The organism is Clostridium sp. CS001 (genome assembly GCF_020443565.1).
Classification (GTDB): Bacteria; Bacillota; Clostridia; order Clostridiales; family Clostridiaceae; genus Clostridium_AD.
Genome location: NZ_JAIZZN010000001.1, coordinates 1 through 57,671, shown reverse-complemented (window position 1 = coordinate 57,671; position 57,671 = coordinate 1). Strand labels below are relative to the sequence as shown.

Sequence of the window (57,671 nt, the reverse complement as noted above, 5' to 3'; positions counted from 1 at the left end):
AAAGGTACTGCTTGCCAGGTGGCTTCTTACAGAACCAGAGATATTAATTCTTGATGAACCTACACGGGGCATAGATGTGGGTGCTAAATACGAGATTTATACAATTATTACTGAACTTGCAAAACAAGGTAAAAGTATTATTATGATATCTTCTGAAATGCCTGAACTCTTGGGTATGTCAGATAGAATAATGGTAATGTGTGAGGGACATCTTTCAGGTATTGTGGATGGAAGAACTGCCTCGCAAGAAGATATAATGCTACTTGCAAGTAAGTACATGCAATAGTTAGGGGGAAAGATAAATGGAGAAGTTAAAACAGATAAATATAAAAGAAATAAAACTAAAAGGATTTTTAAAGCAGTATGCTATTTATGCTGTACTGTTATTGCTTATAGCAGGTATAGCTATAAAGGATCCAAGATTCGTATCACCAGGCACTTTTAAAGATATATTAGTTCAAAGTTCAACAAGAATCATCATAGCACTTGGAGCTTGCTTTGCAATTTTAACAGCTGGAGCTGACCTTTCTGCAGGGCGTGTTGTAGGTTTTGCCGCAGTAATATCTGCTTCAATGCTTCAGGCTTCTACGTATACAGCTAAATTCTATCCAGGTCTAGGTCAAATACCAATGCTAATTCCTATTCTAGTAGGTATCTTAGCAGGTGCTTTAGTTGGTCTTTTGAATGGGTTCATAGTATCAAGGTTTGATGTACCACCATTTATAGCAACATTAGGTACAATGGTTATGGTATATGGAACAAATTCAATATATTTTAATCTTCCACCTAACAAATCACAGCCTATAGGTGGTCTAAGAAATGACTTTTCTAAATTAGGAACAGGATCTTTTTTAGGAATCCCAAATGTAATAATTATAGCAATTATAGTTATTATAATAATATATGTAGTTTTAAATAAAACAAAACTTGGGAAAGATGTTTATGCCATTGGTGGAAACAGAGAAGCTGCAACTGTATCAGGTATAAATGTACGAAGAACATTGTTAACCATATATGTAATTGCAGGTGTTCTTTACGGTATTGCAGGTGTTCTTGAAGCAGCAAGAACAGGTGGAGCAACAAATAACTATGGTGCTGGATACGAGCTAGACGCAATAGCCGCCTGTGTTGTTGGTGGTTGGTCAGTATCTGGAGGTGTTGGAACAGTACCAGGTATTGTAGTTGGTGTTCTTATATTTAGTGTAATAAATTATGGGTTAACCTTTATTGGAGTTGATCCAAATTATCAACAGATAATAAAAGGGGCAATTATTGTTTCAGCAGTTGCAGTGGATATAAGAAAGTATCTTCGTAAGAAATAAAACTAGATAAATACATTGAAGGTTGTTAATTAGATTAGATACTTGATTTTTCATGTATCTAATTTTTTTCTTATAGTTATTCTTTAGAATAACATCTTGAACAATTAATGAAAGCATTGAATTTCTACTGTAAAATTGGTAATCTATAAATATGCTAGGCTATATAAAATATTATATTGCGAAAGGGAGATTTTAATATGATTGGTAAGTTAAAAGATATGTTTAATGCAGTTTATAGTTATGACGCAGAGAGTGTTTTTTTTGCTCCTGGTAGAGTAAATTTAATAGGAGAGTATACAGATTATAATGGAGGTAATGTTTTTCCATGTGCATTAACTTTTGGTACATACGCACTAACTAAAAAGAGAAATGATAGGAAGATAAGGTTTTATTCTGAGAATTTTGCGCAGCTTGGAATAATTGAAGTAAATATAGATGACATGGAATATAAAAAAGAAAATGATTGGGCAAATTATCCTAAGGGAGTAATTTGGGCTTTTGAAACTATTGGTATGAAAATTGATAGCGGATTTGATATATTATTTTGTGGTAATATACCAAATGGAGCAGGCTTATCGTCTTCAGCATCCATCGAGGTGGTTATGGCCGTCGCTTTAAAGGATTTATACAATTTTGATATTAGTATGCTCGATATGGTTAAGCTTAGTCAAAAGGCTGAAAATAAATATATTGGTGTTAATTGTGGGATAATGGATCAATTTGCCATAGGAATGGGTAAAAAAGATTGTGCAGTACTTTTGGACACAAACACATTAAAATATCAATATTCAAATATCCAGCTTAGTGGGATATCCATAGTTATATCTAATACAAATAAGAAGAGAGAGCTCGCTGATTCTAAGTATAATGAACGAAGAACAGAATGTGAAACTGCTCTCAAGGATTTACAGAAATCACTTAATATAAATTTTCTCTGTGATTTAAATGAAGAAGAATTCGAAAAAAATAGACACCTTATAACAGATGAATTGTGTGCAAGACGTGCAAAGCATGCTGTATATGAGAATCAACGAACTAAAAAGGCTGTAGTAGCGCTTAAAGATAAAGATATAGAGTTATTTGGCAAGCTAATGAATGCGTCACATATTTCATTAAGAGATGATTATGAAGTTACTGGGATAGAATTAGATACTCTAGTTGGAATCTCTTGGAAGATGCCTGGAGTTATTGGGTCAAGAATGACTGGTGCAGGATTCGGGGGATGTACGGTAAGTTTAGTCAAAGATGAGTTTGTGAATAATTTTATTGAAGAAGTTGGAGAAGAATATATGAAGAAAATAGGATATGAGGCAACTTTTTATGTAGCTCAAATAGGTGACGGCGCGAGAAAACTTCAATAATATGGAGGTTTTTAATTTAAATACATGGGGGTGCTAACATGGCGGTAAATATTTCTATTGAGGTTCAAAAGCTACTTTATTATGCCTCTCAAAATCAATTAATAGAAGAAGAGGATATAATCTTTTCAAAAAACAGGCTTTTAGAAGTTTTATCTTTAGATGAAATTGAAGATGTAAATATTGAAGAAAAAGATTATACATTACAACCTATTTTAGAAAATATAATGGACTGGGCTTATGAGCATGAGTTACTAGAAGGCAATGGAATAATTACAAGAGATTTATTTGACACAAAAATAATGGCTTGTCTAATTGGAAGACCATCGGAAATAATAAGTGAGTTCAAAAGACTTTATAAAGAAAGTCCCAGTAAAGCAACGAATTATTTTTATGGACTTAGTATTAATTCAAATTACATAAGATGGGATCGAGTACAAAAGGATTTAAAGTGGAAGTGCGAAACCATGTATGGCGATATTGATATTACTATTAATTTATCTAAGCCCGAAAAGGATCCAAAGGAAATTGCAATGGCAAAGGATATAAAGGCAAGTTCATATCCGCTTTGTCTGCTTTGCAAAGAAAATGAAGGTTATGCAGGTAGGTTAAATCATCCAGCTAGAGGAAATCACAGAATTATTCCTATTAGACTTGATAAAGAGAAATGGTTTTTGCAATATTCACCGTATATTTACTACAATGAACATTGTATAGTATTTAAGGGCGAACATGAACCAATGAAAATATCCAAGGAAACATTTAAGAGATTACTAGATTTTGTGCAGCAATATCCACATTATATCATAGGATCTAATGCAGACCTTCCCATAGTTGGAGGTTCCATATTAAGTCATGACCATTTCCAAGGTGGAAACTACGAATTCGCCATGGCAAAGGCACCGATAGAGACTGAGTTTAAGGTTGAAGGTTTTGAGGGAGCAACCATTGGTAGAGTCAAATGGCCTATGAGTGTTATTAGAATAAAAGGGCATGAAAAAGAAATATTGGTTGATTTAGCGTATTACATTTTAAATAATTGGAAAGGTTATTCTGATGAAAGTGTTGATGTAATTGCATTTACTAATGAAATTCCTCATAACACAATAACACCAATTGCCAGAAGGCGAGGGGATGCATATGAGTTAGATTTAGTTCTGAGAAATAATAGAACATCTGACAAGTATCCAGACGGTATTTTTCACCCTCACCAAGAATTGCATCATATAAAGAAAGAAAATATTGGGCTTATCGAGGTTATGGGACTTGCTGTTTTACCATCAAGACTTAAAACGGAGATAAAAGAACTTAATTATTATTTATTAAATAAAAATAAAATTGATGAAATGGATAATTCTAAGGAGCTTATGAAACACAAAAAATGGGCACTTCAATTAATTTATAAATATTCAGATATAATGCAAGAAAATGTAGATGAAATAATAAAAAAAGAAATAGGTATTAAATTTACAGAGGTTTTGGAACACTCTGGTGTATTTAAAACTGATGTAAAAGGGATAGAAGCTTTTAATAAATTTATAAAAAGTAATAAAACTTATTAATAAAGGTAGTTGAAGTGATTTTATTATTAAATCACTTTAACTACCTTCTTTTATATTAGTGATCGCATTCATGCTCATGACAAGCGTCGCCAGAGTCAACAAGTGAACCTTCAAGCCATTTAGTAGCAACAGTGCTAACATCTCCAGAGCATCCACGTAATACTTCTATTCCAGAGTTGTTTAATACTCTTACTGCTCCGTCGCCCATATTACCTGCAAGCATTACTTTAACACCTTTTTCTGCAAGTATTTGTGCAATATTTGATTTGCAACCACATCCAGACGGAGATGGAATGTTTTCAGTATCAATTATTTGTTTTGTAGTCCTGTCAATTGTTAACACAGTAAAATATTCACAGTGCCCAAAATGGCTATCGATTTGATTTTCTCGTGTTGGTAATGCAATTTTCATATTATCTTCCTCCAATAAATTTAATTAAGTAAAAATTTGATATACATTATTGTCATAAGCCAATAACAATATATTACACCTATAAAAAACATATGTCAAGACCCCAGCTATTATCTCTTACTAAGTACATATTAATCTTGTTTATAAATATATAAATTAGTATAATATGAATATATTACAAAATTAAATGCTATGGATAATGGTTTATTTATTTTGTAATATAAGAAATGCAATTATTAAAAAAGAATATATGGAGGTATTTAGTATGGATTTAACATTTCAAACCTCAGAGGGCAAGTTTAACTATAGAGTTGGAGCAATCATAATAAACAAAGGCAATATATTAGTTGTTAAAAATCATGAGTCGACGTACTTTTATAGTGTTGGTGGAAGAGTACATTTTAATGAAACTTGTGAAGAGGCAGTGAAAAGAGAAGTTAAAGAAGAACTTGGTATTGACATGGAAATTGATAGAGCAGTTTTTTTTCATGAACAATTCTTTAATGAAAAAGACAGCAAAGAACATTTTCATGAGATTTCAATTTACTACTTGATGAAGGTAACACCAAAGATTAAAGATATTATATGTAGTTCCTTGACTGAAAATGGGATTGAGGAAGAACTTATTTGGTTACCAATAGATAGCCTTGAAAATCATGTGGTTTTCCCAAGGTTTTTTGCTACTGAACTTTCAAATTTACCAACAAGCATGAAAAATATAGTTGATATACAAAATCGATAAATTTAAAAGGGAATGTTGAAGGGGGCAGTTTTAATGCGAGGACCTATTAAAGGTAATATGCAGAATTTATCTATAGCGGGGTATGAGTGTAAATTGTATCTACCACCGAAATACTACATAAATGATGTCAACTATCCTGTTGCATATATAAACGGTGAAGGTAGTATACAGGAGATAATGGAGGAGGTTGAATGTCATTTTGGAATAGATTGTAGTGAATTCATTGTCATAGGTGTTATATCGCAAGACTGGAATGAGGATTTTACTCCATGGGCTGCACCCCCTTTATCAAAAAAGAGTGAGCCTTTTAAAGGCGGTGCCTCAAGCTACATTAACTCTCTTGTTGATACAATTAAACCATTTATAGATGTCCATTATAAAACAAAACCTGATCCTTCAAATACTGCACTTATTGGGCATTCTTTGGGGGGACTTACTGCATTGTATTCTCTTTATACAATTAGTGCATTTGGTATGATAGGTAGCATATCTGGTTCTTTGTGGTATGATGGATGGATAGAATTCATGGATTCACACAGGATATCAAATGAATTTAGTAGGGTGTATTTGTCTCTTGGAAAAGGGGAGGAACATAGCCGAAATCTGCGTATGGCTAAGGTAGGTAATTGTACACGTGAAGCTTCTATTATACTAAAAGATCAGCTTGAGTCCAAAGAAAATGTCATATTGGAATGGAATGAAGGTGGACATTTTTCAGAGCTACCTAATAGGTTAAAGAGGGCATTGCTGTGGCTTATGTCATAGATTTATTTTTGCAATAATTAAGTGCTATATATTAGCTTAAGTTCCATAACCTTGCAAACATTAACATTTTATTATATAATTGAATAAATGAAAAAAAATGTAATGGTATATTGGAATGATAGGGGGATAAAATGAAAAAGGGGTTGAAAATATTTCTAGGGGCTATTTTCCTTGCTGCCATGGTGTTAGTATACAATACTTACTATAGTTATACTACTCAGCCACCTTCAGAAAAGTGGAGTAAGGAAGTAAAAGTATCCAGTGGAGCTGTAAAGTCTAATGTAAAGGTTTTAAAGTTTAATGCTAATTACATAATAGCTCATGATGATGGTACTGCTATAAAGGTTATAGAAACTGACCTAATAGGAAATGTATTAAAAGAGAATAAGATTGAGACAGGAAAATTTATGAATTATATTACATTATTTACTGACGGAAAAAACTTATTCGTTTCTTATGTAGAACCAAATCAGGATAGTGGAAGTTTGTATACGATCACACTTAATGGAGACTTGAAAGAAGTAAAATCTGAGGAAACTAAGGATGTACAAAGTGTACAACTAATTGATGATGAAATGTTACTTCTAGTGTACAGTAATAAAATGGAGATTATTAATCCTAAAACAGGTGTTAAGATAGTTGAAAATACTTCTACTAAAATAGTTGCAGGAAGTAAAAGTTCAGATGGAACATACCTTATTTCTTACCGAGTAGATGAAGAGTTTTTAGCCATTAAAGTTAAAAATGATAAAATTGTAGAAAGATATACTTTAGGTGAGTTAATTTTAATAAGTGGAACAGCAATCAAAGCGATTAGTACTAGCAGTGATGAAACGCATATTTATTTATTAATTGAAATGCTTGATAAAGGTATTTATGGAAATATGCAAATATTGAGTTATGATAAAAGTAATAAAAATGGCACTATTAAACGATTATTTATAGATAATGAAAGCTATCTCTTTGATTCTGTATCTGTGGAAAATAGAGACGGTAGTGCTGAGTTTCTTATAGATGTTAATAATAACTTTTTAGATGTTAAATTTAAAAACAATGAAATAATCCAGGTTCAAAAAGTAACTAGAATGGTAAACTATGCCTTTAATATTGGAGTAAATGATAATGCAATAGTATTTATAAATGGTGGAGAGTTAAATGATGTGTACTTAGCATCTACTGATGGAAAATTTAAACAAGCTAATAATGGTAATAGGGAAGAGGAATCTAAATATGCATTTAGCACTTCAATTAGTCATATTATTAACGATATAATAATGACCCCTTTATATGCATCATTTCCTTTAATTATATCATCTATTCCAATGATAATAACATTATTTATATTTTATGATAGTGGGCATAGAAACAAGAGAAGAGTAGTACTAATGTTTTCTTATATTATGCTGATACTATTAAAAGTATGGAAGGTTTATGAAAAGTGTTTTCAAAAGTATCCAGACATTTTGCCAAAACTAATTAATAATCCAGTTATAATTACATTAATTATGGTTCTGATATCTTCTATATGTATGTATTTAGCATATGAAAAATTTGAAAAGAATGAACATAGCATTGATTTATGGACTTTTATAAAGTATGGATCAATAGATATTTTTATAAGTACAATGTTTTATTTACCATACATAGTATAAAATAAGACATAATTTTGGATTAAGGATAGTTTTAAAAAAATCAGTTGAAATATATTTAAATATATTTCAGCTGATTTTTTGTCATTAATGTTATATAATTAAAAATAAGAATAATTTATATAAAGAAAGAGAATGGAGTGATGGTTTTGAAAACAATTTGTAAATTTATAGGCAAGGTTCTTTTAAACATGGCCGCATTTATTACATTTTCGGCACCTGCATCTGTTAGCAGTGTAGGAATTGAAGAAATTCCTGAATCCATGAGAAAGAAAAGGTAGAAAATCTGCCTCTATTAATTTAAATAGGGGCAGATTTTTTTACCTACACATAAGAGGGGGAACTACCAATGCTATTAATTGCCTGTGACGTACTTAATACATTTTTTCAAACGTTTTTATTTGTATGGGCTAGCAATAATGTAACAAGAAGTGACAATAAACTTTCTAAATTTAAATTTTGTGCTTTGATGTTAATTATTTTTGTAGGCATTAATACATTTACCTATAGTGGAATCCTTAGTTCTTATTCAAATTTCGCTATGGTTATATTTATTTTGTTATCTATTATATTATTTTTTAGAAAATCAATTTTAGATGCCTTTATAGGATTTGGTTTATCATACTCAATAATAGTCATTTTATCTTATTTTTTAATTACTTTTTATCAAAGTGTTCTAATAAAGTTAAACTTAAAAATCACAGCTGAATTTCAAACATTTTTATTTATCTTTGTTCCCATTTGGTGTTCATACATTTTTGTTTATAAATTTAGAAAGCATATTTTTGATGCTACCATAGCATTAAAGGGCTTTAAACAATCTATAGTTTTTGTTGTAATAATAGATTATGCATTAATATTTATGGATTCTTTACGTATAGATTGGACAACACAAAGTATGGGTGTACCCTTTAAGTCTATTCTTTATTTCGTAACATTCTTAGTTTTTGTGTTTACTGTAATATATTTTGGGAAAGTAAACGATAAGTCAAAAGAAGTAGATATGTTAAATATAGCCTTAAGTAATAAAATTACTGAACTTAAAAAGATAAAACATGATTATGGTAGTGAAATAAGTAGCATTTATGGGCTCTATCAGATTGGGCAAACAGAAAAGCTCGGGGAATTATTAAAAGGTATTGTTGATAGATACCAGGTTTTTGTTTCCGCGGTAGATGTAAGAATTCAAGCATCACCTATAATTGAATCAGTACTAAACTATGCTGTTGCGGCAGGTATTGACGTAATAGCCCTTGATGACTGCGACTACAATAAACCATTAGCTATTACAAACAATGATTTATTAAGGATTTTAACTAATATTGTAAGAAATTCTGTTGATGCCCTGGTAAACAAAGTGAATCCAACCATTAAATTTAGTAGTTACAATGTTTATGATGGAATTATTATAAATATAATTAATAATGGGCCAGAGGTTCCAAAAGAAATTAAGGACAAAATTTTTGAGCCTAGCTTCAGTACAAAAGAAAACGAAGAAGGTGACCGTGGTTATGGTCTTAGTATTGTAAAAGACATAGTAATCAAGTGTGGTGGAAAAGTTTCAGTTCAAAGTAACAGCCAAAGAACTCAATTTAGAATTGAGATTCCATACAAAACAGATTAGAGAAGAGGAATCAAAAGCAATATTTATGAGGGGAGGAAGTTGTTTTTGAGGAAATCACTTAAAATATTTGCAAATTATATTTCTAGAATGAATCAATATACTAAAGATGAAGAAGAACAGATAGAATATGTTTTAAGGATAATTGTTTTTGAAACCCTAAAGATTATTGGTGTAATAGCTACATTTAGCTTAATAGGTTACTCGATTCAAGCATTTGTTGCAATTCTAGCTATGATTATAAGCAAACCATTTATTGGTGGGTTACATGAAGATAGTCAGGTAAAGTGTTTTATTGCCACTTTGATAATTATTGGAAGTGTAATATACTTAAGCGTGAATATAAGAGTTGACTTAATATCTAAACTAATTTTAAATGCAGTAGTGATTTACTGCACTTGGCATCAAGCACCAATAATTAACCCAAAGATGCAACTAACCAAACCCGAACTTATTAAAAGAAATCAAACTTTAGGGATTTCTATAGTTATAATATTAGGTATAATTTCAGTAATATTACATGAGTATACACCTATGTCTAACACTATATTGTGGACAATGGTTTTTCAGGCGTTACTGATGTTTAATAAAAAAACCATTAAGGTAAATATATAAAAATCAAAAACATAGGAATTGATATATTTTAAGTTGGTCGCAGATAGTTCTAAGTTTTTAGAACTATCTGGGTGATTTTTAATGTTGTAGGGAGTCTAGTAAAGATAAAATAACTGAAGGATGAGCTAAAATATTAGATTTTTTTATCAAGGATAATTCAAGTTTCCTTTATTAACATGTTAAATTTTAACCATTGAAAATATTAAGAATTATATAGGAAATAGTAGGAACTGTTATTTTAATTTTTGAAATTATGAAGTTATTTTACCGGAATCTTCTAAAGAAAATAGTTCTTCTGGATATGGATTAAAATAGGTTTGCTCTAAAAGGTAAGGGATATCAAACCTAACAATATATGATTTTATAAGAACTATAGGAGTATTTAATGTAAGTTTTCCAATCTTATACTTTTCCAAAGAATCAAGAATTAATTCTGTTTCTTTCTTTGTTATATTTTTTGAAAAGTATCCCATGGCATGCATTAAAACATTTATATTGTTTGTATATCTAGGAATCTTTTCAAAGCATAATTTTAAGTATTGCTCATACTCCTTAAAAATATGTTGAATTTCTTTACCTTCACTATTGGATACAATTTTACCTAATATTTTTAGATATTTCTGACTATTTGCCATAAGTAAAAGTTTATTTCTACTTTGAAACTTTACAAGTTCACCTAGGGAATTTGATTCTTTAACTTTTCTAAAATCTGCACTCATGAAGATTTTAGTTAGAAAATGATCACGAATTCTATAATTGTATAATCTGCCCTCATCTTCAAGTGCCGTATACGGAAATAATTCTAAGGCCTTACCTCCAAAAAAACCAGCACCTTTTGTGCTACCTGTTACCTTAGCTGTTCCATGATATACCTTCACATTCTTATATCCACAGGATGGTGAATTTTTTTTAAAAATAAAACCATCAATATCTTGTAAATTTTTCAAGTAAGAATCGCTAAAATCATTCATATCTTTCGTAAACTCTTTTTCAGTCTTTGGCTGATATAATTTTAATTCATTTGATTCACATACCACTCTAATTGGACTTCTCGGAACACCTAGTCCTATGGACATTTCTGGGCATACGTTAATACTATTAACAAAAGGCTTTAGATTTTCAACAAATAAATCATTAATTATTTCTCCATTATACCTGCAACTATCAAAACCTAAACATTTACTAAAAAATATATTCGGTTTTGTGAATTTAAACATATAAGCACCCCTTTCAATTATATTACTTAGTTTTAATAATTATTATCTTTAAATAATAAATGTATACCAAAATATTATCATATTTAGCTTGTTTAATATATATATTTTAAAACCTATGTAAATTAGATAAAATAGAAAATTTATGATATTATACATAGAGTGAATTATAACTTTAATATAAGAAATTTATTAAGATAGCGGAGGTATTAAAGTGCTAAATAAAAAAATTAAAGAGAATTTATTGAGGGAAGGAATTCATGAGGATTCTATAAGAGCACTGGATGAAAGAGGAAAATGTCTATTTGATATAAACAGTACAAGAGATGTATGCTTTGAACTCATTGATGTGGGTGTTAAATTTAGTTGTGAACAAAGCATTTTAGATAATGGCTTATATTTAATAAAAATCATTGATTAGAGCAGAAGAACTTTAATAGTAATTAATCCTTGTTAATATCTACACCTTCAACTTTCAATAGTAATTTTTGTGTAGGCGTTTGGTTACCTGCAAAACCTACTAATCTTCCACTTTTACCAATAACCCTATGACAAGGGATAATAATAGGTAATTGATTAAATTTATTAGCTTGCCCTACTGCTCTTACAGCTTTAGGGTTTCCTATGAATTCTGCGATTTGCAAATAACTACGTATCTCACCATATGGTATATTTTGCAGGGCACTCCATACTTTTTTTCTAAACTCTGTACCTTCTATTGATAGGGGTACATCAAAGTTCTTTCTTTTTCCTTTAAAATATTCATCCAATTGACTAATAACTTCTTTGCATATCTCTTTATCCTTTGGTATAGGATCATGTTTATTCGTATATTTTACCCATTCTTCTTCAAAAAGTTCTATTTTTTTAACACCAAATTCATTTACAACTATGTGGATAATGCCAATAGGTGAATCATAAATATCATAACCAATTTTCATAAAAGCCTCCTCAGTATAGGTTTTTAAATTAAAGAATTATAGCAAGTTTTATATTTGTTATAAATGTACTATACATGCTTAAAGTTGTCAATTTTAGCTACACTATTTAACAATTTCTCATGGAATTCTCAAAATTAATCTATAGACACACATTACCCTCTTGTATCTTTATATGAAAACAGTATACAATTAAGATATATTATTTTAAAAATAGGAGGGATACATATGCAAGGAGAAATGTTTTGTTTTCAATGTGAGCAAACTGCAGGCGGTAAAGGATGCACCAAAATAGGTGTATGTGGAAAAACACCAGAAATTGCAGCAATGCAGGATTTATTAATCTATCAGTTAAAGGGAATAAGTTGTTATGTTACTAAACTTTTAGAAAAAGGTGAAAAAATTGATAAGTCATGGGTTTCATTTGTTGAAAATTCATTGTTTATGACATTAACTAATGTAAACTTTGACCCAGAAGCTCATATGAATGCACTTAAAAAATCTCAAGATATTAAAGAAGAAGCCAGAAAAATGGTTGGTGAAGAAGTACAAAGACAAGAAGCTCTATATAATCTAAGTAATTCTAAAGAACAAATACTTATAGATGCTAAAAAAGCAGGAGTTATGTATGATGAAAATTTAGATGCTGATATTCGCTCCGTTCGCGAGACTATAAAATACGGATTAAAAGGTATTGCAGCATATGCACACCAAGCTAGATTTATTAAATATAACAGTGATGAAGTAGATGAGTTTTATTTTGTTGCTCTAGCTGCGTTAACAGATAATAGTTTAACGCTTCAAGACCTTATTGCAGTATTAATGAAAACTGGAGAGATGAGTGTTAAGGTTATGGAAGTATTAGATACAGCTAATACAGAAAAATATAGCTCACCTTCACCTCAAAAGGTAAATGTAAATGTTAAAAAGGGTCCTTTCATAGTAATATCAGGTCATGATTTAAGAGACCTTGAAATGTTATTAGAACAAACAGAGGGTAAGGGTATAAATATATATACTCATGGTGAAATGTTACCTTCTCATGGATATCCTGAGCTTAATAAATATGCTCATTTAGTAGGAAACTTTGGAGGAGCATGGCAAAATCAACAAAAGGAATTTGATGGTATCCCAGGTTGTATTTTAATGACAACAAATTGCTTAATGAAACCTAAAGATTCTTATAAAGATAGAATCTTCTCTACAAGTGTTGTTGGATGGGATGGAATAAAGCATATACAAAATGATGAGAATGGTCATAAAGATTTCTCAGAGATAATAAGTAAAGCACTAGAACTTGGTGGTTTCGAAAAAGATGAAGAAGTTAAAGAAATTCTAGTAGGGTTTGGTCATAAAGCAACTTTAAGCCATGCAGAAACTATAGTAAACGCAGTTAAAGAAGGGAAAATCAAACACTTCTTCTTAATAGGCGGATGTGATGGAGCAAAGGCAGGAAGAAATTACTATACTGAATTTGCTATGCAAGTTCCTAAAGATTGTATTATTCTTACTTTGGCCTGTGGAAAGTATCGTTTTAACAAATTAGAATTTGGTGAGGTTGCAGGACTTCCAAGATTACTAGATGTAGGTCAATGTAACGATGCATATTCTGCTGTTAGAATTGCTTTAGCACTAGCTGATGCATTTAAATGTGGAATAAACGATTTACCTCTAGCAATGGTTATAACTTGGTATGAGCAAAAGGCTGTTGCTGATTTATTGGCATTATTATTCCTTGGAGTAAAAGGAATTTATTTAGGACCAACATTACCAGCTTTCTTAAGCCCGAATGTGTTACAATTCTTAGTTGATAATTTTGACATAAAGCCTATAAGCACACCGGAAGCTGATTTAAAACAAATACTTGGATAAAATTTAACATTAGAGCAGTTTCTAAAAGTACATAGGTACTTTTAGAAACTGCTCTTTTAAATTAAATCATCATCTGCAATACTGCAATATTAACAACTTTGGGAGAAGATTTAAAGCTTCCAAAATGTTGTTAAATAATTCTTTTATATTTGGACAAAGTATGATAAAATGAGAACAAACGTTTGGCGGTGATGAAAATGGATGTAATGAAAAAACTTGAAATATTATCAGATGCAGCAAAGTATGATGCCTCATGTTCTTCTAGTGGCTCTAGCAGAAAAAATACAAAGGGCGGTATAGGGAATGCAGAAGCTGCAGGTATTTGTCATTCCTGGGCACAAGATGGTAGGTGCATTTCTCTACTTAAGATTTTATATACTAATAGATGCATATACGACTGTAAATATTGCATAAATAGATCTAGTAATGAAGTAGAAAGAACAAGCTTTACACCTAAAGAAGTAGTGGATTTAACAATTAATTTTTATAGAAGAAACTATATTGAAGGATTATTTCTAAGTTCAGGGGTTGAAAGAAACCCGGACTACACCATGGAAAACTTAGTTAGAATATTGAAAGATTTGAGAGTGATACACAAATTTAATGGATATATTCATGTAAAAGCTATTCCTGGTGCTGATCCAAAACTCATATATGAAGCTGGATTGTATGCAGATAGAATGAGTGTAAATATTGAGCTTCCCTCAGAGAAAAGTTTAAAGCTTTTGGCACCTCAAAAAAGTAAAGCGGATATATTAAGACCTATGGGATTTATTAAGCAAAGTATAATAGAGTCTGATGATTATAAGAAAAAAGGATTTAAAACACCAAAGTTTACCCCAGGAGGACAAAGCACTCAAATAATGGTAGGAGCAACTGAGGAAAGTGATTTAAGAGTAATTAGTCTTACAGAAGGATTATATGATACCTTTGGCCTTAAAAGGGTGTATTATTCTGCTTATGTTCCAGTAGTGGAGCACTCAAATTTGCCAGCAATACAAACTACTCCGCCGCTTTTAAAGGAACATAGAATGTATCAAGCTGATTGGCTTTTAAGATTTTATGGTTTTAAAGCAAAAGAATTATTAGATGACCTAAATCCTAACTTTGATATAGATTTAGATCCAAAGGCCTTTTGGGCGTTAAACAATTTAGATAAGTTTCCAGTAGAGATAAATAACGTACCATATGAAACTTTACTTAGAATTCCGGGAATAGGAGTAACCTCGGCTTTGAGAATTATAAGAGCAAGAAGACTTTGTAATCTTTCATATGAAAATTTAAAGAAACTTGGTATAGTCCTTAAAAGAGCTAGATTTTTTATAACCTGTAGTGGTAAGTTTTATGGAGATAAGGATATGGAGAAAATAAGACTTAAAAATTATTTATTAGACTACGAAAGTTTTGATAAGTCTGAGCAATTAAGCCTTTTTAGTCAAAGGAGTGATTTGTTTGCTAAGATACATCTATGATGGCAGTTTTGATGGTTTTTTATATGTTATATATCTTTGTTATTATGATAAAGTACCTGAGAGTATAGAAAAGGATAGTACCTATAACTTTAATATCCTATTTGAGGACAAGGTTATAAAAACAGATATGGTGAAATCAAAGAAAGTTTACGATGCTATTGTTGAAAAAATTTCAGAAGATACATTAATTAATGTGTATCAAGGGTTTTTATCTGAGTCACCTGAAATAGAATTAAAGTTACTTAAATATGTACAGATGGGATTTAAGCTAGGGAGCAAAATTAATGATCTACTTTCAGATGAAACGGTAAGAGAAGTCCAAAAATACTCTTCAAAAGTAGCATTTGAAACACATAGGTTTTTAGGATTAGTTAGATTTCAAGAGTTTAAGGGGATATTATATGCAGCAATTGAGCCTAGCTATAATATTCTAGAATTATTAGGAAATCATTTTAAAGAAAGACTTACAAATGAAAAGTGGATAATCCATGATGTTAAAAGGAAAATTGGTATAGTATATGAAAATAATCAATGGATGCTTCGTGAATTGAAATTTGATAAATTAGAAAGCACAGATAAAGAAGAACTTTTTTATCAAAATCTATGGAAAGCCTTTCACAAGAGCATTGCTATAAAAGAAAGAACTAATGAAAGACTTCAAATGCAGCATATGCCTAAGAAGTATTGGAATAATTTAATTGAGATGAAATAGTTGCGTTAACACAACTATTTTAAATTTCAGTATTTCTTTTTAAAAGTGTTAAGAAACATGTTATAATATATTTAAAGACTTTGACTGAAAAATTGTTAATTAAAGGAAGGTAAGATGATTATGAAAAAAGGAATAGAATATGTTGAGATTGAAACACCTGCTATAAGCATAGAAAAAAAACAAAACATGATGAAAGAAATTTTTAAAGTATTAGAAGAATTAAAGGCTATAAGTAAAGATACATCTAAAACCAGTAAAGAAATTTGCATTAAGCTACCTAAGGTGCCTACTATTAAAGATTTAGATAATGTGAAAAAAACTAAAAAGAGTCAATTGAATACACCTTCATTTGTAGGTTCTCTTGCAGGAGTCATGTCCAAGTTTGGAATACTTGGAAAACTGTACAGTGCAGAAAAAAAAGAATCTAAATGGTACATAACAGGAAATATAAAAATGCTTAATGATATAAAGCCTAAGGATATGTAATATTTGTTTTTTTATGCATAAAGATACATAATGATTATAAAAAACTAAGTCTTAATAGTTAAGACTTAGTTTTTTTGTAAGAATTCTATTAAATATTGAAAAATCACTTGCAAATATGTCGTTAATTCTATACTATATGTATTGTAAGATACACTATATATTAAATGTGATATACAAAAAGCTATAAAACTGGTAAAAAGAAACACGAAATAACAAGATTATTTATCTTGTAGTGAAAATATTTATTAAATCTCAAACAATCAAATAATATGCAGGATGGTGAATTTTTATGAAAGTACTAGTTATTAACTGTGGTAGTTCTTCTTTAAAATATCAACTTATAGATATGAAAGACGAAAATTGTTTAGCACAAGGATTGATTGAAAGGATTGGTAGTGAAGGGTCTGTTTTAACTCAAAAGGTTGAAGGTAGAAGTAAGTATGTAGTAAAACAAAACATGCAAGACCATACAGATGCAATTAAATTAGTTCTTGAAACATTAATAGATGAAACTAATGGAGTAATCAAAGGTGTGAATGAAATATCAGCTGTAGGTCATAGGGTGGTTCATGGTGGTGAATGTTATTCTAAATCTGTACTTATTGATGAAAATGTAATGATAGCTTTAAAAGAGTGTTCAAAACTAGCACCACTACATAATCCACCAAATATAATTGGGATTAATGCTTGCAAGGCACTTATGCCAAATACTCCAATGATTGCAGTATTTGACACCGCTTTTCATCAGGACATGCCAGAGCATGCATATATATATCCATTACCATATGAACTATATGAAGAACATAAAGTAAGAAAGTACGGTTTCCACGGAACTTCTCATAAATACGTTTCTCAGGTAGCAGCAGACATGATGAACAAAGATATAAAAGATTTAAAAATTATTTCTTGTCATTTAGGAAATGGAGCAAGTATTGCTGCAATTAAAGGAGGTAAATCTATAGATACTAGTATGGGATTTACGCCACTTGCAGGTCTGGCTATGGGAACAAGAGCAGGGGATATAGATCCAGCAATTATTACTTTCTTGGAGCAAGAATTATCTATGTCTTCAAAAGAAGTATCAGATTTAGTAAATAAAAAATCTGGAGTTCTAGGAATCTCAGGGTTAAGCAGTGACTTTAGAGATATTTGGGATGCAGCAGAGAATAATAAAAGAGCTCAATTAGCATTAGATGTATTTCACTATAAAATTAAGACGTTTATCTGTAGCTATGCAGGTGCTTTAGGTGGAGTGGATTGTATAATATTCACTGCCGGAATTGGTGAAAACTCATCAAAGGCTAGAGAAGCTTGTTGCAAAGGCTTAGAGTTTTTAGGTGTTAAAATTGATAAAGAAAAGAATAATGTTGCTGGCGTAGCAGCAGAAATAAGCACGGCCGATTCAACTGTAAAAGTTTTTGTAATACCAACTAATGAAGAGTTAATGATTGCAAGAGATGCAAAAGAAATAGTTAACTCATAAGATATATTTTAAAAAACCTCCGCAATCATGAAAAATTGATGAGGTTTCTTTTTTATACTTAAACCCCCTAAGTTTTTATTTAAATATAATAAGTTTTTTATTTACTCAAATATTTAATTGAATTGTAAGTAATATAAGTATTTTTATGTTTTTATGTAAATAATAATTATATGAATGTAACTATGAACTAAATTAACAAAACATTAAATTAATGACCAAATTGCGTAGAGATAGGCATAGCCTAACTAATTGTGATAAAATTTTAACTAAGAACATTTGAAATGAATTAAATAAAATTACTAGTGATATAGTAATATACTTAATTTGTTTTAAGGAATTTTAATTTTTTTATTTAATATTTAATAACTATATTTTTTATAAAAAAGCCCATAAATAATAGTTCTCAAATTGAGGGGGATACAAAATGAGTGAAAAGAAAAGAATAGCTATACTCGGCGGAGGGTATGGTGGAGTATTAACAGCAAAAAAACTTGCTAAAAAGTTTAAAAAAGATGAAAATGTTGAAATTACTCTTATTGACAAAAATCCGTATCATACTTTACTCACTGAACTTCATGAAGTATCAGCAGGAAGAGTTTCAGAGGATTCAATTAAAATTGATTTGAAAAAAATATTTGCAAAAAGAAAAGTGGATGTAGTACTTGATGAAATTACTGACTTGGATTTTAAGAATAACGTATTAAAATCTGAAAGTAATACCTACAAGTATGATTATCTAATAATTGGATCTGGATGTAAGCCAACATACTTTGGAATAAAGGGCGCAGAGGAATTCTCTCAAAAGTTATGGTCTTATGAAGATGCTGTAGATTTAAAAGAACATATTCTTAATATGTTCAGAAAAGCAGTAAAAGAAACAAACAAAGCTAAAAGACAAAAGATGTTAACATTTGTAGTTGTTGGTGGCGGATTCACAGGTGTTGAAATGATAGGTGAGCTAGGCGAATGGAAAGAAAGATTATGTAAAGAATTTTACATAAGCGAAGATGAAGTAAAATTATATGTAGTAGATGCATTACCTAAAATATTACCCAACTTACCAGATAAGTTAATTAGAAAAGCTGAAAGAAGACTTAATAAATTAGGTGTTCAAATAATTACAAACTCAGGTATTACAGAAGTTACAAAAGAATCTGTTACCATGGGAGATAAAGGTACAATTAATACCAATACAGTAATTTGGGCAGCAGGTGTTGAAGGCTCAGATATTGTTGGTAAAATGGATTTAGAGCAAAAGGGCAGAAAAAGAATAGTAACAAATGATAAATTACAATCTTTAGAATATGAAAATGTTTATATTGTTGGTGATAATATTTTCTTTATTCCAGAAGGTGAGGAAAGACCTATTCCTCAGATGGTAGAAAATGCAGAACAGTCTGCACCTATAATAGCACATAATATTTATAGTTCTATAAAGGGTGGAGAAAAGAAATCATACAAACCTTCATTCCATGGTGTAATGGTATGTATAGGTGGGAAATATGGTGTAGCAAGTGTAGGCGCAGGAGATAAGTTTTTTGGTTTATCTGGATTTTTTGCATTATTTGTTAAACACTTTATAAACCTTGTATATTTCTTCCAAGTTGCTGGGTTTAATAAATGTTGGTCATACTTAATGCATGAAATTTTCCATGTTAAAGATAATAGAAGTCTTGTAGGTGGATATTTCTCTAAAGCATCTCCAAACTTCTGGCTAGTACCACTAAGAATGTTTGTAGGTTATAAATGGTTAGAAGAAGGCCTTACAAAATTACCAAAAATATTAGAGGATCCTACAAAAATTTTCTTAATACCTGCTAAAGTAGTTGATGGAGTAACAGCAGCAACAGCTGCAGCGGAAGGCGCTGCAGAAACAGCAGCTAACTGGGTAGCACCATTACCAGTACCAGATTTTATAGAGAAGATTATGAAATGGTCTATGGATACTTTCTTCTACACTGGAGATGGTGGATTTACAACCTTAGCTACAATTTTCCAAACAGGAATGGTAATTGCAGAGATACTAGTTGGTTTAATGCTTATAGTTGGATTGTTTAGTGCTTTAGCTTCAATTATGTCCATTGCTATGGGGACGATGATTTGGACTTCAGGAATGGCGCCTACTGAGATGTTATGGTATTTGGCTGCAGGAGTTGCTCTTATAGGTGGATCAGGAAGTACATTTGGATGTGACTACTATGTATTACCAATACTTAAAAAGTATTGGAAAAGAATAGGACTTGTTAAAAAATCTTATTTGTATATTGATTAATATAAGTATCGTTAATTATTAATTTAAAATTAAAATTTTTAAAAATCAAGTGTCCTTTTAAAAAATTAAAAGGACATTTGCTTTTATGATGGAATATTAATAATAAGTAATTATTGTTCATAAAATTAAAAGGTTTAAAAATAATTGGACATAGGTGATAAAATGAGTGAGTTTTGGAGGAATTACCCTGATATTGCAGAAGAACTACAAAGTGTACAGAAAATAATTAAGAAAAATGTAAAATCTAATGAAAAAGAGTTTGACGAAGCTATTTCCCCTTTAGTAGAATCAGGTGGAAAGATGTTAAGGCCTGCCTTCTTATTATTAGCATCGAAATTTGGAGAGTGTAACACAGATAAAATACATAACTTGGCGGCGTCTATTGAAATGATGCATATGGCAACATTGGTTCATGATGATATTGTAGATGAGGCTAAGCTTAGACGTGGGGTTGAAACGTTGCAACACAAATATAGCAAAGAATATGCAGTTTATATAGGTGATTTTATGCTTTGTCAGTGTTTTATAATGCTATCTGGATTTGATTATTGCACAGAAAACTTAAGGGATATTTCAAAGGCTATTTCTAAGATATGTATGGGAGAAATAATACAACATAATATTAGATACTCAAGAAATACAAATCTTAAAAAATATATAAAAATTATATCAGGTAAAACAGCAGCGTTATTTGCTATTAGCTTTTATGCTGGTGCAAAAGAATCTAACTGTAGTGAGAATACTTCAAAGTTACTAGGAAGAGTTGGGTACTATATTGGGATGGCTTTTCAAATTATAGATGATCTACTAGATTATAGTGGAGAAACAATTGAACTAGGTAAAAATGCTCAAAGTGACTTAATAAAAGGTTATTACACTTTGCCTTTAATATATGCCATGACAGAAGACAAAGAAAATAAAATTTCTTCTATTTTAGATAACTCTTCATTAAGCGCTGATAATGTACATGAAATAAGTAAATTAGTTATTGAATATAAAGGAATTGATAAAGCTCAAAATTTAGCAGATAAATATACGAAAAAAGCCTTTGATTACATAGAAAGATTACCTAACTGCGAAAGTAAAGAAATAATTAAAGATATAACACAAAAGTTACTAAAACGTAATTTTTGATTACTTAATACCCCAAGATTGCATTACTTCCTATAGTAATGCTTATTTTTGGGTTAGGAGGTCTAACAACGATAGTAATGATTCACTTTAAATGACTTAAAACCTGAAAAATGATATAATAAAATTAGGTTACACGACACTATATTATAATATGGATTTATACTCCGCATAAGTTCAAGAAATAATAAGGAGGGCGATTATTTGAAAAAGTTATTAGGGGTAACTTTAATAATTATTTTAGCTATAGAACTAATGGCTTGTGGCTCTAAAAATATAATTTATAATGCTGGAAGTTATGAAGGTAACGCCGAAGGGCATATTGGACCAATAAAGGTACAAATAGTAACAGATCAATATGAGATAAAAGAGATTAAAATATTAGAACAGCAAGAAACACCCGTTATTGCAGACATAGTTTATGAAAAAATCCCAGCAAGGATAATAAAAGCAAATAGCCCAAATGTTGAGGTTGTGGCAGGTGCTACATATACAAGCAATGGACTGATTCATGCTATTAGTGATGGACTTAGTAAGGCAAAGGTTGAAAAACAATAATTAAGTACGGGGTGGAGTAATATTGAAATTACAATATAGGTTAACGATATTTATAAGTATTATAATTTTTATCGTAATTGGTGGTATAGGAGCTGTTACATATTATCAAGTACAAGATTCTGTCGAAACTCAAATGGGGAATAATGCCATGGACTTAGCGGTAACCATTGCCTCTATTGATATAATTGAAGAAACCTTAGCAACTTCAAAAGAGTATAAAGCAGTTCATGATACAATAGAAAGTTTCAGAGAGAAAACTAGATTTCAATATATAATAGTTATGGATATGAAGGGAATAAAATATTCTTATCCTAATGGAAACTCCCTAGGTAAAAAATATGCAGATGGTGGAGAAGAACGTGTGCTTTTAAATGGAGAATCCTATGTAGCTAAGGATAAGAATGTTTTAATATCAGCAATAAGAGCCTTTGTGCCTGTATATTATAAAGGAGAACAAGTAGGTGCCGTTTTAGTGGGTCTTTTAACAGATACGGTATATGCCGAGCTTAGTACTCATATGTTTTATTTAAAGATAGCTCTAGTAGGTGCCCTTTTAGTGGGGATAGGAGGAGCAGCGCTTTTAGCAAATATGATAAAGAAAAGTATATTTGGGTTAGAACCAAAGGAAATCGCACTGCTACTTGGGCAAAGGGATTTAATTTTGGAGAATCTCAATAATGGAATTGTAGCTATAAATACGGATGGGAATATAATACTGTTTAATAAAATTGCTAAGGAAATCTTAAAACTTGAAGATGACGATATAGGCAAAAATCTCACTAATTTGAACTTCAGGTATACAGATAAAATGATGGAAGTACTAAAAACACATGAAGCGGTTTATAATCAAGAAATTAAAATGTGCAATGATAGAACTCTTATGTGTAGTCACATATTATTAAAAAATCATAAGGAAGAAATTATAGGAGTTGTGTCCAGTTTTCAGGACTTAACAGAGGTCAGGAATATGGCAGAGGAGCTAACAGGAATTAAAAAGATGACATGTGCGTTAAGAGCACAAAATCATGAGTTTATGAATAAGCTTCACACTATTTCAGGACTTATTCAATTGGAAGAATATGATGAAGCAGTTGAATATATTTCAAATATATCAAGGGTACGTCAAGAAGTCTCTGATATTCTAGTGAAAAGAATTAAGAATGTACATATAGCTGGGATATTGCTTGCAAAATATAATAAGGCTACAGAAGCTAAAATTTCTGTAGAAGTTGATGCTACTTCATATTTAGATAGAATTCCTGAAAACATAACAGTAGATGAAGTTTGTTCTATTATTGGAAACTTAATAGAAAACTCCATTGAGGAATTAGTAAAACTTGAAAATGGTAGGATATTTATAAGATTAAACTCTAGCAATGAAGCACTCAGAATAAGAATTCAGGATAATGGTCCTGGAATAAATGAGGATATAATAGATAAAATTTTTACACGTGGTTTTACAACTAAATCTGGAAATAGAGGTTTTGGCCTTAGTATTGTAAAACAAATAATTGACTATGCAGGTGGAGATATAAATATAGTGCAAGATAATGGAACTGCATGGGATATATTTATACCGATGAAAAGGGGTTAGAAGTATGATTAAGGTTCTTATTGTTGAAGATGATCCAATGGTGAGAGAGATTAATGAAAAGTTTTTAAAAAAAGTACCAGGGTTCACGCTAATTGATAGTGTCAATTCCATTAAAAAGGCAAAGGAAGTTATATTGAGTTTTAACCCAGAATTGATATTATTGGATGTTTTTTTTCCGCAAGACAAAGGAACAGATTTATTAAAGTGGATAAGACTTGAAAATTTAAAATGTGATGTTATATTAATAACAGCAGATAGGAATACAGAAACCGTTGAGGAAGCCTTTAGATATGGTGCAATAGATTATTTAGTGAAACCCTTTGTATTTAATAGATTTAAAGAAGCGCTACTTCAATTTAAAGAAAGAAGACATAGTTTTAAAAATATTGATAACATGGATCAAGAAGTTATCGATAAATATACAATTAAAGAAAATAAACATGTAATCGAATACGATGATGATATTGGAGACATAAAGGGATTTAATCAACATACTTATGAAAAGATATTATTAGGAATATTAGATATGAAAGAAGTTGCTTTCACATCAGAGGAAATTGCGAATAAAATTGGAGTTTCTAGAATTACTGCTAGAAGATATTTGGATTATTTAGAAAAAGAACAAAAACTTGTTGTTGAAATGGAGTACGGCAATGTAGGTAGGCCTAAAAATAAGTATAGGGTAAAACGAGAATATTAGTAGCATTTAATATGCACTAATATTCTCCTTTTCATTTTAGTCAATATATAATTGAAACATAACAGTAATGTTAAGTTAGGTACTAAAACTCCTCAGTTTCTAATTTAAAGCCCTCTATAACAATATCATCATCAATTTCAATAAGAAGGCATCGTCGTCCATCCTTATTTTTTACTTGCTTAACTGAATTTAAATCTTTAGGTGTTAAAAGGATATTTGCAACTTCACTAGTAATTTTAATGGATTTTGAATTAAATTCAGGAACAATGTTATTTATTTTAAAATCATACTTGCTACCACAAGTTTCTTCAAAAGCAGTTTCTATATCGGATACTATCTCTACACCGCAATTATTAAGGATATTTTTAACATCACAAATTCCAAGGGTAGGGTTGTCTTCTTCTTCATCAGTTTGCTGGGATAGTTCGTATATATTAGCATAAATATCTTTCATAAGCTCAGGTTTTATTTTATCACCAATTATAGATTTTAATATATCAGAAAAACAATTTTTTTCATCTTCAGCAGTAAATTTAAAACTGCAGTCAAGAACATTCTCGATAAAAGTGGAATTTAGCTCTTTAGGTTTTGATGCATAATATAAAATTTTATTAATATCTGTATATCCATTGCTAAGGCAAGGGAACATGAATCCTTCAAGGGGAGCACTGAGATTGATAACTGAGTCTAATACCGAATTTGCTTTAAATTCTTTACCAGTATAGTCGAATTTTAGAGTCCTCTTTGGAATATCTATTTTATTTACACTTGATAAAATAAAATTAAAAGATTGCATTGCATCTTCGATGCTTTCCTCAGCACTCATATTTTTATGGCTTTTACCTAACCAGTATTCGGCTTTAATAAAAGTAATAACCACATCTGTTTCATATTTATAGTTAGCTGTAATCTTTTCAATAATATTATTAATGTAATTTTGAATTTCGTCTTTATTACTTGAATTTAAAGCACTGCTTAAAAACCTTTGAGTATTATTTTCTTCTTTTAAGTTTTGAAAATCCAATTCAAAGATTTTAGTATCAAGAGCACCAGTAAGTACCTTTTTGAAGTTACCCAGAAATAGTTCTTTTTTATCCATATCCATTCTATCAAAGTAATCAAACTCAGAGTAAATTACTGGTTCTAAATCAATTTGAACATTATCTTTTTTTAGATAAACGGTATATATTTCTTGTATTTTCATCATATTACTGTCTAATTTAAACTCTTTTCTAATATCTGCAATTTCTTTTTTATTCATTATTAAACCTCCTTTTCTAGTTATTTAATAAATTAATAATTTTTAGCAAACCAATCAATTAACTCCGTAGCTATGCTTATGCCCTTAGGAGTTACAGGTAGTTCATTGGAACTATACCACTTCGCATGCTCAATTTCTATGCCATCAGCTTGAATCTCTCCACTTGCATATTCACAAGTAAATCCTATCATTAAAGAATTGGGGAAAGGCCAAGGCTGGTTTCCAAAATACTTTATATTTTTCACAACAATTCCTGTTTCCTCAAAAACTTCACGGGAAACACATTCTTCAAAAGTCTCACCAGCTTCTACAAAACCGGCAACCACACTATATATGTCTTTAGGAGAATTAGTATTATGAGCAAGAAGTAATTTACCGTTGTTTACAACAGCCACAATTATAGCAGGTGATATTCTAGGATAATTTATTAATCCGCATTTGAAGCATTTTTTAGCTCTTTCTCCTTCTACATTTTGAGTTAAGGTACCACATCTACCACAAAATTGATGATCATTATTAAAACTTACCATTTGAATTGCTCTTCCTGATATCCAAAACATGTCCAAGGGTAATTGGTGGGATAAGGCCCTAAGCTTGCTAAAATACATATCCTTTGGAATGATATCATCCTTACTTATTTCTCCACAAAAGCAATTTTGACCATCCATGGAGCCTAGATATTGAACATTTTTTAAATTTAAGTTCGTTAGATCTTTAATTGAAGGTATTATTGCGTTATTATCTACAGATTTAACTAGTAACTCATCTTTGCAAAATAAGAAATAAAAATCTTCCTCTGTTTCCGGTAGTATCGAAATTACAGCCGGCATAAAATTAGTTGTATTCTCTTTTTTGTTCATTAGTATTATATCTCCAATCTATAAGTATATATAGCCATATAATAGGCTATCATGATTAATACAATTTATTTATTAATCTCATCTAATTATATCATATACTTAATTTTTTTTGTATTTGAACTTTTATTAATGTATTTTATGAAAATAGTCGAATTTTATGTTTTAAGGGTTCTTTTACAGCTTTAATTATGTTAATATATCTGAGGAGTAGATTTTTTGATGAGTAGATTTTTTAAGGAGGTATTATTATGGATGTTAAAGAAACACCTAGTGTTCCTTATTGTGGTCTAGGTATTATGGCGCTAGAAAGCAGTTCGGAACTTGGAAATAAGATTAATCAGCTTTTAATTGAAAAACGCAAGGATGATGTTAATGAACCTATAAATCAATTGGTAGGTGAAGATAAATCTTTCCTTATAAACATGAAGGATGTAAGATTTTCAAATGGTGAAGGAAAGATAATTATTGAAGAAACAGTTAGAGGAAAGGATATTTTTATTTTAGCTGATGTAGGAAATTATAGTTGTACATATAAGATGTTTGGTTTTGAAAATCATAAAAGTCCAGATGATCATTTTCAAGATATAAAAAGGGTTTTATCTGCCTTAGGTGGAAAAGCAAGAAGAATTACTGTTATAATGCCATTACTATATGCAAGTAGACAGCATAGGAGAAAGCATAGGGAATCTCTTGATTGTGCTATGGCCCTTCAAGAATTAGAAAGATTAGGCGTTAGTGATATTATAACCTTTGACGTTCATGATCCAAATGTTCAAAATGCAATTCCTTTAATATCATTTGACAACATTTACCCCACCTATGAAATAGTAAAAACTATTTTAAAAGAGGAAAAAGACTTACTGGTAGATAAATCAAAAATGCTTGTTATAAGTCCTGACACAGGTGCTATGGATAGAGCAGTGTATTATTCTAGTGTGCTTGGACTTGATATTGGGCTTTTCTATAAAAGAAGAGACCATTCAAAAGTAGTAAATGGTAAAAATCCAATAGTTCAACATGAATACATGGGTAGAGATGTTGAAGGGCAAGATGTGCTTATAGTAGATGACATGATAGCCTCTGGTGAATCAGTATTTGACATAGTTCTAGAATTAAAGAAACGTAAAGCTAAAAGAATATTTGTCACAGCAACTTTTGCATTGTTTACTGAAGGTATTTCAAAATTTAACGAATTTTATGAAAAGGGTTTAATCGATAAGATATATTCAACAAATTTGACATATATTCCAAAGGAAGTTAGAGAAGCTAAGTGGTTCACTGAAGTTGATATGTCAGAATTTATAGCAAACATAATAAACAATTTAAATTATGATAAATCTATATCACCATTACTTGATGCAACTAAGGGCATAAAGCATTTATTAAATAAAAGAGCACTTATTAAATAAAATAATGATGAAGATAATTGTAGTTATTTTGCATTTGACTTGAACTAGGTAATTGTAAAAAAATTATATTTACTTGGATTATAATAAATATATGTAAAAGACTATTATAGTGAAAGGATTATCACCCTTTTACCATAATAGTCTTTATTTTTTCTACATAATATAAGTAGATTAGCCTTCAATTTCCCTTATAGAAAATTTCTTTTTTAAAGCATATGACATTACAAATAGCCCAACTAAAAGTGCAATAGATAAGTAGAAGCTAGAAGAACCTAAATCTGTTGCTTTATCACCAATGTTTATAAAAACAAATATGCCAGGTATTATTCCTAAGATTGTAGCAAATTCAAAATCTTTAAATTTTACTCCTGAAAAACCTGCCGCATAACTAATAATATCAAAGGGGAAAAGGGGAATAAGTCTTAAAAGAAATACCAGCATAAAGCCTCTGTTTTTAATAGCATTTTCTAGTTTTGACACATCGGTTTTTATAAATTTGTTAAATACTTTATGACCTAAGGTTTTGGCTAAGAAAAAGGAGAGGGAACCACCCAATATGGCACCAATCATAGTGTAGATAAATCCACCCACCATTCCAAAACACATTCCCCCAGCTATGGCAAGAATTGAATCAGGAAAAAGAGTAAGAGGTACAAAAGTAAATAAAATTATATAAATTACAGGTGAGAACACTCCATAAGAATCAACAAAGGTCTTTACGCTTTCTGGAGTACAATGACGCAGAGTTTTCATATTGCAAAAAACACAGATAATTATTGTAATTATTAGTAGAATAGATATTATCTTTATAGCGTTTGCTATCTGATTACCCATAGAAACCTCCTAGATATTTTATTTATAGATAATAAATATTGCTATTATCTATCTTAATCTTAGTAAAAGCTAACATAGCCTCGTTAATTATATAATAAAGTTTTAATTATATCTAATAGTGAATTCAAATAGAAAATAAGACAACTATAGAAATATTAAATAATTTTTTATATGAAAATGACATAAGTCATTCTTTTATATTTTAAACTTTGGTATAATGATTAGTATAAGATTAAATAATATGCAATTAATTGATATGTAAGTATATATTATTAGCTATTTATTGAATTTACTATATTAAAAATACTAAATACAACTACAAGGAGGGTTTCAATATGATACCAACAGCACATATTGAAGTAAAAGAAGAAGGAATTATTGCAAAAACCGTATTAATGCCTGGAGACCCATTAAGAGCACAATTTATTGCAGAAACATTTTTAGAGAATGTTACAAAGTTTAATAATGTTAGAAATGTGTTTGGATATACAGGAACATATAAAGGACGTAAAATTTCTGTTATGGCTAGTGGTATGGGTATGCCTAGTATTGGTATATATTCATATGAATTATTTAATTTTTATGGTGTAGAAAATATTATACGTATTGGGTCATGTGGTGCATACACAGCGGATTTAAATTTATATGATGTTATACTTTGCACTGAGGCTTGGAGTGAGTCTAGTTATGCAAAAGTTCAAAGTGGCTATGAAGGTGATACAATTTCTGCATCAGTTGAATTGAATAATAAGTTAGAAAAAATCTCAGAACAGTTAGAGATCAAAGTTCATAAAAACATTGTTCATTCATCAGATGTATTTTATCATGAGAACTTTGATGATTATAAGGATATTTATAAAAATCACGGGTGTACTTCTGTAGAGATGGAATCCTTTGCTTTATTTCATAATGCAAATATACTGGGAAAGAAAGCAGCTTGTTTACTAACGGTTTCAGATAATTTAGTAACTCATGAGTTAACTACTTCTGAAGAAAGACAAGAAGCTTTTACTAATATGATAAAAATAGCATTAGAGATGGCTGAATAATTAAAATGTAGTTAAATATACAAAAAATAAAAAGATCAGATTTTTAGAAGTTATCTAAAAATCTGATCTTTTATTTTTAGAACAATATTTTAAAATTTATCTATTTAATTTCCACAGTTAGTGTTATAATTTAACAAAAGGAAGAATATGTAAATAAGGAAGTGCTAAACTATGGAAAATAGAGAGCTTTACAAAGAAAAGGAGATTCTTGAGTGTGTAAATTTATGTGATTGTAATGGTAATATAAAGGATGATAGTATTGGTTGGTCCAGAAATCCAGTATTTAATTGCAATCTTACTGGTAATTGGCTTCGAAAAAAGAAATGGAATTATTGGTGCATAACAAATGATGAATGTCTTTTTTCAGTTACCATATCTAATATTGACTATGTAGGTATGGCATTTGTATATTTTTTAGATTTTAAAACGCAAAAATTTATTGAGAAAACAATTATAAGTCCTTTTGGAAGTGGTTATTCAATGCCTGAAAAAGTACAGGAGACTGTAACATTTAGACATCCTAAAATGGGACTATATTTTATAGAAGATGAAAATATTACTCAAATTGTTGCAAAATGCGTTGATTTTATGGGAGAATTAATGGAAGCTAACTTTAAAGTGATTTACCCAGAAGGACATGAAACCTTAAATGTTGTTGTTCCGATAAACAAAAAATTCTTTCAATTCACTTCAAAACATGAGTGTCTTCCTGTTGATGGAGAACTAAGAGTGGGGGAAGATATATATTCCTTTAATCCTGAAAATACTTTTGCATGTCATGATTTTGGGAGGGGAATATGGCCCTATAAGGTTAGACGGAACTGGGCTAATGCTTCTGGAATAGTAAATGGAAGGTCAATAGGCATTAATCTAGGTGCTAAGTGGGCAGAAGGAAGTGGTATGACTGAGAATTGCATTATTGTTGATGGTAAGATAACAAAACTAAGCGAGGACATAATATTTGAATATGACAATAAGAATTTCATGGAACCATGGAATATTAAGACATCCATTACAAATAGGATAGATCTTAAGTTTGTACCTTTTTATGAAAGAATTGCAAAATCAAATATTATTATTTTAAAATCAGAAGTACATCAAGTGGTTGGTCATTTTTCAGGTAACATTGTAACAGATGATGGAGAATGTATCCTTATAGATTCTATAATAGGAACTTCTCAAGAGCACTTTGGACAATGGTAAAGTGCGCCACCTAGGTGGCGCACTTTTATTTTATTATCATGTCCTGAACTTTTATTTTAGGATTCATATATCTACCCTTTTTCTGTGTAGATTTACCGTGCTGAATAGCACCAGTTGGACATAAGTGGATGCAAGATAAACATTGAGAGCATTTATTTCCCCAGATAGGCTTTTCTTTAACCTTAATAGTTCCAGTATTACAGATTTTTTCACATAAACCGCAACCATTACACTTTTCATTAACATGGAAACTTTTTGTGTTAAGAGAATTTTTGCTAAATAGCGGGTTTACTATGGAAGTCATTACCGCAGGTAGAAAACCTCTTTTGATCTGATAAAAATTATCTAACCTTTTTTTGATTGTATCATTTATAGTGTTTATTGTATGTTTGGAATCTAAAAGTTTTATATTTTCAATTTTCTTAGTATCTACATCACCTGCGATAATATAGTTATTCGGCATTACAACTGAGAATCCACTATTGAGATGTACGTTATTTATTTTTAATGCTTTATCAATTACTTTTACAGTGTTGCCAACATTTGCACCACAAGTTGCCACAGTAAATATATAATTATTATTATAATTTATTAACTTCAAATTCTTTACAAATTCTATTACTTGCTTTGGTGGTGCCCACGCATAAACAGGATAAATAATACCTATAATCTCATTTTCTTTTAATGTATACTCATAGTTTTCTTTTGGAATCTTCATTGCAGCTGATATAGAATTTAAGTCTTCATTATGGCTCTTTGCTAGAGTTTTAGCAATATACAGAGAATTACCAGTACCTGAAAAATAAAATATCATAAAATGCCCCCCCAATCAATAATTAAAAGTAACCATTCTATAATCATAACAAAGTGCCACACACGTGGCAAGTGGCATGTTGTATACAGACAGAAATAATGATTAAATAAGTATTAATCTTAAATAATAATTTGACAATAGTTCAACTACCAGTATGTAGTAATTTGACAGGGATAAGTTCTTAAAATATAATGAATTGTTAATGATTATATAAAATTATCTTAAGGGGGAAACCATGAACAACGAAAACAATACACTTGCTTATTTAGCTGCAATTGTAAGTTCTATATTATTTGGATTAAGCTTTTTATTTTCAAAAATAGCACTTGCTGTAGCTAGTCCACTTGCCCTTGTAGCTTTTAGATTTCTTCTTGCATTTTTCATTATGTCAGCTTTAATAGTATTTAAAATTTTTAAGGTGAACTACAAGAATAAACCAATTAAAGAGTTAATTCTTCTTTGCCTTGCAGAACCAGTTGTTTATTTTATTTTTGAAACATATGGAATTAGAGAAGCCTCTTCATCTATAGCGGGACTTATGCTCTCTATTATACCAATTGCAGTTACTATATTAGGGGTGTATTTTCTTAAAGAAATTCCAACAATAAAAAGAATTATGTTTATTGTGATTTCAGTTTCAGGTGTGGCAATTATAGGTGTAATGAGTGCTTCAAACAATTCAGATACTTCTATAAGGGGGATAATCTTATTATTAGGTGCAGTAACTTGCGCAGGATTATTCACAATTATTTCAAGGAAATCTTCAAAGTATTTTACACCAATTGAAATAACATATTTTATGATGGGCAGTGGCGCTTTGTTTTTCAATATAATTTGGATATCAAATCTAATTATAAAGAATGAAATTACAACTTATTTTGAACCGTTAAAAAGTTCTGAATTTCTTATTTCTGTATTATATCTTGGAATACTATCTTCCGTTGCGGCATATTTGCTAATAAATTATACATTATCAAAAATAGATGCTTCAAATACTTCTGTATTCGCAAATATATCAACAATAGTTTCTGTAGTGGCTGGAGTGGTTATTCTAAAAGAGGCCTTTCATTTTTATGATTTTATAGGTTCTGCACTTATACTCATAGGGGTATGGGGTACAAATCGTTTCAAATAGATATAATATAACTAAATGGTGACTTTATTAAATAAAATATATTCCAAAAAATTTGGATGAATGTTTTATTTTTTTGTTTGTGGATTAATTTAGCGAATTAACATATATCTTGCCGTGATAAATTGTTTAGTATATAATATAATTAAATTAATAAAATAATTAAAATTTTTTATATGTATATTAAATGGATGTGATTATAAATGGCAATAATACTTTTTTTTATTGGAACTGCAATTTTCTTATTTTCATTGTTTCTATATAATATAATACTGAATTTATTTGAAAAGGTTTTATTGAAAACACAATATGCTTTTACAATTAAATTAAAGTATTTTCTTTCTTGTTTAATTACTCTTATATTAGGAGTAACAATAGGTAAAATCATAATCGGTAGGCTTATATAATTAATTAAAAGTTTTAATTTTAAGGAGTGTTTACTATGGCAAAGATAATGTCTATACTAGAAAAATATAACTTGGTAGAAAAAGGTAGCAAGGATAAATCAGAACATATTATTTTAAATGAAGATATTAATAATAAGGTAGCTGAAAATAATGATAATGAATTAAATGAAGTAAATAACATTTTTGAAATTAAGCCTAGTGATTATAATGAGGAAATTAAGATATCTGAGTCAGTAATTAAGGAAACTTATCCTTTAGTTGCTTCAGATATAGAATATGAAAATATAATGCCTCTAAATGAGATATATTCGTTGTATAAACTTAAAGATAGCAACATTAATACAGTTTTCATGTTACAAAACTTAATCAATGCATTGCCACAGGATTTACCAAAGGATGTAATAAAACAATCTGTTATTAACATTATTAATACCTCTAATATTGACTTAAATGAGCTTATTTCTGATGGGGAAGAAAGACAAGCAGTTTTAATTAAAGTAATAGATGGATATAATAGTAAAATTAACAAGCGTATTAATGAATATAAAGAGGAGATAGACAAGCTGTCAAAGTTAATTAGTAATTGTCAAGAAGAAATAAAAATTAAAGAAAACATGTTAGAAGAACAAACACATATAATTAAATATGAAACTCAAAAGATAGATGGTATTATTGATTTTTTTCGAAAATAACATTTAAGATTTAAGAGTTACTTATGAGGTGCCACATGAAGGAGAAATATCATATCACTAGTGTTTTTAAGATTTTAGTAGTTCAATTTTTTTTAAGTTTTATAGCTTTGGCCATTGGATGCATGTGGGGATTGAATGTGGAAAATGAAAAATGGAGTCAATTAATTTATAGTGATATAAAAATAGCAAATATTGATGTAGGTGGAAAAACTAAGCAAGAAGCCAGAAATATAGTTAAATCTCAATACATAGAAGGCAAGCTTAGCAAAAAACTTTATGTAACCGTTGATGAAAATACATATGCTGTTAATAGTTCACGCTTTATTAAGAGTAATGATATGGATGTTGTTATAAATGAAGCATTTGACTTTGGAAAACATTTAAATATAATTAAGAAACACAGGATTATAAGGACAGGTAGTAATAAAAATTATAATATAGGATTTAATTGTGATAGTAACCTGATAAATACATTTACATCGAATATTGAGAAAGAAATTAATAAAAATCCTGTAAATGCAAGTATAGAAATAAAATCGGAAAGTGAAATAAAAATAAATGCAGATACAAAAGGATATAAAATTGAAAAAGAAAAGCTAAATAAATATATTTTAGAAAATATAAAGGCCAATGCAAGTGAGGACATACGTATTGTAGCCCCTATTCAGAAAACAGACGCTGCAATTACAAAAGAAAAACTTTCTTTTATTAATACCTGTATAGCTTCTTTTAGTACAAGTTTTAAGTCATCTTCTTATATGAGATCCAATAATATTGATGTTTCTGTTAAAGCTCTTAATGGTAAACTCATATTTCCAGGCGAAACCTTTAGTTTTAACGATGTTCTTGGAGAGAGAACAAAAGAAAGAGGGTACATGGAAGCTCCAGTTATAATTGATAATAAAATTGAATCGGGAATAGGAGGAGGTATTTGTCAGGTATCATCTACTTTATATAATGCAGTCTTAAAAGCAGGTATACAAGATATTGGTAGAACAAATCATTCTTTACCGTCTTCCTATGTTGAACTCGGGCTTGATGCCACCGTTGATTGGCAGAATATAGACTTCAAGTTTATAAATACCTTTGAATACCCAATGTGTATAGAGGCATTTACAAAAAATAAAAACTTATATATTAATATTTTTTCAAATTCAGATTTAAATAAAAAGAAATATATAATTGAGAATAATATAAATGAATATAATAATGGTTATAAAGTAGTAGTAAACAGAAAAACCTATGAAAATGGGAATCTGGTTAATTCAGAGCTTATTTCAAATGACATATATACAATGACATCATCTGTACTAAAAAAAAGATACTAAAAAGTTAACTTGTAATAGTGTAAAGAAACTGTAGTGGAATACTTCAATACAGTTTCTAATTTTTAAAAATCAGAAAAATCTTTTAGAGGACAGTATAATATTTCTAAGCGTTCCTAACTGTACATAATTCAGTACTAATAGTATAATAATTTTGTAAAACACATTATTTTTATGTTTAGGGAGGAATCACTTTGTCAACAAAAATTAAAAAATATAATATTAAGAAGACTACTAATTCAGAAGGTTCTCAACATAAAGCAGCTATAATTGAGGAAAAGAAACCTTTATCGCAATCTATGCTATGGAATTTACAAACTGATTTCTTTGCAAATCAGGGACCAGAAGCTTGGAGAAAAGGAATTGTTCCTCAATATATTACCACCAATCCATATATTGCGAATCTTTATGCTAAGACTGTATTTGGTTATTGTAGAGACTATGTTACAAGAAATGATATAGATAAAAATTCGACAATATACATAATGGAGCTAGCTTCAGGGGTAGGTAGATTTACATATACTTTTCTTAAGAGGTTTTTACATATGATTGAGAGCTCTTCGTTGAAATCACTTAAGTTTAAATACATAGTTACTGACTTTTCGGAGAAAAATATTGATTATTGGCAAAGTCATAGTTTCTTGAAACCCTATTTCGATTCTGGAGTGCTTGATTGTGCAACCTTCGATATAGCTAAAGATGAAGAACTTAAGTTAAGGAACAGCGGAGAAGTGCTATGTTCTGGAAATCTAGAAAACCCTTTGATTTTAATAGCTAATTACACCTTTGATAGCCTCCCGCAAGACACTTTTTTTGTAGGTGAAGAAAAAATTTCTGAAGGACTTATCACAATAATAAGACCAGACATTGAAGTTAATTCTGAAGATAAATCAATACTTGCAGGCCTTGATTATTACTACACAGACAATGAAATTAAAGCAAGTGATTATTATGAAGATAATGATTTTAACAAAATTCTTCTTTACTACAAAGATCAATTGAAGAATACTTCTTTTTCTATCCCTATAATGGCTTTACGTTGCATTTCTAGACTGAAAAAGTTGTTTAATGATGATATAATTTTAATTTCTGCTGATAAAGGATATAAAAGTGAAAAATCTATGTTTGAAAATTCTCACCCATTTTTATCAAAACACGGCTGCATATCTATGACTGTTAACTTTCATTCATTGGAAAAGTATTTTGAAAGCCTTGGTGGAAAAGCAATTCATAGTATTTATGAACATGAAAATATAAATATGTCATTGTTTTTATTAAGTAAAAGCACTCATGATTTTGTAGAAACCACCATGGCCTATAATGAAATTGTTGAAAGTATAGGACCAGATGATTTTTATATAATAAAAAAGGCAGTTGTTCCACTAGGAGAGTCTTTAGAAACAAAACAATTTCTTACATTTCTTAGACTTACAGTTTGGGATGCAAGAACCTTTCAAGAGTTTTACAACATATTACTTGAGAGGATAGATGAGGAAAAGGACTTTCCGCTAGAAGAGCTTATCATTGTAATAAATAAAGTTTGGGAGCATTATTTCCCTATTGGTGAAGAGGGGGATTTAGCATACTACATAGGGTCTTTGTTAAGTTATATTGGGCAGGACAGTGATGCACTAAGATTTTTCCAGTATTCTTATGAAATCTATGGAGCCAATGCTGAAATTTATTATAATATCGCGCTTAGCTATTTTAATTTAAGCCAAGTTGAAAAGGCTCTAGAATACACTGATAAATCTTTAGCATTAGATCCAGTTTTGGAGGACTCTACAACTTTGAAAAGGCTAATTGAAGATATATTAGTATAAGATAAAAGATCTAATATGTTTAAATTATAAAGACATTAGGATATAATAAAGATACACTATAAAAATATTTAGAATAAATAATAAGGAGTACGGTATGAGAAAAGTTTACAAAGATCCAAAGGCACTTGGAATGTGTTTAAAAGATTTAATTGATTTTTATTTAGATAATGTTATTACTTATGAAAAGTTAGAAGAAAAAATAACTATCTTAGTTGATTCAAACGAGGATAGGGTTTATAAAGATGGTCATATATCTTTAAAAATTTCTAATATATTAGGTAATTCAAGGGTAGAAATTATTAATAAAGTATTTTCGGAGATGTGTAATTAATAAAGCGCTTGTATATATATCCATAAAACTATATAATATACTTAAGAAAGCTACTGGCTACTCTTAGAAGTGGTTAGTAATAGCAAAATGTTTAAAGGAGTGATATAATGGCTAAGAATAAACCAGCTTTCCCATCAAGTAATAGTAAGTCTGCAAATGAGCAGGGATCTAAAGGTGATAATAAAACTCCATTACAAACACCAAAGAAAACTATAAGAGGTAATTCTAGAGGACAATAAGTATCAGTGAACTAATAGCTACCTTAGTGGTAGGGACTTTCTACCTAAAGAATGTAAGTAATTATTATAATATGTAAGAGTGGGTAGCGATTAGGTGACTAAAAGTCAGATGATTGCTACCCTATTACTTTGATGATTGGGATTAAATATAGCTAATTGTCCATTATAAAATTATAAAATCAAGCAATTAAGTAAAATGATTAATTTGTTGCTATTGGTGTATAATTATTATATAAACTATATGTAAATCAAGAACATTTATAAATAAGTATATAGCAAATATCTTACTATTCCTTTATACTTACATTAGTAGTCTAAAATATAGACAAGGTATTTAATTTTCCCGAAAACATTGTAAAAAAGGACATATATTATTCGACATAATTTTATTTTACAGGAGGAATTTTATGGAATTTAAAACAGAGATTACTAACAGGAAAGCACTGAGTGTTTTTCTTGCGGGAACTTTGGTTATGACAGAATTATTTTTTTTAGTACCAAATACAAAAACCTACGCTGAAAACGCTAAAACTAAAACCTTGACGGTTGTTCCTCCTAAGGGAGCAGTTATACCTATAAAGCCTTCAGAAAAACTAGGTGAATTTGTAGTTGCGAAACTAGATGACATGAATATCATTACTATAGAAACGAATTTAATTTTATCAGTTACCTCAGATATTAGCTATGGAATTACAGTAAAAGAAAATGGTAATATTATAAAAATAAAGAAGGTAACCAGTAGCAATAAATTGGATTCTACAAAAACATTTGCAACAATTGAACTTAGTGAAAATGTAAAATTAGGTAGCAAACTTACTATTCTAAAAGATGGCTTCAAAGAAAAAGAAGTAGTTATGGGAGATGTATTAGGTAGCGCAAACTTTGAAAAATTGTTTTATTATGAAGGAAATGATTTAGGTAATACTTATAGTGTAAATAAAACAAGCTTTAAAGTATGGTCACCAACAGCTACAGAGGTAAGTCTTGTAAGTTATAAAAATTGGAATGATAAAATTGGTGTTGAATTAGCAATGAAAAAGGGAGAAAAAGGGACTTGGACTTTTGACTTTCAAGGAGATCAAAAGGGTACTTTTTATACTTATAAGGTTAAATTTGGAGAGGTTTTAAATGAAGTTGTAGATCCATATGCACGTGCGGTATCTGTCAACGGAGATAGGGCTGCTATAATAGACTTAAAAGAAACAAATCCTAATGTGTGGAAGTTAGGAGAAAAACCCAATTTTATAAATATGAATGATGCAATTATATATGAACTACATGTTAGAGACTTTTCCATAGATGAGAATAGTGGAATGGTAAACAAAGGAAAGTTTTTAGCTTTTACTGAAACAGTATCAAAAGGTAGTGATGGAAAACCTACAGGTATTGATTATATAAAAAATCTGGGAGTAACACATGTTCAGCTTTTGCCAATAATGGACTACGCAAGTGTTGATGAGACTTCAATCAAACCTCAATTTAGTTGGGGTTATGACACTAAAAATTATAATGTTCCTGAAGGAAGTTATTCAACAGACGCTTATAATCCTAACTCTAGAATTAAAGAATTAAAGCAAGCGGTGCAATCATTTCATAATAGTGGTTTAAGGGTAATCATGGATGTATCTTACAGTAATATATATAGTAATGCCAATTCAAACTTAAACAAATTAGTACCTGGATATTTCTTTAGGGATAGCAAAAATGCTGCAAATTCTAGTGAAAAAGGAGCTGTCATAACATCAGAAAATGCAATGACAAGGAAGTTTATTGTAGATTCAGTTATGTATTGGGCGAAAGAATATAATTTAGATGGATTTAGATTCAATTTAATGGGAGAACTTGATGTAAAAACAATGAACGAGATTAGGAAAAAAACAAGTAGCCTAGACCCATCTATACTAATTATTGGAGAGGAATTGAATTCACAATCTTCTAAGGCAGAGGATACCAAGGCATCACAAAATAATGCAAGTAAGATGCCTGGAATAACACATTTTAACCATATAACTAGAGATGGAATAAAGGGTGAGATATTTCATGTAAAATCAAAGGGGTTTGTTAATGGTAAAGTTCAAAGTGAGATAGATATAAAAAAAGGAATAGTTGGGGGAATAGAATATTCAAGCGATATAAAAACTTGGGGAAAGATAGAACCGGTGCAGTCCATTAATTATGCGGAAGATCACAGTAACAACACATTATGGGATAAACTCCTCATAGCAAACCCTAAGGACAATGAAGCAACAAGAACAAAGATGCATAGGATAGCAGATGCTATTGTGCTTACATCCCAAGGAATTCCATTCTTTCAAGCGGGTCAGGAATTTTTGAGAACCAAAGGCGGTAATGCTAACTCATATAAGTCTCCAGATAGTGTAAATATGATTGATTGGACTAGAAAGTCTCAAAATACAGATACAGTCGATTATTTTAAAGGACTTATAGAACTTAGAAAAGCACATCCTGCATTTAGGATGACTTCAGCAGATATGATTACAAAGAACTTAAATTTTTTAGTTGTTCCTGAAAATGTTGTGGCTTATGAAATGAATTATAATGCAAATATGGATAGCTGGGACAACATTGTAGTTGCTTTCAATGCAAATAAGGAAGACAAAATTATTAAATTATCTAAAAAAGGTACGTGGAATATTGTAGTTAATGGAGAAAAGGCAGGGGTTGAAACTATTAAGCAATTCAAAGGTGGTTCATTATTAGTACCTGCGTTAAGTTCTATGGTAATATATCATGAAACAACAAACATATTTGCAACATTACCTTTTTGGCTTTATACTATGTTAATTTTATGTGGAATTACTTGCATAATATTATTCTTGAAAGATAGAAAGAAAGCTTAGAATTTAATCGGAGTACATATAACTATAATTTAATTTGGGAAGGGGATATTAATTATGGATTACAAAGAATACGGAAAAACTGGAAAGAAACTGTCTGTAATTGGCTTTGGTGGTATGAGATTTAGAAAAGAAGACTATGAAAGATCACTTTATGAGTCAGCAAAGGTAGCAATTAGGGCAAATGAGTTGGGTATTAATTACTTTGACACAGCTCCTGCTTATTGTGACGATAAAAGCGAAGAAATAATGGGCGAAGCATTTAAATATATGAAAAATCCTTTTTATGTATCTACTAAAAGTAATATTTCTAGTGAAAAGGATGCTAGTGCAGTTAGAAAAAGAATAGACCTTTCTTTAAAAAGACTTGGAGTTGAAAAAATAAATTTTTTACACATGTGGTGCATACTAAATTTAGATCAATACAGAAGAATAATGGCTCCTGGTGGTCCGTATGAAGGTGCACTCAGGGCAAAAGAAGAGGGGCTTATAGAACATATAGTTTTTTCCACACATTGTAATGGGGATGAAATTGAAACTATAGTTAAGGAAGGTCATTTTGAAGGGGTAACCCTTGGCTACAATGCAACAAACTTTGCATTTAGGCAAAAGGGAATAAGGTCAGCATATGAAAATGGTTTGGGAGTAGTTACCATGAATCCTTTAGGCGGTGGAATTATTCCGCAAAATCCTGATTTTTATTCTTTTATAAAGGAAAACAAAGAAGATACTCTTGTACAAGCTGCATTAAAGTTTAATGCTTCACATAAAGAAATTACCGTAACTCTGGCTGGAATGGGCTCAATAGCTGAGGTGGAGGAAAATGTTAAAGCAGGTGAAAACATTGGTGAGATGACTGACGAAAAACTAAGTCGATTCTCAGCAAAAATAAGTTCTTCTTTGGATACGCTTTGTACAGGATGCCAATATTGCGTTGGTTGCCCTAAAGATATCCAAATACCTAAATTCATGGATGCTTATAATATGTATATGCTTTCCAATAACAAAGATCGTATATCAGGTAGACTAAAAGGGCATTGGGGTCTAGATGCTAAAGGTGCTGCAGAGTGTATTGCATGTGGGATATGCGAGAAAAAGTGCACCCAACATCTTCCAATAATTGAAAGATTAAAATACGTATCAAATTTAAGATAGAATATTAATATAGTAAGTATATAATAATTCGGAAAGGTTGTGTTTAAATGTTTCAACTACCACAGAATGAGCAGAAGTATTTATACACAACTAATTATTCTAAGGATGAAGAAAGCTTGTGCAAAATGGAAATGAAGTGCTTGTTTAGCAAAACACTTGATGGAAAACACTTGATTTCTGATATTTATGTGGATCCTTCGAGAAGTCCTTTTATAAAAAAATGTATATCAATAATGTATACTGGTGAAACAATGCAGGAAATTGTTGATCAAATAGTTATTAACAAACTTACTGGTATAAAATATAAGGTTGCTTATATTAACGCTGCTGATGAAAACATGGGTTTTCGAGAGGGTCGTAACATTGAATTCGAAATTGGCTATAATATACTTGGTGAAGCTGAAATGAAAAACCCAAGTATTATTTTCGGTATAACAAGAATAGCAAATAAGTGGATATTTGGTGAATGTGAAAGCAATGATTCAGATTGGCTATTGCGGAAAGTAAAACCATTTTCTTATTCTAATGCCCTAAAGGTGAATGTTTCAAGAGCTTTAGTTAATATAGCTGTGGGCAACAATATGGATTGTAGTGTTATCGATCCCTGCTGTGGTATTGGAACGGTTATCATTGAAGCAATCTCTATGAAAATAAATATAAAAGGATATGAGCTGAATTCCTACATAGCAGAAAATGCCAAGGCAAACCTTAGATATTTTGGATTTGAGGATGTAATAACTATTGGTGACATGCATGATATTGAGGAAAGGTTTGATGTAGCTATTGTCGATCTTCCATATGGCATTTTTACTAAGATTACCACCGAGGAGCAACTAGCTATTATAAGCACCACTCGCAGAATAGCAGATAGAATGGTAATCATTACATTTGAAGATATGGAACAACAAATTAGTTCTTTTGGGTTCAACATAGATGACAGGTGTACCGTGTCCAAAGGGACGTTTGAAAGAAATATATTTATTTGTAGTTAATTATTCTTAAAAATAATAAAAAAGATAACAGAGTGTTTTTAGACTTTCGTTTGCAAAAGTTAAAAACACTCTGTTTTTTTATTTTGTTTTTACCTACCATAGCACTAACATGGTTTTTATTGAAAGAATAGCTAGCTTTAATGAAAAAAACTATATAATTATTTTTTAGGTTCTTCTTCTTCCAAAAATAACATCCATTATGAATACTATTGCAGCTACTACAAGTAATATATGGATCATACCGCCACCAATTCTAAATATTAGACCTAACGCCCAAAATAGAACCACTATTCCACCTATCCAACGTAAAAACCCCATATAAAACACTTCCTTTCGCATATATATTTATTTTATAAGTCTCTTTAAATATTATATTGACCTAAAATTAACTATAATATGCAAAGTGGTTTAATTGAATGTCTTGATAGAATATTTCTTATCTAAAAAGATATAAAATTAGACTAGAGATTAAATCATCACCTGCGGTGCTGCAATATTAACGACTTCAGAAGGAAATTTAGACTCCCACCGAAGTTTTTTTTGCTATAGCATGTAACTCCCACTTATAGAAGTGGGAGGCTTCCCTTCTGAAATGTCGTTAAAATAATGCCGTATAAATATTTACCCTATGGAAAATCTAATAATAGAAAGGGGTTTTTCATATGAGTAATAAACTTAAAACCAAAAACAAACAAATGGTGTCTTTGGGAATTAGAAAAAATGAGGTAGGTGATTACGAATATATAAATCCAGAAGAAAAAAATAATTCAAAATACAAACCAGTAAAAAAAGAGCCTAATAAATAAGGCTCTTTTCAAATTTATAAATCAAAAATACATATATATGGTATAATTTATTTACATTAATTAAACAGGGGAAACGTAAGAAATGCATAAAGGGGAGAAAAATATGTACATAGGGATTGATTTAGGGGGAACTAATATTGCAGTGGGTATTGTTGATGAGCAGGGAAACATAATTCATGAAAAATCCTGCGCCACAAGGGTAGGAAAAGAGCCTCAAGAGATAGTAGCTGATATGGTAGATCTGATTCTAAGTGTTTTAGAAGAATTCCATATGGCGCTCAAAGAAATAAAAGCAGTAGGGGTAGGTATTCCAGGCTTAGCTGATAACAATGGCTATGTAATAAACTGTGTGAATCTTGGGTGGAAGAATGTACCTTTAAGAGAGCTACTGGAAAGTAAGCTTCACAAACCAATATATATAGATAATGATGCTACAGTGGCTGCACTTGCTGAGTATGAGCGTGGATCTATGAAAAACTGTAAAAGTGGAATAATGCTTACTTTAGGAACAGGTATTGGTGGAGGAATCATTTTAAATGGTGAGGTATATAGTGGGTTTAATGGCGTAGGGTCGGAACTTGGACATATAGTTGTAGGTGAAAACTTTTATACTTGCAATTGTGGAAGAAATGGTTGTTTAGAAACTTTTGCTTCCTCAACTGCTATTATAAAATATACAAAAAAAATAATTGGGGAAATGAATGAAAATACTACTATTATTGATAAAGCAGAAGGTGATTTAAATAATATAAATGCAAAAATAATCTTTGAATGTGCTAAAGAAGGCGATAAAATAGCAAACTTGGCGGTGGATAGATTAGTAAAATACCTGAGTATAGGGATATTTAATATAGTCAACTTTATGGACCCCGAAGTAATAGCCTTAGGTGGTGGTGTGGCTGGTGCGGGTCAATACCTTTTGGATATGGTTATAAATGAAGTAATGCCTAATAGGATTTTTGATAAATTGCCTATGGGACGAATTGTCTTAGCAGAGTTAGGCAATGAAGCAGGCATAATCGGTGCGGCAATGATTGCAAAACATGGAATTATGAAGTAACCTAGCACACATTTGTTTTAATTATTGGCATATCAGGATATAATACTATTAACTAGCTTATTATTGGCAATGACTGGTTAATTACGCTATATTTATAAAAAAATTACAATAACTAAAATAATAATTTTAGAAGAAGAAAGGTGATGTTAATATGAGCAAAATAGCACTTATTACGGATAGTACTTCTGACGTTGATAATGAAATGATTGAAAAGTATGACTTAAAAGTACTTCCTCTAAGAATAATATATAAGGATAGAGAGTACATTGACAGAGTAACTATTACCCCAAAAGAGGTATATGATAATTTTGCTCAGGAAATCCCTTCAACTTCACTGCCTTCAATGAAGGATATGGAAGATTTATATTTAAGGCTTGAAGAGGAAGGATATACTCATGTAGTAGCAGTAGTAATATCTGCAGGTTTATCAGGTACATATAACACATTGAGATTGGTAAGTGAAAATCATCCATCTATTAAAAGCTGCATTTTTGATTCTAAATCTTTAACCATTGGTGAAGCTGCAATTGTTGAGGAATGTGGTGAAATGATAAAACATCACAAGAGTTATGAGGAAATTGTAAAAGCTCTTCCAGAAATACAAAGCAGGATTACTGTTTATTATGCAGTGGATACACTTAAATATTTGATCAAAGGTGGTAGAATTGGAAAGGTTTCTGGTACTATATGTGAAATATTAAACCTAAAGCCAATAATTTCAATTACTAAAGATGGTGTGTACTACACTTATGCAAAGGCAAAAGGCAAAAAGAAAGCAATAAGCAAACTTGTAGAAATAGCTAGGGATGCACTTGAAGCTACCCCTTGCAAAATCTGGGTCATGCATGGTGGAGCTTACGAAGAAGTAAAAAAGTTCTCTGATGAAATTGCTGCTCTTCCAAACATTACAAGATTATCTTTTGGAGAAATAAGTCCTGTAGCCGGAGTTCATACAGGCCCCGGATTACTTGGAATTATCATAATGAAAGATTCCACTGCAAAGAATTAAAAAGAATACATTTCAATGAAATCACATAAGGAGTGGCAATAATGAAAATTGAGGATATAATGTCAGGGGATTTTTCTGCATACCCTGAAGAAACACAAATATTTATGGAAGAATACACGCATAATCTACGTGAGATTCTAAAAGAAGAATTAATAAAAGCAGTATCACATGATATGCTTAAGGATATAGATAAAAGCAAAGATTATTTTATAAATGTTTTAACTGATCTATTGGATAATGGATATAAGGGGCTTAATAAAATGTCTACAAAGGCCCTTATTGATACATATTTAGAAAAGAAAAGTGAAGAAGACTTCTTTATGTTATTAGAAAAGGTTAATGATAAAGTCTGATTTTTTAACCTTTTCTAATAATACTTATAATTAAAACATTATATTTACATAAAAAAGAATCCATAAAAACTTGGTGTTTAATGGACTCTTTTTTTATGCTATTCTATTCTTATTTTTAGGGATAAGAATAAGTTAATTACAGCAATGAATGCAGCAATAATAAAAAGTATATTATAAAAAAAATGGAATTCAATAAGATTAGTACTTAATGGAAATCTCTCCTGCTAAAGTTGTATTTTTATTTTGGTTCCAAGTAGCTTCGATTAAAAAGTTTACCTTTAGGCCTGTTTTATAATTAAAGAAAACCTCTTTATCGTATAATACATTATTATCTTCATAAACTATTATATTCCGATTTGCTTTATCTCTGATTACAATTGTCCAAATACCATCTTCAGGCTTAAGTATCTTAGCGGTAACTATTAATCTTGACCAAAAGGTATTGTTTACGCCGGTTTCATAATGACCCTTCCCGTTTTGAATATTTATCTTAAAGTCTTCTTGAATACCGCTACTGGTTGCTGCAGCTTCCTCACACTTAGTGGATTCAATTTCTATATTACTTTTTAACTCTTTCATGAGTATTCTCCTTTCATATTGCTTCCAAACTTTAAAGAAAACAAACTTGAACATTTGAATTTTATGAGAAACTTATTGTAATTTCATTATATGTAAGGAGTGAAAATATGTTCACATATTTAATTTTTTTTATTGATAATAAATATATAATATTAAAGTTGCAGAAATTTATTTTTTACAAAGAATTTAATCGTAAAGAATGCTATAATTGTATTTTGAATTAAATATTCAAATTTAAGATTAAAGCAAAAGAAGGTGTAAGTTATGACTGATAATAAGTATTTACCTATTTGTAAGCAAGATATTTTAGATAGAGGTTGGACAGAGTTAGATTTTATATTAGTTACTGGTGATGCATACGTAGACCACCATAGTTTTGGAACTGCAATTATCTCAAGGGTTCTAGAAAGCAAAGGATATAAAGTAGGGATAATAGCGCAACCTGATTGGAAGGACACAGAGGATTTTAAAAAGCTAGGCAAACCAAGACTAGGATTTTTAGTTAATGCCGGCAATATGGATTCTATGGTTAATCATTATACAGTTAGTAAGAAAATAAGGGAAAAAGATCTGTATTCTCCAGGTTCAAAAATGGGATTAAGACCAGACAGAGCAACAATAGTGTACTGCAATAAAATAAGAGAAGCATATAAAGGCATTCCTATTGTTATTGGAGGCCTAGAAGCAAGTTTAAGGCGTTTTGCACATTATGATTATTGGAGTGATAAGGTGCGTAAGTCCATGTTAATCGATAGTGGCGCAGATTTACTGATATTTGGAATGGGAGAGAAACAAGTTGTTAACATTGCAAATAAATTAAATCAAGGCATTGATATAAAAGAAATTACACAGGAACTTGGTACATGTTACGTTACGGAGGATCTGGAAAGTGTAGGAGACCACATTGAAATAGCATCTTATAAGGAAGTCTGCAATGATAAGAAAAAATATGCAGAAGCTTTTAAGATACAATATGATGAGCAAGACCCTATTAGGGGTGGGATTATAGTACAAAAGCATACTAATAAGTACCTTGTACAGAACAAACCAGAAATGCCTCTTACTAGGGAAGAATTGGACGTTGTTTATGGCCTGCCATATGAGAAAAACTATCATCCTATTTATGAAAGTTTAGGCGGTATACCAGCTATAGAAGAAGTTAAATTCAGCTTAGTTAGTTCAAGGGGATGTTTTGGAAGCTGTGCTTTTTGTGCTATCACCTTTCATCAAGGTAGGATTGTTCAAAGTAGGAGTGAAAATTCAATACTAGAAGAAGCTGCAGACATTACAAATTTTAAAGACTTTAAAGGATATATTCACGATGTAGGTGGGCCAACTGCGAACTTTAGACAACCCGCATGTGACAAACAATTAAAAGTAGGTGCTTGCAAGGATAAGCAATGCTTGCATCCTAGCCCTTGCAAGAATTTAAAGGTTGATCATATGGAATATTTAAAGGTTCTTAGAAAACTTCGAGAATTACCCAAAGTTAAAAGAGTTTTTGTGCGATCTGGGTTAAGATATGATTATATTATGGCAGACAAAGATGATACTTTCTTTAATGAGCTTATCGAGCACCACGTTAGTGGTCAATTGAAAGTAGCACCAGAGCATGTATCTCATAAAGTTTTAAAGTTTATGGGTAAACCAGCAGGAAAAACATATGATAGATTCAGGGAAAAATTTTATAAGGCTACCGAAAAAATAGGAAAGAAGCAATATCTTATTCCTTATTTAATGTCTAGTCACCCAGGCTGTAATATAAGTTCAGCAGTGGAACTAGCAGAGTACCTTAGGGATACAAATTACCAACCTGAGCAAGTACAAGATTTTTATCCAACCCCAGGTACACCATCAACAACAATGTTTTATACGGGACTTGACCCAGAAACACTTCAAGAAGTCCACGTGCCCAAAACTAAACATGAAAAAGCCATGCAAAGAGCTCTTCTTCAATACAAAGATCCTATGAAATATGACTTAGTATATTCTGCTTTATTAGAAGCAAATAGAGAGGATCTCATTGGGTATGGACCTAAATGTTTAATAAAACCACGAGGCAAGAAAAGCAATGATAGTTACAGTAAACCAAGCCCAAAACCTAAGGAAATAAAAGGTAAAAATATAAAAAGTAGCATCAAGGATAAACCTATAGAAAAAAGCTTTAAAAGCAAAAATAAGCCCACAAGTGTGAAAACAAAACCAAGCTTTGGAAGTAGACAAGAGAATAAAAATAAGGCTAAGGCTAAAAAAAGAAAGTAGATATATAATAAATACCTACATCCATATGGATGTAGGTATTTATTATATATCTATTTTAACTATTTTGGTTATACCTTCTTCTTCTATTAGTTCACTTTTACTAAATCCTTTTCTAAAATATCTAATTTGTTTATATTTAACACCAGTCATTTCAAAGTCTAAAACATCAATTCTGTCACCTTTATAAATAACAGCGTCTTTACTACCTTTTAAAAATACTTGTACTTCCATAATTTTATTTATAAGCTACAAAGTAGCCACTCCTTCCTTCTGAAATGTCATTAATCATTATAAGTCTAAATCATAAATTTCGCATAAAGAGTTAACTATTGAAAAGATCAATACTGAAGCTAAATTTGCTGTAACATTATCTTGATCAAATCTTGGTGAAACCTCTGCTATATCAAAACTAATTACTTTTTTAGATTTCAATATATATTTAAGAAACTTTAATACTCTTTCTGGGTCTAGTCCTAGTGGTTGTGATGCACTAACACCGGGTGCAAAAGCTGAAGAAAAAACATCTGAACATATGGTTATATAAACTTTATCTTGAAACCTAATGAAGTCATCTAATCTCTCAAGTACATTCCAATTATCACTATCTACAATATCCTTTGCTAATATATACTCAGCTCCAAGTCTATCTGCTGTTTTAAATAGATCAATAGTGTTACTGTGTTTTTGGACTCCAATGCATAAGTAAGAGTATTCTAGATTATCATCTTTGCACACATCTGCTATTTGTCTAAACATAGTTCCAGAGCTACCGCCATTTGGATAAGGTCTAAGATCAAAGTGAGCATCAAAATTTATTATCCCTATATTGGGACGATTTTCACTTTGTTTTAAATAATTTAATATACCATTATAATGACCAAAAGCTATTTCATGGCCACCACCTAATACAATAGGAAAAAGATTTAAGCTAAGCACCTTTTCTATTGCCTTTGAAAGTAATTCTTGACTTTTTTCTAAAGATATATCCTCACAAAGAATGTTACCGGCATCAAAAAGTTTTACTTCCTGCGTAAACCTACAAGGAAGATTAGCAAGTTCTTTTCTAATACTTTCAGGTCCATTAGCAGCACCAGTTCTACCATTGTTACGCTTAACACCAGCATCACAGCAAAATCCTAAAAAAACAAAGCCTAGTTTGCCTGTAAAAGGACTTAGATTTTCTTCTTTTAAATCAATAATTTCAACCCATTGGTGCCATCTGAAAGCATCAAAATTACTTTCACTATCAATTCTCCCTTGCCAAAATGTTTTATCTGTGGTTTTATAGTTTATATGGAACATTTAGTCCTCCTTATAATTCTCTGTAATATGAAACAATTAGTAATTGTTAAATCCTTATAGAGTTTATTACATGAATAATTCTATTTAAATTATAATGCCATTATTTACATTAATCAAGGTGAAATTATATGTGTTAATAGTAATTAACCATTTCTTTATTTGTGAATATAATAAAATAAAACTAATTTTAATATTTAGTATGATGAAACTTATTAAATAAAGTTAATAATGTGCCAGCTTTTACTGAAAATCGAATATAAATATACTTCTAAAAGGAGAAAAGACAATGAATTGTAAAGAATATTTATTGGATACTAATATAATTATAAAGATTTGGGGTAAATATCCTACATTGCTTGACACTATTGAAAGTATAGAAGGTATAGATTTTAAAATTTCTGAAGATATAGCTGGAGAGTTATCCGTAAAAGAGTATATAAGATTCAATAACGACTTTATACTATCAAACAAGTTTTTAAAGTTATTACCACATATTATCACAAATAAATCTATCGGGACTATTAAAGAATCAATAGAAAGTGATTTTATTAATTATAATGAGAATAAAAATATGTATTTTATTAATGGAGATAAGATATCTATAAATGACTATGGATTAATTAATATTTGTGAAAAAAACAAAGACTATGTTTTGGTTACAGAAGATAAAAGAATAATTAGAAGTGCCAAAGTAATATTAGATTCTTCAAGGATACTAAATTTTCAGCAATTTTTAGATGAGTTAAACGAATTAAAGAATAACCAGTAGTCACACTGGTTATTCTTTCGATAAATAAGTTCTATTTAATGCTTTTCTCTAAGTACTGCTTAAAACTAGAATCCCATAACTCATAAGTTTTAGGATAATAATCTTTAATCACAGATAAGAATTCATCTAGTACACCTAAATTATACAAACCTTTCATTAGGTGTCTTGGATAGTTTACCGTTTTAGAATAATTATTTTTAGGGTCAATTACTGTAATTAAAAAGTTATCTCGTAAGTACAAATCTTTGCATCTAATATCTAGCCTTTTAAAGTTGAGATTTTTAAATTCCTCAATAAGAGATACAATAGTGTGTGCTATTTCGTTACTAAATCCATGTTTTTTAATGTACTTGTCTAAACGCTCTCCACTAGCATAATCTCTTATAATATAGTAAGGACCATGCTCATAAACCTTTGGAAAGAATTTGCTCTTTTTAGTTCGTATAAGAATACTATACTCCTGGGCGCAAACTTTCCTGCTTTTAAAAATCTTAATTATTCTTTTGTTTGGAAGTGAATACACAATCCCATTATGACCAGATCCTAAAAATTCTGATGTTCTAAGTAGACCTTCAACACGACTGCTTAATTGAATATAATAGTCTTTGCCTTCATTCATATTATCATCTTCTTTATAATTATATATATTCTATTATATGATAAAGTTTTGTAAGTATTTCTAAAAAACATCTAAATGATCATATTATATTTTTTAATTAATGATTAAACTATGTAAAAACAGTAATATTAGATTAAATTGGAAGTTTACGAAGTTTAATAAACCTTCAATCCATAATGTTGATTAATGTTATTGTTAATAATATAATGAGCTGAGAGTAAAATAGCTTTAAGTTTAAGAAGTTATTTTTTTAAGGAGCGAGATTTTATAATGGAGAAAATGTTAAAGGAACAAGAGTTCACATACAAAGGAAATGACTTAGGAGCTGTTTATTCAATTCATAACACAACATTTAAGGTTTGGGCACCCACCATGGAAAAGGTTACATTAGTGGTGTATGAAAATTTCAATTACGATAGAGGGCATAAATATTCGATGAATAAAGAAGAAAATGGAATTTGGTCACTAAAGCTTGAGGGTGATTATAAAAATAAATATTACAATTATTTAGTGATTAGTGATGGTAAGGAAAGGGAAACACCAGATATTTATGCTAAAGGAGCAACCGCTAACGGCAAAAAAGGTATGATTATTGATTTTAATTCTATAAATCCTACCAATTGGGAAAATCATAAGAGGCCTGCAGCTATTAATCGAACTGAGGCAGTGATATATGAGATTCATGTACGAGATTTCTCAGCATCAAAGGATTCTGGCATTAAAAACAAAGGAAAGTATTTAGCTTTTACTGAGGAAAATACTACAACAACCGAAGGCATTCCAACAGGACTATATCACCTTAAAGATCTAGGAATTACTCATGTTCATTTACTACCTGTTTTTGATTTTGCAACTGTTGATGAAACTAAGGGTGGATATAACTGGGGATATGATCCTTATTTATATAATGTTCCAGAAGGTTCTTATGCTACAGAAGCACTAGATGGGACTGTACGAATTACAGAGTTTAAGCATATGGTTCAAACTTTACATGAAAATGGCATTAGAGTAATAATGGATGTGGTATATAACCATACCTTTAGCACAGGAAATTCTCCAATGGATATCTTGGTGCCAGGGTATTATTATAGAATGGATGACAAAGGCAATTATGCCAATGGGTCAGGCTGTGGTAATGAAATCGCTTCTGAAAAATCAATGGTGAGAAAGTTTATAGTAGATAGTATTAAGTTTTGGGCTGAGGAATATAAAATTGACGGATTTAGATTTGACCTCATGGCGCTTCATGATATTGACACGATGAAAGAGATAGAGAAACAAGCAAAGAGTATTAATCCAAATATTATTATTTATGGAGAACCCTGGACTGGTGGAGAATCTTCATTACCACCATTTTTGCAGCTAAGAAAGGGAAGCCAAAAGGGAATGCAGATATCTGTATTTAATGATAATTTAAGGAATGCTATAAAAGGGGATAATGATGGCTATCAGCTAGGGTTTGTAAATGGAGGGGAAGGCTACGTTTCAGAAATTAAAAAGGGAATTGTTGGTGCAATCGGATATAATAATGAGATATACGATTTTACCCAAGAACCTGGGGAGGTCATAAACTATGTAAGTTCTCATGATAATTTATGTTTATACGATAAATTTGAAAAAAACAATCAGAAAAATACTCCTTTTGAACGAGAGAAGATGAACAGGCTAGCGTTATCAATAGTGCTAACGTCTTATGGAGTGCCTTTTATTCAAGGTGGAACAGAAATACTTAGGACTAAACAAGGCAATAATAATAGTTATAATTCTGGTGATGCTACAAATGAAATTGATTGGAGTAGAAAATCTAAATACAAAGAAACTTATGAATATATCAAGGGGTTAATAGCCTTAAGAAAAAGCCAAAGGTGTATGGCATTAGATAATGCTGAGGAATTAAGAAATTCTTTGAAATTCCTTGAGGCACCTGGTAACTCTGTAGCCTATGAATTGACGTCTACTTTCAAAGAGGATTACAGTAAATTAATTATAATTCATAACTCTAACAAAGAAGAAATAAAAATAAGTTTACCAGATGATAGTGAGTGGGTGGTACTTGCAAATGAATATGAAGCTAATTTAACAGGTGTAAATAAGGGTTCTAAAACCTTTATAGGTGAGGTAATTATACCTTCACTTTCTACCTATATATTATGCAAACATTAATATACCTAAGTTTGGAGGACAGATAAACAAATGATTTATTTACAAGTATTTTTTTCTTTCTTAATATTTATTTTTGCTAACATTTACATCGGAAAAAAAGGGTGGTTACTTATAAATGGTGCTATTCCGAAGAGCAATAGCTACTTATATTGGGCATTATTTATCTTTATTGCCTTATCTTTTGTAATAGGAAGATTTGCTAAAGATAAAGTTCCACATTTTTTTGAGCGCTTTCTCAATATTTTAGGTGGGTATTGGATGGCAGCATTTTTATATTTTATAATATTACTAGGAATTTTAGATATTGTAAAATTAGTTTTAGGAATTAAAAGATTTTCATTCATTAGCACTAACACATTACAAAGGATATATATTATGTCAAATATCGGAACTGTAATTATTGTAGCTATTTTGCTAGGGTATGGAACATTCAATGCCTTAAACCTTAAAACAACAAAGTATGCTATGAAAATTGATAAGAATGCAGGAAATATAAAAAAGTTAAATGTTGTAATGATTTCAGATTTGCACCTTGGCGATATTGTTAATAAGCAGAGACTTGTAAAGATGGTAAGTAAAATAAATGAATTGAATCCAGATATAGTGATTCTCGCAGGGGATATTATTGATGATTATATTGAGCCTTTTGTAAAACAAGAAATGGCTGTAGAATTCAGAAAAATAAATTCTAAATACGGTATTTATGCAGTGCTTGGAAACCACGAGTATTATGGAGGAGCTATAGACAAGATTGTTTATGAATATAAAAACTCAGCTAACTTTAATTTGCTACGAGATGAAACAATAAAGATAGATAATAGCTTTTACATTGTAGGTAGGGAAGATATATCCTACGAGAGAATTTCTAAAACAAAACGAAAAAGTATAGATGAGCTACTAATTAATACAGAAAAAAGTTTACCAGTTATAATAATTGATCATCAGCCTGTAAATCTTAGTGAAGGGGAAAAGGCAGAGGCTGATGTTCAATTTTCAGGACATACCCATCATGGCCAATTTTCTCCTGCAAGTATTGTAACAAATATGTTGTTTGAGAATGATTTTGGATTACTTAAAAAGGGCACATTTAATGTTGTAGTTTCAAGTGGCGTGGGAACATGGGGCCCGCCTATAAGAATTGGCACTGCTTCAGAAATTGTTCAAGTGGAAATAGAGTTTAAATAGTAAGCAGTAAATAAACCTGCAAATATTAATATTTGCAGGTTTATTTACCGCTTATTTTACATGCCGTTTAAATCAGCATCTGCAATGTTGTTAAACTTAAGGTTCTATCTCAATATAAGCTATTGCCTTTTTATTAAACAAATATTTCTTGCCCATCGAATTAATCTCATGTGGTCTAGAGTTTTCAAAATTATAAAACCAACTTTTAAACGCATCACATTCAGATTGTTTAAAATCAAATAGTTCCTTTTCTCCACCAATAAAAGAAATAGTTAACATTTTATACACTTCCTTTCGAGTACAGAATATTCTGTACCTTAAATATTCTGTACTAAGAAGAAATATCCTCTTTTTATAAATATATATTTATAAAAGTTTCAAATGTTAAATCATCACCTGCGGTGCTGCAATATTAACAACTTTGGAAGCAGATTTAGACTGCCACTTATAGAAGATAGCAGACTTGAAGCTTCCAAAATGTTGTTAAATCTAAATAAATTGATTATTATAACTTTATAGCAATAAATTTACATTGAATTATAAAAAAAGAAACCTTCACTAGATTTGTGGAAGTGATAGATTTGCTTTTTTGATATTAGTCTAAACATTCTAAACATTCATTAATTACATCTTCTGAAATTTCAAATATTTCGTCTCTTTCCATTTAAACAGCTCCTTTCAAGTTTATAAGATAGACAACTAACATTAGTTGTTAGCATCTTTTAGTTAATCTAAGAAAATACTATAACAAATTATGATATGCAATAGCTTTTATCAGTGTGTTACTCATAATAGATTTTATGAAGGAATTCATTAGGAAGTTTTAGAATTAAAAGGATAAGAACTTAAGAATTGGAATTTAAGATTCATGCCTTATTTTTTTAAGTGCTTCAATGATCCTATGGTTATAATATATTAACAAATCAATGTAGATATATTAAATATCTTATTCTGATTGGATAACTTTTTAATTATACAATACTTTAGCTTGAAATGCAATATGTTTTGAATTAAAAAATCAGAGTAACTTTAATTTCAAAGTGTTACTCTAATTTTTAATGTAAATTGCAATTTTATTTTGTTATAATTACTTGAACTCTTCCTACTTGACCATCCTCTAGCATCACTTTTATGCCTCTATGATGTACTGATGAATTGGTTAGCAATCTCTTTACAACACCTCTTGTTAACTTTTCTGTTCTTTGATCTTTTTTTAATACAACATCTACAGTAGAACCTATGGAGATATTGCTTCTTGTTTGGCCTTTATTATCAATTTGTGTATTCATTGGCTTGTGGTCTCCTTTACATAAATAATAAGTATCATAATATTTTTTTAATATATATAAACAATACCCTAATTTTAATTGGGTTGTCAAAATTTTATCTAAAAATTTAAAAAAATTTCATAAGTGAGTGTGCATTTATGCATAAAACATTATTTCCTATAAATATTATATTGAAGTTATTGTGAAATTGATATAAAATGATAGTTAGCAAGAATAATAAGTTGAGTTTAACTGGAGGAAAAATTTATGTCAAGTAATAACATTGAAATGATGAAAAAGATTATTGAAGAAAAGAAAAAGAAAAGTTCTGAGCAAGGTTCAATTTCAAGACCAGATAAAGTTATTGGAAAACAAAGAAAAGCAAGTAGAAGTAGTAAGAAAACTGGCGGTTTATTTGATAAGTAAAAGTATATTCTTTTGTGGAAGTTTTATTCTTTAATATGCTTATACGATAATATCAACATTAATAATGATTAAGATAAAGGAGTCTCATATATTGAGACTCCTTCTTTAAATAGGTTTCACAATATATGTGTATAATAGGTAAAATGCAACTACCATAAATTCTTTTGGGTTATAAAAATAAAATAAAGGTTTCCTTTTGACAATGAAATAGTCATGAACTTAAAGACCATAATTGGTATAATATTGACTATTTTTAAAAAACCATGTATTCTATAATAGAACTATGTGAAAATTATATTTATTATCAGGGGGTATTTTTAATGAAAAAGAATAAATTAATGACACTAATAATTGCTGGTGTAATGACACTATCAGTATTAAGTGGATGCGGTAAAAAGGCAGAACCTACAACTCCAGTGGTAACACCACCAGCAGTTGAAACTCCAGCGCCAGTAGTAACACCACCAGTAGCGGAAACTCCAGCAACACCTGCAACATATACAGCTTCAGCTGATGCATTTGACGGACGTGGTTGGAAAGCTGAATTGACATTAACATATGAAGGTGATAAAATTACTAAAATAGAATATGATGAAGTTAATAAAGATGGTTTGAAAAAGAGTGCTGATGAAGGATATGCTACAGCTATGAAAGCTGATAAAGGGCTTACACCTGCAATTGTTGGTAAAAAATTAGAAGAAACTACTTTAAGCGACGATAAGGTAACAACAGTTTCTGGTGCTACTACTACTTCAACTACTTTTAAAACATTATATGAAAAAGCAAAGGCAATGAAAAAATAAAATAATAATTAAATTTATGAGGGCTTTAGACTTAGGTCTAAAGCCCTTTTATTGTGCGCCCAGCATGGGCGCAATCTAAAGGGTGAAAGTCCCTAGCACGGGTTAATAGTGCCAAGTGCATAGCTTAAGACAAGGGTGTCCATGGTGACGTGGAATCTGAAGGAAGTCGGCGGCAAAACTCTGGTCTGACGAACAGAAACTACAT

Annotated in this window: 57 protein-coding genes (1 of these 57 running past the window's edge); 43 read left to right on the top strand and 14 right to left on the bottom strand. The window is 30.2% G+C overall.

The window, feature by feature from the left end; genetic code table 11:
- From LGK97_RS00275 to galT, 4 genes are all read left to right on the top strand, one after another.
- Positions 1-286, top strand: partial view of a sugar ABC transporter ATP-binding protein gene (locus LGK97_RS00275; RefSeq protein WP_226257730.1) — the end only. It extends 1,232 nt beyond the left edge of the window; only the last 286 of its 1,518 coding nucleotides appear in the window; its start codon lies beyond the left edge, outside the window; it ends in the stop codon at positions 284-286.
- Positions 287-302: 16 nt separating this feature from the next.
- On the top strand, positions 303-1,322 hold the full coding sequence (gene mglC / locus LGK97_RS00270; protein WP_226257729.1) for a galactose/methyl galactoside ABC transporter permease MglC: 1,020 nt from the start codon (positions 303-305) through the stop codon (positions 1,320-1,322).
- Between the two features lie 197 nt (positions 1,323-1,519).
- Positions 1,520-2,683, top strand: a complete 1,164-nt coding sequence (locus tag LGK97_RS00265; RefSeq protein ID WP_226257728.1) for a galactokinase — start codon at positions 1,520-1,522, stop codon at positions 2,681-2,683.
- 38 nt (positions 2,684-2,721) lie between these two features.
- The gene (gene galT, locus LGK97_RS00260) at positions 2,722-4,242 is read left to right on the top strand and encodes a UDP-glucose--hexose-1-phosphate uridylyltransferase (RefSeq protein ID WP_226257727.1); all 1,521 of its coding nucleotides are present in this window, start codon (positions 2,722-2,724) and stop codon (positions 4,240-4,242) included.
- Between the two features lie 55 nt (positions 4,243-4,297).
- On the opposite strand, the gene LGK97_RS00255 is transcribed toward galT, so the two are convergent.
- The gene (locus LGK97_RS00255; protein ID WP_226257726.1) at positions 4,298-4,654 is read right to left on the bottom strand and encodes a NifB/NifX family molybdenum-iron cluster-binding protein; all 357 of its coding nucleotides are present in this window, start codon (positions 4,652-4,654) and stop codon (positions 4,298-4,300) included.
- Between the two features lie 265 nt (positions 4,655-4,919).
- Between LGK97_RS00255 and LGK97_RS00250 the strand changes: the two genes are divergently transcribed.
- The 6 genes from LGK97_RS00250 (at position 4,920) to LGK97_RS00230 (ending at position 10,046) form a co-directional block, all read left to right on the top strand.
- Positions 4,920-5,396: an NUDIX hydrolase gene (locus LGK97_RS00250; RefSeq protein WP_226257725.1), complete on the top strand. Its 477-nt coding sequence runs from the start codon at positions 4,920-4,922 to the stop codon at positions 5,394-5,396.
- A 33-nt stretch (positions 5,397-5,429) separates the two neighbouring features.
- On the top strand, positions 5,430-6,161 hold the full coding sequence (locus LGK97_RS00245; protein ID WP_226257724.1) for an alpha/beta hydrolase: 732 nt from the start codon (positions 5,430-5,432) through the stop codon (positions 6,159-6,161).
- Between the two features lie 131 nt (positions 6,162-6,292).
- Complete coding sequence (locus tag LGK97_RS00240; RefSeq protein ID WP_226257723.1) at positions 6,293-7,813, top strand: hypothetical protein; 1,521 nt, start codon at positions 6,293-6,295, stop codon at positions 7,811-7,813.
- 146 nt (positions 7,814-7,959) lie between these two features.
- Complete coding sequence (locus tag LGK97_RS19725) at positions 7,960-8,091, top strand: hypothetical protein (protein ID WP_264174939.1); 132 nt, start codon at positions 7,960-7,962, stop codon at positions 8,089-8,091.
- Positions 8,092-8,159: 68 nt separating this feature from the next.
- On the top strand, positions 8,160-9,434 hold the full coding sequence (locus tag LGK97_RS00235; RefSeq protein WP_226257722.1) for a sensor histidine kinase: 1,275 nt from the start codon (positions 8,160-8,162) through the stop codon (positions 9,432-9,434).
- A gap of 45 nt (positions 9,435-9,479) precedes the next feature.
- The gene (locus LGK97_RS00230; protein ID WP_226257721.1) at positions 9,480-10,046 is read left to right on the top strand and encodes an accessory gene regulator B family protein; all 567 of its coding nucleotides are present in this window, start codon (positions 9,480-9,482) and stop codon (positions 10,044-10,046) included.
- 251 nt (positions 10,047-10,297) lie between these two features.
- Here LGK97_RS00230 and LGK97_RS00225 read toward each other — a convergent pair whose 3' ends face one another.
- Entirely contained in the window at positions 10,298-11,263 is a 966-nt protein-coding gene (locus LGK97_RS00225) for a YbgA family protein (protein ID WP_226257720.1), read from the bottom strand.
- A gap of 211 nt (positions 11,264-11,474) precedes the next feature.
- Between LGK97_RS00225 and LGK97_RS00220 the strand changes: the two genes are divergently transcribed.
- On the top strand, positions 11,475-11,681 hold the full coding sequence (locus LGK97_RS00220) for a hypothetical protein (RefSeq protein ID WP_226257719.1): 207 nt from the start codon (positions 11,475-11,477) through the stop codon (positions 11,679-11,681).
- Positions 11,682-11,703: 22 nt separating this feature from the next.
- Here LGK97_RS00220 and LGK97_RS00215 read toward each other — a convergent pair whose 3' ends face one another.
- A complete protein-coding gene (locus tag LGK97_RS00215) occupies positions 11,704-12,201 on the bottom strand; it encodes a methylated-DNA--[protein]-cysteine S-methyltransferase (protein WP_226257718.1) in 498 nt (165 codons plus the stop codon).
- Positions 12,202-12,426: 225 nt separating this feature from the next.
- On the opposite strand from LGK97_RS00215, the gene hcp reads away from it, so the two are divergent.
- The 10 genes from hcp (at position 12,427) to LGK97_RS00165 (ending at position 24,478) form a co-directional block, all read left to right on the top strand.
- Complete coding sequence (gene hcp / locus LGK97_RS00210) at positions 12,427-14,070, top strand: hydroxylamine reductase (protein WP_226257717.1); 1,644 nt, start codon at positions 12,427-12,429, stop codon at positions 14,068-14,070.
- Between the two features lie 197 nt (positions 14,071-14,267).
- Positions 14,268-15,542 (top strand): putative DNA modification/repair radical SAM protein, encoded by a 1,275-nt coding sequence (locus LGK97_RS00205; protein WP_226257716.1) that lies wholly within the window; start codon positions 14,268-14,270, stop codon positions 15,540-15,542.
- The gene (locus tag LGK97_RS00200) at positions 15,523-16,254 is read left to right on the top strand and encodes a TIGR03915 family putative DNA repair protein (protein ID WP_226257715.1); all 732 of its coding nucleotides are present in this window, start codon (positions 15,523-15,525) and stop codon (positions 16,252-16,254) included. Before LGK97_RS00205 ends, LGK97_RS00200 begins: the two co-directional genes overlap by 20 nt.
- A 120-nt stretch (positions 16,255-16,374) precedes the next feature.
- The gene (locus tag LGK97_RS00195; protein ID WP_226257714.1) at positions 16,375-16,740 is read left to right on the top strand and encodes a hypothetical protein; all 366 of its coding nucleotides are present in this window, start codon (positions 16,375-16,377) and stop codon (positions 16,738-16,740) included.
- A 289-nt stretch (positions 16,741-17,029) separates the two neighbouring features.
- Positions 17,030-18,223: an acetate kinase gene (locus LGK97_RS00190; RefSeq protein WP_226257713.1), complete on the top strand. Its 1,194-nt coding sequence runs from the start codon at positions 17,030-17,032 to the stop codon at positions 18,221-18,223.
- 424 nt (positions 18,224-18,647) lie between these two features.
- Positions 18,648-20,495 (top strand): NAD(P)/FAD-dependent oxidoreductase, encoded by a 1,848-nt coding sequence (locus tag LGK97_RS00185; RefSeq protein ID WP_226257712.1) that lies wholly within the window; start codon positions 18,648-18,650, stop codon positions 20,493-20,495.
- Between the two features lie 162 nt (positions 20,496-20,657).
- Positions 20,658-21,629, top strand: coding sequence for a polyprenyl synthetase family protein (locus tag LGK97_RS00180; RefSeq protein WP_226257711.1), 972 nt, complete (start codon positions 20,658-20,660; stop codon positions 21,627-21,629).
- Between the two features lie 201 nt (positions 21,630-21,830).
- Positions 21,831-22,184, top strand: coding sequence for an FMN-binding protein (locus tag LGK97_RS00175; protein ID WP_226257710.1), 354 nt, complete (start codon positions 21,831-21,833; stop codon positions 22,182-22,184).
- 22 nt (positions 22,185-22,206) lie between these two features.
- Positions 22,207-23,778 carry a sensor histidine kinase gene (locus tag LGK97_RS00170; RefSeq protein ID WP_226257709.1) on the top strand — a complete coding sequence of 524 codons (1,572 nt, stop codon included), beginning with the start codon at positions 22,207-22,209 and terminating at the stop codon, positions 23,776-23,778.
- Between the two features lie 4 nt (positions 23,779-23,782).
- Positions 23,783-24,478 carry a response regulator gene (locus LGK97_RS00165; protein ID WP_226257708.1) on the top strand — a complete coding sequence of 232 codons (696 nt, stop codon included), beginning with the start codon at positions 23,783-23,785 and terminating at the stop codon, positions 24,476-24,478.
- An 82-nt stretch (positions 24,479-24,560) separates the two neighbouring features.
- Here LGK97_RS00165 and LGK97_RS00160 read toward each other — a convergent pair whose 3' ends face one another.
- Together LGK97_RS00160 and nudC are read right to left on the bottom strand one after the other, a co-directional pair.
- Positions 24,561-25,739 (bottom strand): DUF4317 family protein, encoded by a 1,179-nt coding sequence (locus LGK97_RS00160; protein WP_226257707.1) that lies wholly within the window; start codon positions 25,737-25,739, stop codon positions 24,561-24,563.
- A 32-nt stretch (positions 25,740-25,771) separates the two neighbouring features.
- Positions 25,772-26,599, bottom strand: coding sequence for an NAD(+) diphosphatase (gene nudC / locus LGK97_RS00155; RefSeq protein ID WP_226257706.1), 828 nt, complete (start codon positions 26,597-26,599; stop codon positions 25,772-25,774).
- 248 nt (positions 26,600-26,847) lie between these two features.
- Between nudC and LGK97_RS00150 the strand changes: the two genes are divergently transcribed.
- The gene (locus LGK97_RS00150; protein WP_226257705.1) at positions 26,848-28,008 is read left to right on the top strand and encodes a ribose-phosphate pyrophosphokinase; all 1,161 of its coding nucleotides are present in this window, start codon (positions 26,848-26,850) and stop codon (positions 28,006-28,008) included.
- A gap of 171 nt (positions 28,009-28,179) precedes the next feature.
- Here the strand turns inward: LGK97_RS00150 and LGK97_RS00145 are convergent, their stop codons facing one another.
- Complete coding sequence (locus LGK97_RS00145; RefSeq protein WP_226257704.1) at positions 28,180-28,842, bottom strand: TVP38/TMEM64 family protein; 663 nt, start codon at positions 28,840-28,842, stop codon at positions 28,180-28,182.
- A gap of 335 nt (positions 28,843-29,177) precedes the next feature.
- Here LGK97_RS00145 and deoD point away from each other — a divergent pair, with 335 nt between their 5' ends.
- A complete protein-coding gene (gene deoD / locus LGK97_RS00140) occupies positions 29,178-29,891 on the top strand; it encodes a purine-nucleoside phosphorylase (protein WP_226257703.1) in 714 nt (237 codons plus the stop codon).
- A 171-nt stretch (positions 29,892-30,062) separates the two neighbouring features.
- Positions 30,063-31,094: a DUF2804 domain-containing protein gene (locus LGK97_RS00135; RefSeq protein ID WP_226257702.1), complete on the top strand. Its 1,032-nt coding sequence runs from the start codon at positions 30,063-30,065 to the stop codon at positions 31,092-31,094.
- 25 nt (positions 31,095-31,119) lie between these two features.
- On the opposite strand, the gene LGK97_RS00130 is transcribed toward LGK97_RS00135, so the two are convergent.
- Positions 31,120-31,908 carry an EFR1 family ferrodoxin gene (locus LGK97_RS00130; RefSeq protein WP_226257701.1) on the bottom strand — a complete coding sequence of 263 codons (789 nt, stop codon included), beginning with the start codon at positions 31,906-31,908 and terminating at the stop codon, positions 31,120-31,122.
- A 235-nt stretch (positions 31,909-32,143) separates the two neighbouring features.
- On the opposite strand from LGK97_RS00130, the gene LGK97_RS00125 reads away from it, so the two are divergent.
- From LGK97_RS00125 to LGK97_RS00090, 9 genes are all read left to right on the top strand, one after another.
- Positions 32,144-33,043, top strand: coding sequence for a DMT family transporter (locus tag LGK97_RS00125; RefSeq protein ID WP_226257700.1), 900 nt, complete (start codon positions 32,144-32,146; stop codon positions 33,041-33,043).
- A gap of 439 nt (positions 33,044-33,482) precedes the next feature.
- Positions 33,483-34,139 carry a hypothetical protein gene (locus LGK97_RS00120; protein WP_226257699.1) on the top strand — a complete coding sequence of 219 codons (657 nt, stop codon included), beginning with the start codon at positions 33,483-33,485 and terminating at the stop codon, positions 34,137-34,139.
- 35 nt (positions 34,140-34,174) lie between these two features.
- The gene (locus LGK97_RS00115) at positions 34,175-35,467 is read left to right on the top strand and encodes a VanW family protein (protein WP_226257698.1); all 1,293 of its coding nucleotides are present in this window, start codon (positions 34,175-34,177) and stop codon (positions 35,465-35,467) included.
- A gap of 191 nt (positions 35,468-35,658) precedes the next feature.
- Complete coding sequence (locus tag LGK97_RS00110; protein WP_226257697.1) at positions 35,659-37,287, top strand: tetratricopeptide repeat protein; 1,629 nt, start codon at positions 35,659-35,661, stop codon at positions 37,285-37,287.
- A 94-nt stretch (positions 37,288-37,381) separates the two neighbouring features.
- Positions 37,382-37,618 carry a TIGR04540 family protein gene (locus LGK97_RS00105; protein ID WP_226257696.1) on the top strand — a complete coding sequence of 79 codons (237 nt, stop codon included), beginning with the start codon at positions 37,382-37,384 and terminating at the stop codon, positions 37,616-37,618.
- Positions 37,619-37,725: 107 nt separating this feature from the next.
- Positions 37,726-37,857, top strand: a complete 132-nt coding sequence (locus LGK97_RS19720; RefSeq protein WP_264174938.1) for a hypothetical protein — start codon at positions 37,726-37,728, stop codon at positions 37,855-37,857.
- A gap of 407 nt (positions 37,858-38,264) precedes the next feature.
- A complete protein-coding gene (gene pulA, locus LGK97_RS00100) occupies positions 38,265-40,718 on the top strand; it encodes a type I pullulanase (RefSeq protein ID WP_226257695.1) in 2,454 nt (817 codons plus the stop codon).
- A gap of 54 nt (positions 40,719-40,772) precedes the next feature.
- Positions 40,773-41,870 carry an aldo/keto reductase gene (locus tag LGK97_RS00095; protein WP_226257694.1) on the top strand — a complete coding sequence of 366 codons (1,098 nt, stop codon included), beginning with the start codon at positions 40,773-40,775 and terminating at the stop codon, positions 41,868-41,870.
- A 47-nt stretch (positions 41,871-41,917) separates the two neighbouring features.
- Positions 41,918-42,862: a TRM11 family SAM-dependent methyltransferase gene (locus LGK97_RS00090; protein ID WP_226257693.1), complete on the top strand. Its 945-nt coding sequence runs from the start codon at positions 41,918-41,920 to the stop codon at positions 42,860-42,862.
- A gap of 165 nt (positions 42,863-43,027) precedes the next feature.
- Here the strand turns inward: LGK97_RS00090 and LGK97_RS00085 are convergent, their stop codons facing one another.
- Entirely contained in the window at positions 43,028-43,180 is a 153-nt protein-coding gene (locus LGK97_RS00085) for a lmo0937 family membrane protein (RefSeq protein WP_226257692.1), read from the bottom strand.
- Between the two features lie 344 nt (positions 43,181-43,524).
- On the opposite strand from LGK97_RS00085, the gene LGK97_RS00080 reads away from it, so the two are divergent.
- The 4 genes from LGK97_RS00080 (at position 43,525) to LGK97_RS00065 (ending at position 46,090) form a co-directional block, all read left to right on the top strand.
- Positions 43,525-43,668, top strand: coding sequence for a hypothetical protein (locus LGK97_RS00080; protein WP_226257691.1), 144 nt, complete (start codon positions 43,525-43,527; stop codon positions 43,666-43,668).
- Positions 43,669-43,771: 103 nt separating this feature from the next.
- Positions 43,772-44,728: an ROK family protein gene (locus LGK97_RS00075; RefSeq protein WP_226257690.1), complete on the top strand. Its 957-nt coding sequence runs from the start codon at positions 43,772-43,774 to the stop codon at positions 44,726-44,728.
- 151 nt (positions 44,729-44,879) lie between these two features.
- Positions 44,880-45,737: a DegV family protein gene (locus tag LGK97_RS00070; RefSeq protein ID WP_226257689.1), complete on the top strand. Its 858-nt coding sequence runs from the start codon at positions 44,880-44,882 to the stop codon at positions 45,735-45,737.
- 41 nt (positions 45,738-45,778) lie between these two features.
- Entirely contained in the window at positions 45,779-46,090 is a 312-nt protein-coding gene (locus LGK97_RS00065; protein WP_226257688.1) for a hypothetical protein, read from the top strand.
- Between the two features lie 198 nt (positions 46,091-46,288).
- Here LGK97_RS00065 and LGK97_RS00060 read toward each other — a convergent pair whose 3' ends face one another.
- Positions 46,289-46,669: a hypothetical protein gene (locus LGK97_RS00060; protein WP_226257687.1), complete on the bottom strand. Its 381-nt coding sequence runs from the start codon at positions 46,667-46,669 to the stop codon at positions 46,289-46,291.
- A 264-nt stretch (positions 46,670-46,933) separates the two neighbouring features.
- On the opposite strand from LGK97_RS00060, the gene LGK97_RS00055 reads away from it, so the two are divergent.
- Positions 46,934-48,931: a YgiQ family radical SAM protein gene (locus tag LGK97_RS00055; RefSeq protein WP_226257686.1), complete on the top strand. Its 1,998-nt coding sequence runs from the start codon at positions 46,934-46,936 to the stop codon at positions 48,929-48,931.
- Positions 48,932-48,973: 42 nt separating this feature from the next.
- On the opposite strand, the gene LGK97_RS00050 is transcribed toward LGK97_RS00055, so the two are convergent.
- Positions 48,974-49,162 (bottom strand): hypothetical protein, encoded by a 189-nt coding sequence (locus LGK97_RS00050; RefSeq protein WP_226257685.1) that lies wholly within the window; start codon positions 49,160-49,162, stop codon positions 48,974-48,976.
- Positions 49,163-49,219: 57 nt separating this feature from the next.
- The gene (gene hutG / locus LGK97_RS00045) at positions 49,220-50,233 is read right to left on the bottom strand and encodes a formimidoylglutamase (protein ID WP_226257684.1); all 1,014 of its coding nucleotides are present in this window, start codon (positions 50,231-50,233) and stop codon (positions 49,220-49,222) included.
- A 286-nt stretch (positions 50,234-50,519) separates the two neighbouring features.
- On the opposite strand from hutG, the gene LGK97_RS00040 reads away from it, so the two are divergent.
- Positions 50,520-51,002, top strand: a complete 483-nt coding sequence (locus LGK97_RS00040; RefSeq protein ID WP_226257683.1) for a hypothetical protein — start codon at positions 50,520-50,522, stop codon at positions 51,000-51,002.
- 31 nt (positions 51,003-51,033) lie between these two features.
- On the opposite strand, the gene LGK97_RS00035 is transcribed toward LGK97_RS00040, so the two are convergent.
- A complete protein-coding gene (locus tag LGK97_RS00035) occupies positions 51,034-51,621 on the bottom strand; it encodes a protein kinase (protein WP_226257682.1) in 588 nt (195 codons plus the stop codon).
- Positions 51,622-51,891: 270 nt separating this feature from the next.
- On the opposite strand from LGK97_RS00035, the gene pulA (LGK97_RS00030) reads away from it, so the two are divergent.
- Together pulA (LGK97_RS00030) and LGK97_RS00025 are read left to right on the top strand one after the other, a co-directional pair.
- Complete coding sequence (pulA, locus tag LGK97_RS00030; protein WP_226257681.1) at positions 51,892-53,784, top strand: type I pullulanase; 1,893 nt, start codon at positions 51,892-51,894, stop codon at positions 53,782-53,784.
- Between the two features lie 30 nt (positions 53,785-53,814).
- Positions 53,815-54,969 carry a metallophosphoesterase gene (locus LGK97_RS00025; RefSeq protein ID WP_226257680.1) on the top strand — a complete coding sequence of 385 codons (1,155 nt, stop codon included), beginning with the start codon at positions 53,815-53,817 and terminating at the stop codon, positions 54,967-54,969.
- A 96-nt stretch (positions 54,970-55,065) separates the two neighbouring features.
- On the opposite strand, the gene LGK97_RS00020 is transcribed toward LGK97_RS00025, so the two are convergent.
- On the bottom strand, positions 55,066-55,248 hold the full coding sequence (locus LGK97_RS00020; RefSeq protein ID WP_226257679.1) for a hypothetical protein: 183 nt from the start codon (positions 55,246-55,248) through the stop codon (positions 55,066-55,068).
- Between the two features lie 794 nt (positions 55,249-56,042).
- On the bottom strand, positions 56,043-56,258 hold the full coding sequence (locus LGK97_RS00015) for a YwbE family protein (RefSeq protein ID WP_226257678.1): 216 nt from the start codon (positions 56,256-56,258) through the stop codon (positions 56,043-56,045).
- A gap of 246 nt (positions 56,259-56,504) precedes the next feature.
- Here LGK97_RS00015 and LGK97_RS00010 point away from each other — a divergent pair, with 246 nt between their 5' ends.
- A complete protein-coding gene (locus LGK97_RS00010; RefSeq protein WP_226257677.1) occupies positions 56,505-56,663 on the top strand; it encodes a hypothetical protein in 159 nt (52 codons plus the stop codon).
- 320 nt (positions 56,664-56,983) lie between these two features.
- Positions 56,984-57,466: an FMN-binding protein gene (locus LGK97_RS00005; protein ID WP_226257676.1), complete on the top strand. Its 483-nt coding sequence runs from the start codon at positions 56,984-56,986 to the stop codon at positions 57,464-57,466.
- Positions 57,467-57,671: the final 205 nt, after the last annotated feature.

Excerpts from the sequence above, each read along its gene's own strand:
- mglC (WP_226257729.1), top strand. The coding sequence starts at position 303 with ATGGAGAAGTTAAAACAGATAAATATAAAAGAAATAAAACTAAAAGGA.
- LGK97_RS00265 (WP_226257728.1), top strand. The coding sequence starts at position 1,520 with ATGATTGGTAAGTTAAAAGATATGTTTAATGCAGTTTATAGTTATGAC.
- galT (WP_226257727.1), top strand. The coding sequence starts at position 2,722 with ATGGCGGTAAATATTTCTATTGAGGTTCAAAAGCTACTTTATTATGCC.
- LGK97_RS00255 (WP_226257726.1), bottom strand. The coding sequence starts at position 4,654 with ATGAAAATTGCATTACCAACACGAGAAAATCAAATCGATAGCCATTTT.
- LGK97_RS00250 (WP_226257725.1), top strand. The coding sequence starts at position 4,920 with ATGGATTTAACATTTCAAACCTCAGAGGGCAAGTTTAACTATAGAGTT.
- LGK97_RS00245 (WP_226257724.1), top strand. The coding sequence starts at position 5,430 with ATGCGAGGACCTATTAAAGGTAATATGCAGAATTTATCTATAGCGGGG.
- LGK97_RS00240 (WP_226257723.1), top strand. The coding sequence starts at position 6,293 with ATGAAAAAGGGGTTGAAAATATTTCTAGGGGCTATTTTCCTTGCTGCC.
- LGK97_RS00235 (WP_226257722.1), top strand. The coding sequence starts at position 8,160 with ATGCTATTAATTGCCTGTGACGTACTTAATACATTTTTTCAAACGTTT.
- LGK97_RS00225 (WP_226257720.1), bottom strand. The coding sequence starts at position 11,263 with ATGTTTAAATTCACAAAACCGAATATATTTTTTAGTAAATGTTTAGGT.
- LGK97_RS00215 (WP_226257718.1), bottom strand. The coding sequence starts at position 12,201 with ATGAAAATTGGTTATGATATTTATGATTCACCTATTGGCATTATCCAC.
- hcp (WP_226257717.1), top strand. The coding sequence starts at position 12,427 with ATGCAAGGAGAAATGTTTTGTTTTCAATGTGAGCAAACTGCAGGCGGT.
- LGK97_RS00205 (WP_226257716.1), top strand. The coding sequence starts at position 14,268 with ATGGATGTAATGAAAAAACTTGAAATATTATCAGATGCAGCAAAGTAT.
- LGK97_RS00195 (WP_226257714.1), top strand. The coding sequence starts at position 16,375 with ATGAAAAAAGGAATAGAATATGTTGAGATTGAAACACCTGCTATAAGC.
- LGK97_RS00190 (WP_226257713.1), top strand. The coding sequence starts at position 17,030 with ATGAAAGTACTAGTTATTAACTGTGGTAGTTCTTCTTTAAAATATCAA.
- LGK97_RS00185 (WP_226257712.1), top strand. The coding sequence starts at position 18,648 with ATGAGTGAAAAGAAAAGAATAGCTATACTCGGCGGAGGGTATGGTGGA.
- LGK97_RS00180 (WP_226257711.1), top strand. The coding sequence starts at position 20,658 with ATGAGTGAGTTTTGGAGGAATTACCCTGATATTGCAGAAGAACTACAA.
- LGK97_RS00165 (WP_226257708.1), top strand. The coding sequence starts at position 23,783 with ATGATTAAGGTTCTTATTGTTGAAGATGATCCAATGGTGAGAGAGATT.
- LGK97_RS00160 (WP_226257707.1), bottom strand. The coding sequence starts at position 25,739 with ATGAATAAAAAAGAAATTGCAGATATTAGAAAAGAGTTTAAATTAGAC.
- nudC (WP_226257706.1), bottom strand. The coding sequence starts at position 26,599 with ATGAACAAAAAAGAGAATACAACTAATTTTATGCCGGCTGTAATTTCG.
- LGK97_RS00150 (WP_226257705.1), top strand. The coding sequence starts at position 26,848 with ATGGATGTTAAAGAAACACCTAGTGTTCCTTATTGTGGTCTAGGTATT.
- LGK97_RS00145 (WP_226257704.1), bottom strand. The coding sequence starts at position 28,842 with ATGGGTAATCAGATAGCAAACGCTATAAAGATAATATCTATTCTACTA.
- deoD (WP_226257703.1), top strand. The coding sequence starts at position 29,178 with ATGATACCAACAGCACATATTGAAGTAAAAGAAGAAGGAATTATTGCA.
- LGK97_RS00135 (WP_226257702.1), top strand. The coding sequence starts at position 30,063 with ATGGAAAATAGAGAGCTTTACAAAGAAAAGGAGATTCTTGAGTGTGTA.
- LGK97_RS00130 (WP_226257701.1), bottom strand. The coding sequence starts at position 31,908 with ATGATATTTTATTTTTCAGGTACTGGTAATTCTCTGTATATTGCTAAA.
- LGK97_RS00125 (WP_226257700.1), top strand. The coding sequence starts at position 32,144 with ATGAACAACGAAAACAATACACTTGCTTATTTAGCTGCAATTGTAAGT.
- LGK97_RS00120 (WP_226257699.1), top strand. The coding sequence starts at position 33,483 with ATGGCAAAGATAATGTCTATACTAGAAAAATATAACTTGGTAGAAAAA.
- LGK97_RS00115 (WP_226257698.1), top strand. The coding sequence starts at position 34,175 with ATGAAGGAGAAATATCATATCACTAGTGTTTTTAAGATTTTAGTAGTT.
- LGK97_RS00105 (WP_226257696.1), top strand. The coding sequence starts at position 37,382 with ATGAGAAAAGTTTACAAAGATCCAAAGGCACTTGGAATGTGTTTAAAA.
- LGK97_RS19720 (WP_264174938.1), top strand. The coding sequence starts at position 37,726 with ATGGCTAAGAATAAACCAGCTTTCCCATCAAGTAATAGTAAGTCTGCA.
- pulA (WP_226257695.1), top strand. The coding sequence starts at position 38,265 with ATGGAATTTAAAACAGAGATTACTAACAGGAAAGCACTGAGTGTTTTT.
- LGK97_RS00095 (WP_226257694.1), top strand. The coding sequence starts at position 40,773 with ATGGATTACAAAGAATACGGAAAAACTGGAAAGAAACTGTCTGTAATT.
- LGK97_RS00090 (WP_226257693.1), top strand. The coding sequence starts at position 41,918 with ATGTTTCAACTACCACAGAATGAGCAGAAGTATTTATACACAACTAAT.
- LGK97_RS00085 (WP_226257692.1), bottom strand. The coding sequence starts at position 43,180 with ATGGGGTTTTTACGTTGGATAGGTGGAATAGTGGTTCTATTTTGGGCG.
- LGK97_RS00080 (WP_226257691.1), top strand. The coding sequence starts at position 43,525 with ATGAGTAATAAACTTAAAACCAAAAACAAACAAATGGTGTCTTTGGGA.
- LGK97_RS00075 (WP_226257690.1), top strand. The coding sequence starts at position 43,772 with ATGTACATAGGGATTGATTTAGGGGGAACTAATATTGCAGTGGGTATT.
- LGK97_RS00070 (WP_226257689.1), top strand. The coding sequence starts at position 44,880 with ATGAGCAAAATAGCACTTATTACGGATAGTACTTCTGACGTTGATAAT.
- LGK97_RS00065 (WP_226257688.1), top strand. The coding sequence starts at position 45,779 with ATGAAAATTGAGGATATAATGTCAGGGGATTTTTCTGCATACCCTGAA.
- LGK97_RS00060 (WP_226257687.1), bottom strand. The coding sequence starts at position 46,669 with ATGAAAGAGTTAAAAAGTAATATAGAAATTGAATCCACTAAGTGTGAG.
- LGK97_RS00055 (WP_226257686.1), top strand. The coding sequence starts at position 46,934 with ATGACTGATAATAAGTATTTACCTATTTGTAAGCAAGATATTTTAGAT.
- LGK97_RS00050 (WP_226257685.1), bottom strand. The coding sequence starts at position 49,162 with ATGGAAGTACAAGTATTTTTAAAAGGTAGTAAAGACGCTGTTATTTAT.
- hutG (WP_226257684.1), bottom strand. The coding sequence starts at position 50,233 with ATGTTCCATATAAACTATAAAACCACAGATAAAACATTTTGGCAAGGG.
- LGK97_RS00040 (WP_226257683.1), top strand. The coding sequence starts at position 50,520 with ATGAATTGTAAAGAATATTTATTGGATACTAATATAATTATAAAGATT.
- LGK97_RS00035 (WP_226257682.1), bottom strand. The coding sequence starts at position 51,621 with ATGAATGAAGGCAAAGACTATTATATTCAATTAAGCAGTCGTGTTGAA.
- pulA (WP_226257681.1), top strand. The coding sequence starts at position 51,892 with ATGGAGAAAATGTTAAAGGAACAAGAGTTCACATACAAAGGAAATGAC.
- LGK97_RS00025 (WP_226257680.1), top strand. The coding sequence starts at position 53,815 with ATGATTTATTTACAAGTATTTTTTTCTTTCTTAATATTTATTTTTGCT.
- LGK97_RS00020 (WP_226257679.1), bottom strand. The coding sequence starts at position 55,248 with ATGTTAACTATTTCTTTTATTGGTGGAGAAAAGGAACTATTTGATTTT.
- LGK97_RS00015 (WP_226257678.1), bottom strand. The coding sequence starts at position 56,258 with ATGAATACACAAATTGATAATAAAGGCCAAACAAGAAGCAATATCTCC.
- LGK97_RS00010 (WP_226257677.1), top strand. The coding sequence starts at position 56,505 with ATGTCAAGTAATAACATTGAAATGATGAAAAAGATTATTGAAGAAAAG.
- LGK97_RS00005 (WP_226257676.1), top strand. The coding sequence starts at position 56,984 with ATGAAAAAGAATAAATTAATGACACTAATAATTGCTGGTGTAATGACA.